The sequence below is a fragment of the Paraburkholderia sp. BCC1886 genome, from assembly GCF_900996245.1.
GTDB lineage: Bacteria > Pseudomonadota > Gammaproteobacteria > Burkholderiales > Burkholderiaceae > Paraburkholderia.
On sequence record NZ_CAAJGK010000045.1, the window covers coordinates 1 to 57671 of the forward strand.

Genomic DNA, 57671 nt, shown 5'->3' on the forward strand with positions numbered 1-57671 from the left:
AGCGCACGCCTGCAGAATCCGATGCGCTGGTCAGGAGCCATCCGTAACTGGCATCTGGAAGACGTGGTCTATCTGAATCCGGAGCGCGCCCTCGCCTCAGCCCGAATGTATCAGCAGGTGGCGTAACGGTTCATGCGACAACTACCTTGACACACACCGGCCGCCGCAAAGAAAAGTAGGCAAAAGAAAGCGGGCTCAAACCGCTAACCATTAAGCGGGCACCACGCGCGGTTTCTGGTAGTGGTACATCTGGAATCCGTGCTCCCGCACATTCCACGTTCGTGACACAGCAGTCATTCTTCCGGCGGCGCTTCGCGCGCCCCCGGGTCGTTCTTGGAACCCTCGGTTTTTTTTGCCTTCCGTCGTTTACCCATCCGCGACGCACGCAGTGCGGAGTGGGAGCTGATGAGTGCTTTGTCACGGGCGCGTAATGCGCGGGGGACCGGATTCCAGATGCACCACTACCAATGAAATGCCGCGGGACCCGCTTAAGAATTAGCGGTGTGAGCCGCTTTCTTTTGCCTACTTTTCTTTGCGGCGGCAAAGAAAAGTAGGTGCCCCCCCGCACAGGGGGAACGCTAATAGACCACTAACACAACAAGGAGAGGCCAAAAAGGCCAAAAAAACCCCAGTGCAACGCCAAACCCAACCCGCACCGCCAGGTGCCATTGTCGAATTGACCCCATCGGGTGTATAACTAGAACCTATCGAATTCACAGCACTGATTGGTCCCCCAATGACGCTCACCGAATTGAAATACATCGTCGCGGTCGCCCGCGAGCGCCACTTCGGCCGGGCCGCCGAAGCCTGTTTCGTCAGCCAGCCAACCCTGTCGGTCGCAATCAAAAAGCTCGAAGACGAACTCAACGTGCAGATCTTCGAACGCGGCACCAGCGAAGTCAGCGTCACGCCAATCGGCGAACAGATCGTCACCCAAGCCCAACGCGTCCTCGAACAGACCCTCGCCATCAAGGAAATCGCCAAACAAGGCAAAGATCCGCTAGTCGGACCGCTACGCCTCGGCGTCATCTACACCATCGGACCGTATCTGCTCCCCACGCTAGTCAAACAGATGATCAAGCGCGTCCCGCAGATGCCCCTCATGCTCCAGGAAAACTACACGGTCAAACTGATCGAACTCCTCAAGCAAGGCGAAATCGATGTCGCCATCATGGCCCTCCCATTCCCCGAAACCGGCCTCATGCAACGCCCGCTCTACGACGAACCGTTCGTCGTCGCGCTGCCGTCCGGCCACGCCTGGGAAAACCGCCCGAAAATCGACGCCGAAGACCTCAAGCAGGAAACCATGCTGCTGCTAGGCAGCGGCCACTGCTTCCGCGATCACGTCCTCGGCGTCTGCCCCGAACTCATGCGCTTCTCCCAAAACGCCGACGGCATTCAGAAAACCTTCGAAGGCTCGTCGCTGGAAACCATCCGCCACATGGTCGCCAGCGGCGTCGGTATCACCGTCCTGCCACGCATGTCCGTGCACGAGGTCAAGCCGCACGCCGGTGGCATCGACTCAGGACTGCTCAGCTACGTCGCATTCGACGACCCCGTCCCCGATCGCCGCGTCGTGCTCGCCTGGCGCAAAAGCTTCACCCGCATGCCCGCCATCGAAGCAATCAGCGACGCCATCAACGCCTGCGATTTACCCGGCGTCAAAAAACTCGATCTGCCCGTCGCAATCAGCTAGACCCATCCGCCGCATCCGCCGCATCCGCCGGAAAAAGGCCGCCCATCGCGGCGGCCTCTATCGAATAGATAAAATTAATCAAACGCGGTTATTCGATAGTATTGTTATAGTCGCCTCCATGGATCGCCCGATCCGACAGACCCGGAGGACAGCATGACCAACCCGCAAACGCATTCCGTCGCCCAGCCCATTTCGACGGCTGCCGCATCGACGCTCCAACGCCTTCGCACGGTCGCCTTCTCCCTACTGGTCGACCGGGCCTTGTCCGCTTGAGGCGTCAGCCATCCCCGCGCCGCTCCACCCCTTTCCGCTTCCGAAGAAAAAACTCACCTGGAGTTACGCATGTCCGAACAGAAACTCACCAATGCCGCCGGCGCACCGGTCGCCGATAACCAGAATTCGATGACCGCGGGCGTTCGCGGCCCGGTCGTATTGCAAGACGTGTGGCTGCTCGAAAAACTCGCGCACTTCGATCGCGAAGTGATTCCCGAGCGCCGTGTGCATGCCAAAGGGTCGGGCGCGTTCGGCACGTTGAAGGTCACGCATGACATCTCCCGCTATACGAAGGCGAAAGTGTTCGCGCAGGTTGGCAGCGAAACGCCGCTGTTCATGCGTTTTTCAACGGTCGCCGGCGAGCGCGGCGCAGCCGATGCGGAACGCGACGTGCGCGGCTTCTCGATCAAGTTCTACACGGAAGAAGGTAACTGGGACGTGGTGGGCAACAACACGCCGGTGTTCTTCATCCGCGATCCGCTGAAGTTTCCCGATTTCATTCACACGCAAAAACGCGACCCGTACACCAACATGCGCAGCAACGTCGCGGCATGGGACTTCTGGTCGCGTCACCCCGAATCGCTGCATCAGGTCACCATTCTGATGAGCGACCGCGGCATTCCGCAGAATTACCGTCAGATGCACGGTTTCGGTTCGCACACATACTCGTTCATCAACGCGAACAACGAACGCTTCTGGGTGAAGTTCCACTTCAAGTCGATGCAAGGCATTCAGAACTTTACCGATGCCGAAGCCGCGCAAGTCGTGGCGCAAGACCGCGAAAGCGCACAGCGCGATCTGGTCACGAACATCGACAACGGCAATTTCCCGCAATGGCGCTTCGCCATTCAGGTGATGCCGGAAGCGGAAGCGGCCGCGTATCGTTTCAATCCGTTCGACATCACGAAGGTGTGGTCGCAGAAGGACTATCCGCTGATCGACGTCGGCACGATCGAGTTGAACCGCAACGCGGCCAACTATTTCGCGGAAGTGGAACAGGCCGCGTTCACGCCGGCTAACGTGGTGCCGGGTATCGGCTTCTCGCCGGACCGGCTGTTGCAAGGGCGTCTGTTCTCGTACGGCGACACGCAACGCTACCGGTTGGGCGTCAATCATCATCAGATCCCGGTGAATGCAACGCGCGTGCCGAACCCGCGTTCGTTCCATCGCGACGGCGCGATGCGCGCGGACGGCAACCTCGGCGGCACGGTGAACTACGAGCCGAACCGTTTCGGCGACTTCGCTCAGGACGCCAACGCGGCCGAACCGCCGCTCGCGGCCGGCACGGTGGACCGCTACGACCATCGCGCCGACGACGACTACTACACGCAGCCAGGTATGCTGTTTGCGCTGTTCGATGCGGCAGAGCGCGAGCGGCTGTTCGGCAACATTGCCCGTCACATCGACGGCGTGCCGCACGAGATCGTCGCGCGTCAGATCGAGCATTTCCGCCGCGCCGATCCGGCTTACGCCGAAGGCGTCATCGCCGCGCTCGCCGACCTGGCCGAGCGCAACAGGAAGTCAGGCGTTTAGCCAATTTAGCCAATGCAGTCAAGCGGGGCGCAACGGCGCCCCGCAACGATACGAATCGAGGGAGCAGGATCATGATCCGGATGATGAAGGCAGTCGCAGTGGAGGGTGGATCGAAGAGCGCAACGGCCGCACGTGCCGTGCAACACCAGCAGGCCGCGATGATGCGCAAGGTCGTCGGCTTCGCGATCCTCACGAGCGGACTCGCGGTGATCGCTGCGCAAGCCGTTCAGCACGCGCTCGGCGGATGAGTCGCCACGCCGGGTCGTAACGTACGCGAAGTGCCTCCCGTCAAGGCGCCGGGGCACGAGCGCGCGCGCTTTCCAGGCTAAACTGTCGGGCGTTCAAAAGTGGCGGGTTTGCACGGTGCAAACCATGACCTTGCCGACCGGTTCGTATCACTCTTCAAAGGAGTCATCATGGCCAAGAAAGAAGCCGCACCGCATGTGAATATCGGGATCAGCGACAAAGATCGCAAGAAGATCGCAGACGGCCTGTCGCGTCTGCTCGCCGACACGTACACGCTGTACCTGAAGACCCATAATTTTCACTGGAACGTCACGGGTCCGATGTTCAACACGTTGCATCTGATGTTCGAGACGCAGTACAACGAGCTGGCGCTCGCGGTCGATTCGATCGCTGAACGCATCCGCGCACTGGGCGTTCACGCGCCGGGCAGCTACCGCGATTTCGCGAAGCTCTCGTCGATTCCCGAAGCGGACGGTGTGCCGGCCGCGGAAGAAATGATCCGCCAACTGGTGGAAGGTCAGGAAGCCGTGGTGCGTACTGCGCGTGCGATCTTCCCGTCGACGGAAGCCGCCAACGACGAGCCGACCGCCGACCTGCTCACGCAGCGCATGCAGATTCACGAAAAGACCGCGTGGATGTTGCGCTCGATGCTGGCCTAAGCAGCGCCTCGCCAGACACGACACCCCGACAAAGCCTCCCTCGCGGAGGCTTTGTTTTTTCCGGTGCGGATTCGCGATGGCCTGGACAGGGCATCCCGTAAAATGTCGGCACCGTTCAAGCACTCCCCGAATTTGCCCATGTTCGCCCGACTTCCCCTGTATCTGCGCCTCGTGCGCATGGACAAGCCGATCGGCAGCCTGTTGCTGCTGTGGCCGACGCTCAACGCCTTGTGGATCGCGTCCGACGGTCACCCGTCGTGGCCGTTGCTGGTGATCTTCACCATCGGCACGGTGTTGATGCGCTCGGCGGGTTGCGCGATCAACGACTACGCCGATCGCGATTTCGATCGCTACGTGAAGCGCACGGAAAACCGGCCGATCACGTCGGGCAAGGTCAAGGCATGGGAAGCGGTGGCGCTGGCAGCGGGCCTCGCGTTGCTGGCCTTTCTGCTGATCCTGCCGCTGAACGCGTTGACCAAGGAGCTGTCCGTGGCGGCGTTGTTCGTCGCCGGCTCTTATCCGTTCACCAAGCGCTTCTTCGCAATTCCGCAGGCTTACCTCGGCATCGCGTTCGGCTTCGGCATTCCGATGGCTTTCGCCGCGATCCAGAACCACGTGCCCATGCTCGCCTGGGTGATGTTGCTGGCCAACGTGTTCTGGTCGGTCGCGTACGACACGGAATACGCGATGGTCGATCGCGACGACGATATCAAGATCGGCATCCGCACTTCGGCGCTGACGTTCGGCCGGTTCGACGTGGCTGCGATCATGCTGTGCTATGCGGTGACGCTGGGAATCTACGTGGGAATCGGCGTGCTGCTCGGCTACGGCGTGCTGTACTGGCTGGGATGGGCGGGCGCCGCGGGCTGCGCGATCTATCACTACACGCTGATCCGCCATCGCGAGCGGATGGCCTGCTTCGCAGCGTTCCGCCATAACAACTGGCTGGGCGGCGCGCTGTTTGCCGGCATCGCCGCGCATTACGCGGCGGCGTCGTTCTGACGTTCTGATTTAACGCCGCCGGACGCCGCCGCCAGGCGGCTTACTGCTTGCCGATTTCGTCGCCCATTTCCTTCGCACGCGCATCGGCGGCGAGCGCGCCGCGCACGATGGCTTCCTTGATCCCGCTCGCTTCGAACGAGGCCAGCGCCGCCGCCGTCGTGCCGCCCTTCGAGGTCACCCGCTCGCGCAACACGCCCGGCGCTTCGTCGGAATTCGCGGCCAGTTGCGCCGCGCCCGTGAAGGTCGCTACTGCCAGCGCGCGGCCTTGCGCTTCGTCCAGACCGAGTTGGCGCGCGGCTTCCTGCAACGCTTCGATGAAATAGAACACGTAGGCCGGACCGCTGCCCGAAATCGCGGTCACGGCGTCGATTTTGGTTTCGCCGTCGACCCAGACAGTCTCGCCCACCGCGCCCAATACCTGCGATGCCAGTTCGTGACCGGCTTCGTCGACGTCGGCCGTGGCCACGAGTCCGGTCACGCCCATGCCGATCAGCGCAGGCGTGTTCGGCATGACCCGAACGATCTGCGCGTGACCGCCGAGCCAGCGCGAGATGTCCTGCATGCGGATACCCGCGACGATGCTGATCACCAGTTGCGACGCCTGCAGATGCGGCGCGAGCGCTTCGGCGACGCTTTTCAACACCTGCGGTTTCACCGCGAGCACGACCGCGTCGTAGGACGCGAGCGCGGCGTCGGCCGACGCGGCAGTGCGAATACCGAAGTGCCGCTCGTTGCGCTCGCGCGCATCGTCATTGGGATCGATCGTGTACAGATCGGCGGGCGCGACGCCGCGCTTGATGAGACCGCCGATCAACGCCGCGGCCATATTGCCGCCGCCGATAAAAGCAATTTTCATGATGGTTTCGAGTGTGGTCCCGCTGGCGCGCCCCGAACGGGCGCGAGCGGATCAGTTGGGAATGTCAGTGGGAGTAATCTCGCGCGCCGAAAATCGCGGTGCCGATGCGCACGATCGTCGCGCCTTCCAGCACGGCGGCTTCGAGGTCGCTCGACATGCCCATGGAAAGCGTATCGAGTTCGAGGCCGTCGTTGCAAAGACGCTCGAACAGTTCGCGCAAATGACGGTGCGGCACACGTTGTTCGTCGACGCTGCCGGCCGCTTCGGGAATCGCCATGAGCCCGCGAAGTTGCAGCCTCGGCAGCGCGGCGATCTGTTGCGCGACTTCGACCGCCTCCGGCACGCTCACGCCGCTCTTCGACGCTTCACCGCTGATGTTGACCTGCAGGCAGACATTCAACGGCGGCAGGTGGTCCGGGCGCTGTTCGGAAAGCCGCTGCGCGATTTTCAGGCGATCGACGGAATGCACCCAGTCGAATCGTTCGGCGACCGGGCGCGTCTTGTTCGATTGCAACGGCCCGATGAAATGCCACTCGATCGAATCGCGCAGGTCGGCCAGCGCTTCGATTTTGGCGAGCGATTCCTGCACGTAGTTTTCGCCGAATGCGCCTTGACCGGCGGCATGAGCTTCGCGCACGTCTTCAGCGGGAAAGGTTTTGGAGACCGCGAGCAGCGTGATGGAACGCGGGTCGCGACCGGCGGCGTTCGCGGCGGTGGCGATGCGTTGCTGCACCGCTGCGAGGTGATGAATCAGATCGGGCATGAGAGCGGAACCGGAAGTCCAGCGAAAGCGATGCACCCGATTATACGGACGCCGCCGCCGCTCGCGCGCTCATGCCGCCAGCATGTGCTCCACCAGTTCTATCCAGTGCGCGACCGGCGTCGTGGTTCCGCTTTGCAGATGCGAAATGCAGCCCACGTTGGCCGACACGATGATCTGCGGCTCCTGCGCCTGCAAGCGGGTCAGCTTCTGATCGCGCAGTGCATACGAGAGCCTCGGCTGCGTGAGCGAATACGTGCCGGCCGAGCCGCAGCACAGATGACTGTCGGCGGGCAGTCGCACATCGAGGCCGAGCGCGCCCAGCAACTGTTCGACCGTGCCGCGCACCTGCTGACCGTGTTGCAGCGTGCACGGCGGATGAAACGCGACCGTATGAATGGCACGACGTCGCGTGATGGCGACCAGCGCTTCTTCGAACTGCGGCAGGATTTCGGCGATGTCGCGCGTCAACGCCACGACGCGGCGCGCCTTCTCGGCATACGCCGGATCGTGACGCAGCAGATGCGCGTACTCCTTGACCGTGGCGCCGCAACCGGACGCGTTCATCACGATCGCTTCGACGCCCTGCTCGATATACGGCCACCATGCGTCGATGTTGGCGCGCAGGTCGTCGAGCGCCTCGTCGTTGTAGCCGAGATGCAGCCGGATCGCGCCGCAACAGCCGGCTTCGGGCGCGACCACGGTTTCCACGCCGAGCGCGTCGAGCACCCGCGCGGTGGCGATATTCACGTTCGGCATCATCGACGGTTGCACGCAGCCTGCCAGCATCAGCATCTTGCGGGGATGTTTCGCGCTCGGCCATTCGAGCGGACGCTGGCGCGCGGGCACCTTGTCTCGCAGTTTCTTCGGCAGCAAGGGGCGAATGCGCTGGCCGAGCCGCATGGCCGGCGAAAACAGCGCGCTGTTCGGCACGAAGCTCGCGAGCATGCGCCGCACCAGCCGTTGTCTGAGCGGACGCGTGACTTTTTCCTCGGCGATCTTGCGGCCGATTTCCACCAGGCGCCCGTATTGCACGCCGGACGGGCAGGTGGTTTCGCAATTGCGGCAGGTCAGGCAGCGATCCAGGTGAACCTGGGTGGAACGCGTGACGGGCGCGCCTTCGACCATCTGCTTGATCAGGTAGATACGGCCGCGCGGGCCGTCCAGTTCGTCGCCGAGCAGTTGATAGGTCGGGCACGTCGCGGTGCAGAAACCGCAATGCACGCAATTGCGCAGGATGGCTTCGGCTTCGTCGCCATCGGGCGTGTTGCGTATGAAGTCCGCGAGGTTGGTTTGCATCGCGTCGCTCAGAAGTCGGGGTAGAGGCGGCCGCGATTGAACACGCGGGCCGGGTCGAAGGCAGTCTTCAGGCCGCGATGAATTTTCATCAACGGCGTGGGGAGTGGCGTGAATACGCCGGCGCTGCGATCGTAGCCGTGGCCGCTGCGAAAAATCGTCGCATGGCCGCCGGCCTGTTTCGCGCTGATGCGCACGGTTTGCGGATCGGCGTCGGTGATCCACCAGCGCTGGCCGCCGCCCCATTCCATGAGTTGCGCGCCAGGCAAGGGCAGCGGCTCCGTGATGGAGGGCAGCGCGAGACGCCACAGCGCCGATTTCGGCGGAATCGCGGTGAAGAACGGATCGGTCTGTTCGCGCAGACCCGCCCAGAAACGTTCCGCCTCGACCGCGTCGACCACCTCGCCGCCAAGCGCGGCACGCGCGGATTTCACCGCGCTTTCCGCCCCGGCGAGGCGTACCGCCAGCGTGCCGTGACGCCATGCGCTGGCGGTAATCGGCAAGGGCCGGCCGCCCCATTCATTGAGCTTGCGGACCGCGTCGGTGCCGTTCATGTCGAATTTAAGCGTGGTTTCCGCCTGCGGCAGCGGCATGACCTTGACGGATAGTTCGAGGATCAGCCCGAGCGTGCCGAGCGAACCGGCCAGCAAACGCGAGACGTCATAACCGGCGACGTTCTTCACCACCTGACCGCCGAAGTGCAGCGTCTGGCCTTGGCCGTTCATGATGACCGCGCCCAGCACGAAGTCGCGCGCGGCGCCGGCCGCGGGGCGGCGCGGACCGGCGAGGCCGGCGGCGATGCAGCCGCCGAACGTGGCTTGCAGACCGAAGTGGGGCGGCTCGAAGGCCAGCATCTGATCGTGCTCGGCGAGCGCCGCCTCGATCTCGATGAGAGGCGTGCCGGCGCGCGCGGTGATGACGAGTTCGGCCGGGTCGTAAGCGACGATGCCGCGATGCGCGCGGGTGTCGAGAATCTCGCCTTCGAGCGTCTGGCCGTACCAGTCTTTCGTCCCGCCGCCACGAATGCGCAACGCGCGTCCTTCGGCGCTGGCCGAACGCACGCGTTCGGACCAAACGGCGACGATGTCGTCCTCTTCCATGGTGTCCTGCTTCGTCGTATTTGCGTTTGATTGTACCGGGCGGGGCCCGGCCGGTAACCAGGCTCGGACCCGCATCGGGTAATCAGGGTGACCGGCCTCGTGGAGCCGTGTAGCCGGGCACTCGCAGAGCCGCGCACCCGCTCATCAGCGGGCTATGCGCGATGCGTGGCGCGCAGGCCTGTGTCAGAAGCGCGGCAGGTCGGGGTGAGGCAGCAAGCCGCCGCGCACATGCATCTTGCCGTACTCCGCACAGCGTGCGCGGGTGGGGATGCCCTTGTCGGGGTTCAACAGGCCCGGTGCGTCGAAGGCGCGCTTGACCGCGTGGAACGCGTCGCGTTCTTCGGGCGAGAACTGCACGCACATCGAGTTGATCTTTTCGATGCCGACGCCGTGTTCGCCGGTCACCGTCCCGCCCAGTTCGACGCAGGCTTCGAGGATGTCGGAGCCGAATGCTTCGGCCCGATGCCACTCGTCGCGGTCGTTACCGTTGAACAGAATGAGCGGGTGCATATTGCCGTCGCCGGCATGGAACACGTTGATGCAGCGCAGCCCGTATTTCTTTTCCATGACTTCGATCCGCGCGAGCAGCGGACCGATACTGCGGCGCGGCACGGTGCCGTCCATGCAGTAGTAATCCGGCGAAATGCGGCCGGCCGCCGGGAACGCATTCTTGCGGCCCGACCAGAAGCGCAGCCGCTCGCTTTCGGAGCGCGAAATCTGGATACGGGTCGCGCCCTGTTCGCGCAATACCGCGGTCATGCGGACGATCTCGTCGGCGACCTCGTCGTGCGTGCCGTCGGATTCGCACAGCAGAATGGCGGCCGCGTCGAGGTCGTAGCCAGCCTTGACGAATTCTTCGACGGCGCGGGTTGCCGGCTTGTCCATCATCTCCAGACCCGCCGGAATGATGCCGGCCGCGATGATGCCGGCGACCGCTTCGCCGCCTTTCACGACATCGTCGAAACTTGCCATGATGACCTGCGCAGTTTGCGGCTTGGGGATCAGTTTCACGGTGACTTCGGTGACGATGGCGAACATGCCTTCGCTGCCGATCAGCACCGCCAGCAGATCGAGCCCGGGCGCATCCGGCGCGAGCGAGCCGAATTCGACGACCTCGCCCTCCATGGTCACCGCGCGCACGCGCAGCACGTTATGCACGGTGAGCCCGTACTTGAGACAGTGGACGCCGCCGGAGTTCTCCGACACATTGCCGCCGATCGTGCAGGCGATCTGCGAGGAAGGGTCCGGCGCGTAGTACAGCCCATAGGGGGCCGCGGCTTCAGAGATCGACAGATTGCGAACGCCGGGTTGCACGGTGGCGGTTCGCGCGTAGGGATCGACCTCGACGATCTTGCGAAAACGCGCCAGCGACACCACTACGCCGTGACGGATCGGCATGGCGCCGCCCGACAGGCCGGTGCCTGCGCCACGCGGCACGATGGGCACACTGAGACGCTGGCAGATCTGCACGATGCGCTGCACCTGCGCTTCCGTTTCGGGCAATGCGACGGCGAGCGGCAAGCGCCGGTAAGCGGCGAGGCCGTCGCATTCGTACGCGACCGTGTCTTCTTCCCGATGCAGCAAACAGTGCGTGGGCAACACGGCCATCAACGCCTGCACGACTTCGCGCTGGCGCTGGGCGAGCACGTCGGCCGTCAGTTCGGCGGGTGCGTTCATGTGATTCGTCTCCTCGTGTCTCTCGCCCGGGTTTTGCCGGTGACGTAGTGCCGGTGGGGCGCGACGGATTCTGGTGCGACTTTTGCCGCTACTTCGCCGTGACTTCGCCGCTTCCTCGCCGTTACTTCACGCCGCCCAGCTGAAAATCTTGCCCGGGTTCATCAGATTGCGCGGGTCGAGCGCGTGCTTGATCGAGCGCATCATGTCGACGGCGGCTTCGCCGTGTTCTTCGAGCAGAAAACCCATCTTGTGCAAACCGACGCCGTGCTCGCCGGTACAGGTGCCGTCCATGCGCAGCGCGCGTTGCACGATGCGATGGTTCAGGCGTTCGGCCTCGACCATTTCTTCGGGCTTGTTCGGGTCGAGCAGGATCAGCACGTGGAAGTTGCCGTCGCCGACGTGGCCGACGATCGGGCAGGGCAACGACGAAGCGTTCAGGTCCTGCTCGGTTTCCTCGACGCATTCGGCCAGACGCGAGATGGGCACGCAAACGTCGGTGGTGACCGCGCGGCAACCGGGCTTCAGTTGCAGCGCGGCGAAGTACGCGTTGTGCCGTGCATTCCACAGGCGGCTGCGGTCTTCGGGACGGCTCGCCCATTCGAAACCTTCGCCGGCATTCTGCGTGGCAATGTCCTGAACCAGTTCGGCCTGCTCTTTCACGCCGGCTTCGGTGCCGTGAAATTCGAAGAACAGCGTGGGCGCTTCGCGCAGCGTGAGGTTGGAATGACGGTTGATCGCGCGGATTGCCAGCGCGCTGACGAACTCGACGCGGGCAATAGGCGTACCCATCTGGATGGTTTCGATGACGGCGCGAACCGCGTTGCCCATCGACGGAAACGTGCAGACCGCGGCCGAAACGGCTTCGGGCTGCGGATACAGACGCACGGTAATCTCGGTGATCACGCCGAGCGTACCTTCGGAGCCGACGAACAGACGCGTCAGGTCATAACCCGCTGACGACTTGCGCGCCCGCGAGCCGGTTTTGATCACTCGACCGTCGGCTTGCACGACGGTCAGGCCGAGCACGTTTTCGCGCATCGTGCCGTAGCGCACGGCATTGGTGCCCGACGCGCGCGTGGCCGTCATCCCGCCGATGCTCGCATCCGCGCCCGGGTCGATGGGGAAGAACAGGCCGGTGTCGCGCAGGGCTTCGTTCAACTGCTTGCGGGAGATGCCGGGTTCCACGGTAACCGTCAGGTCTTCCGCGTTGATCGACAACACGCGGTTCATTTCCGACAGGTCGATGGACACGCCGCCCTGCACGGCGAGCAGGTGGCCTTCCAGCGACGAGCCGTTGCCGTACGGGATGATGGGCACGTCGAACTGGCCACAGAGTTTGACGATGGTTTGCACGTCTTCAGTCGTGCGGGCGTACACGACGGCGTCGGGCAACTGGGGGTCGAACGGCGATTCGTCGCGGCCGTGGTGAGTGCGCACGGATTCGGCGACCGAGGCACGTTCACCGAAAGCGGCTTTGAGCAGGCTCAGCAATTCGGCGGGGAACGGCCGGCGCAACGAGGCCGGCGGCACGGGATGATTCACGTATGTCTCCTGACATATAAGGCGCAGTGAAAGGCGCAGCGAGTGGCGTAAAGGCTTGATGCCGGCCGCTTTGCAGTAAACGCTACATTTTACGCCGATCGCCTGTCAGCCGACGTCGAGGCCGGCTCGCGCTCCTATAATGGCTGCGACCCGATGAGGCGCGCAATATGGATAAACGCGGGGGGCCGCTCAGGGCCGGCAAATCCGGGCCCCGTCGTTCGAACCGCAGTTCTTCCACCACCATTCTCACGACCCATTCCTGCGCTCTACACGCGCGCATCGACTGAACAAGGACGACACCATGGGCAACCGCCTGAGCAAGATCGCCACCCGTACCGGCGACGACGGCACCACCGGCCTCGGCGACGGCCGCCGCGTGCGCAAGGACAGCGCGCGAATTGCCGCGATTGGCGACGTGGACGAACTCAATTCGAACCTCGGCGTGCTGCTGTGCGAGTCTTTGCCCGAACCGGTGCGCACAGCGCTACTGGCCATTCAGCACGATTTGTTCGACCTCGGCGGCGAACTCTGCATTCCCGGCCACACGATGATTACCGATGCGCACCTCGGTCGCCTCGACGACTGGCTCGCAGACCACAACGCCAGCTTGCCGCCGCTCAAGGAATTCATTTTGCCCGGCGGTTCACGGGCGGCAGCGCTTGCGCATGTTTGCCGGACAGTGTGCCGGCGAGCCGAACGGTCGATCGTGGCACTCGGCGAGGATGAAACCATTAACCCCGCGCCACGGCAGTACGTGAATCGCTTGTCCGACCTGCTGTTCGTTCTTGCTCGTGTGCTCAACCGCGTGGATGGCGGCTCGGACGTGTTGTGGCGACATGACCGTGGCGGCTGAATAAACCCGCTTCCTGACAAATCCGCTCAACCGATTGCCAGCCTGACCGGCTTGCCGATCCGGCTCATCATTTCGACCAGTGTGTCGATAGTGAACTTGGTCGTTTTCTTGTTGACTACGTCGGATACGCGCGGGCGCGACACCATGAGAATTTCCGCGGCCTCCGCCTGCTTCAGATGATGCTGCTCGATCCACGTGGACAGTTCAGTCATGAGTTGCTCCTTGAGCAGCTTCGTGTCGTTGATCTGTTTTTGCGAGGCCGCGTAAAGGCGCTTCGCTTCGGCAGCGGAAAAGCCGAGTTCGATGAACAGATTCGAACCGGGTTTGCTGATATGACTGATGCGGGTATCGGTCGGCATTTTGTTAAGTCTTCCTCTCGTTAGTGATGCCGCGAATCTTCGTGATGAAGGCGAATGTCGCGAATGTCGCGAATAGCGCGGTACCGTGTTTCGGCGATGAGTCTGTCGTGCGCCGGCAGCTTCTGCGTTTTCTTCTGGAAGCAATGCAGCACGTAGAACGCTTCGACGAATTTGGTCACGTAGATGACGCGATAAATACCGTCGGCTTCCTTGATGCGAATTTCGCGCGTACCGGCGCCGATCGAGTCGAACGGCTTCCAGTTGTCAGGGTCGAGTCCTGCCTGAATCTTGCTGAGTTGAAATCCCGCGCGACGGCGCGGCGTTTCGGGAAAGGCGAGCAAATCGCGATAGCTGGAACCCATCCAGCGGATTTCTTTTTCCTGCTCCATAGCCGCCCTTTTGTACAAAATATTATACCGGCCTCCCTACCTCGTCAAGCGCACTTCCGACGCGTTTCGAGTCCGGCAACAAGGTGATACGGTACAGAGACGCCGCGCGGCGCACCATTCGTCCGTTCGGCTAACGAAAAAAAAGCCCGGCTGCGAGCCGGGCTTTAACGTTGCCGGAACCGCCGGCGCAATCGATTGAATTCAGATCAGTTGCCGCTGCCGCGCGCGACCCGTCGTTGCTTGACCGAATCGGCGAGACCTTCCAGCACGGCAATGCTTTCGTCCCAGCCGATGCACGCGTCCGTGATGCTCTGGCCGTAGGTCAGCGCACAGCCTTCCTGCAGGTCCTGACGGCCGGCGACCAGATGCGACTCCACCATCACGCCGACAATTCGTTCGTCGCCCGAAGCAATCTGGCGGCCGATGTCGGCGCACACCGGAATCTGGTTCTCGTGTTTCTTCGAACTGTTCGCGTGGCTCGCGTCGATCATCAGACGTGCGGCGAGACCGGCCTTGCCGATATCCGCGCAGGCGGCATTGACACTGTCCGCGTCGTAGTTCGGCGTCTTCCCGCCGCGCAGGATGATGTGGCAGTCCTCGTTGCCGGCGGTCGACACGATGGCCGAATGGCCGCCCTTGGTGACCGACAGGAAATGATGCGGCTGCGAAGCGGCCTTGATGGCGTCGACGGCAATCTTCACGTTGCCGTCCGTGCCGTTCTTGAAGCCGACCGGGCACGACAGTCCCGAAGCCAGTTCGCGATGCACCTGCGACTCGGTCGTGCGCGCGCCGATCGCCCCCCACGAGATCAGGTCGGCGATGTACTGCGGGCTGATCATGTCGAGGTATTCGGTGCCGGCCGGCAAACCGAGTTCGTTGATACGCAGCAGCAATTCGCGCGCGGTGCGCAGCCCGTCGTTGATCTTGAAGCTGTTGTCCATGTGCGGATCGTTGATGAGCCCTTTCCAGCCCACGGTCGTGCGCGGTTTTTCGAAGTACACGCGCATCACGATTTCCAGTTCGCCCGCGAAGCGTTTGCGCTGCTCGATCAGCCGGCCGGCGTATTCCATGGCGGCCTTCGTATCGTGAATCGAACACGGCCCGATGATGACGATCAGCCGGTCTTCCATGCCATGCAGAATCCGGTGCATCGCGTTGCGCGAGTTGTAGATCACGTCGGAAACCCGTTCGTCGCAGGCGAACTCGCGGATCAGATGGGCGGGCGGCGTGAGTTCTTTCAATTCGCGGATACGGACATCGTCGGTGTTGTGCGGGGGCATGCGGGTTCTCCTGAGTCGGGTTTTCAGCCTGTCCGCGTCGCTTCCGAAGGCTGGGATCGCATGGCGATCACCCAGCGGGACGACGACGGACGCGACGGACGGCAATTAAAAGTTCGAAGGCAAAGTTTCAAAGGCATGAGGCGAAAAAAAACCGCCAGGCTGGCTGGCGGTTTTTCGTGAATTCTGGTGTCTTGCGTGCACTAACACCCCTCTCGATCCGCCAGCGGTCTGAGATGCCAAAAAAAGTAAAAGTAAAACTTGGCGGACATGGCGAAATGGTGTGCTGGTCGAAAAAGGTGAGTGACTTTATAACCCGGGCAAGCGCGGCTGGCAAGCTGTAACGCTTAAAAATGCGGGAAGCCCGCATACTTCGCGCATCTCATGCACGAAGTATGCGGTCAAGCCGCCGTCTTTAAGCCGTGCCCCCAACTGTCATGCGGTCGATGCGCAGCGTCGGCTGGCCGACACCCACCGGCACGCTCTGGCCTTCCTTGCCGCAGACGCCCACGCCCGAATCGAGCTTCATGTCGTTACCGATCATGCTGACGAACTTGAGCGATTCCGGGCCACTTCCGACCAGCGTCGCCCCCTTCACCGGGTACGTGACCTTGCCGTTCTCGATCATGTACGCCTCGGAAGCCGAGAACACGAACTTGCCGTTCGTAATGTCCACCTGACCGCCGCCGAAATTCACCGCGTACAAACCGTTCTTTACCGATTCGATGATTTCCTGCGGGTCCTTGTCACCGTTGAGCATGTAGGTGTTGGTCATGCGCGGCATCGGCAGCGCGGCGTACGACTCGCGGCGCGCGTTGCCGGTCACCGGCATTTTCATCAGCCGCGCGTTCAGCGTGTCCTGGATGTAGCCCTTCAGAATGCCGTCCTCGATCAGTGTCGTGCACTGCGTCGGATTGCCTTCGTCGTCGATATTGAGTGAGCCGCGACGGTTCGGCAGCGTGCCGTCGTCGACCACGGTGACGCCTTTGGCCGCCACCTGCTCGCCGATCCGTCCTGCGAACGCCGACGAACCCTTGCGGTTGAAGTCACCCTCCAGACCATGGCCGATCGCTTCGTGCAGCAGCACGCCGGGCCAGCCCGGGCCGAGCACGACGGTCATCGCGCCGGCCGGCGCCGGCCGTGCGTCGAGGTTGACCAGCGCGGCCTGAACCGCGTCGTCGACATAGCGCGACAACACTTCGTCGGTGAAATAGCCGTAGTCGAAGCGGCCGCCGCCACCGCCGCTGCCGATCTCGCGACGGCCGTTCTGTTCGGCGATGACCGTGACCGACACGCGCACCAGCGGGCGGATGTCCGCCGCGAAGCCGCCGTCGCTGCGCGCCACCAGCACCACGTCGTACTCGCCGGCGAGGCCGGCCATCACCTGCTGGATGCGCGGATCGCGGCCGCGCGCCATCTGTTCGACGCGCTCGAGCAGCTTGACCTTGGCGGTCGCGTCGAGCGAATGCAGCGGATCGGACGGCAGATACAGATCGCGCCCGGCAATGCCGGTCAGCGACGAGGCCACCTTGATTTTCTGCTTGCCGCCGCCGACCTTGGCGATCGCGCGCGTGGCGATGGCGGCCTGACGGATCGCTTCGGGCGAGAGATCGTCCGAATACGCGAAAGCCGTGCGGTCGCCCGCGACGGCGCGCACGCCGACGCCCTGGTCGATGCTGAAGCTGCCGGACTTCACGATGCCTTCTTCCAGACTCCACGCTTCGCTGCGCGTGTACTGGAAGTACAGGTCCGCATAGTCGACCTTGTGCGTGAAGATTTCGGCGAGCGTGCGCGTGAGAAGCGATTCGTCGAGACCGTAGGGCGTCAGGAGAATGTCCTTGGCGGTGGCGAGATTACGGATACCGGGTTCGATGATGTTCATGCGGAGTATGTTCTGCTCGAGACGAAGGATTCGGTTAGCGCCACGTCCACTATGTGAGTGGTGAGTGCCGCGCTTTCAATGTCGCGTTGGGTGAGGTGGATTCCGGTGCAGGGAGGGTGCCGAGGCAAGCCTCGTGTGCTGGACGTCATGCAAGCACGCGATGACGCCAGGCGGGCAGACTCTGCCGCACTTCGTCGATACGCGCCCGGTCGAGATTGCCGGCCACCACGCCGGCGCCTTCGTCGCGCACCGCGACGATTTCGCCCCACGGGTCGATCAGCATGCTGTGCCCCCAGGTCCGGCGGCCGTTTTCATGCTTGCCGCCCTGCGCCGCGGCGAGCACGTAACACTGGTTTTCGACCGCACGGGCGCGCAGCAGCATCTCCCAGTGCGCGCGGCCGGTGGTATAGGTGAACGCCGAAGGCACCACGATCAGCGCGCAATCGCCCATACGCCGGTACAGCTCGGGAAAGCGCAAATCGTAGCAGACCGACAAGCCGACCTGCCCGAACGGCGCGGCGAACGTGCGCACTTCGCCGCCGGGACAGATGGTGCGCGCCTCGTCGAACGATTCGCTGCCTTTCTCGAAGTTGAACAGATGGATCTTGTCGTAGCGCGCCACTTCCGTGCCTTGCGGATCGAACACCAGCGTGGTGTTCAGCACGCGCGAGTCTTCCGGCGCGGTCAGCGGCAGCGTGCCGCCGATCACCCAGATCTTGTGGCGGCGCGCGGCATCCGCCAGGAAGCGCTGGATCGGGCCGTCCCGATACGGCTCGCGAATCGCGAGCTTGTCCGTATCCTTGAAACCCATGAAGCAGAAGTATTCGGGGAGCAAGACGAGTTGCGCGCCATCGGCGGCGGCTTCGGCAATCAGACGTCCGGCTTCCGCGAGATTGCGCTCGCGATCGGGCGTGCTCACCATCTGGAGTGCGGCGACGCGAAACAGGCTCTCGGAGAAAGCGCTGGGCGCCGCGGCGGCTGGGACTGAAGAGACGTGTGTTTCGCTCATGAGCGTTTCGAAAAACTCCCGGCAGAGCGGCGCGAACTGCGTGCGCCGCGGACGTCGTTCAAGGCTGGCTGATTCCGGCGGCTGAGGCTGCGTGGGCAGCTCGTGACAGGCCGTGGGATCAGTTCGCTTCCACGGTCGAAGCCGGAGCGCCCATCTTACCGCGATCGCCCTTGACCCGCTCGACGTGCGGTTTCGACCACGCGCCGGTAATCGCGTATTCCCGCGCGAACGCATGCGAGACCGACTTGCTCAACGCCAGATCCGCGACCAGCGCGCCCAGTCCGATCAACGGGTTGATCACCGTCGCCGCGATCACGGCGGCGCCCGCGCTCACGGTCGGCACGATCTGCACGTGCAGATCCTGAGTTTCCTGGGCGAGATCGACCGAGCCGGTCATGGCCGCGCGCGCGGGTGCCGTGATCATCTGGAAGTTTTCCGTGCGGCCGATGCCGTTGGTCACCTGCGCCGTGCCGCTGACCTTCTCGAACGGCAGCCCTTCGCCGATCACATCGCGGAAATTAAGCGTGACGAAACGCGCGAGACTTTGCAGGCTGAGCACGCCGAGCAGCTTGGCGACGCCCGGATCGACCTTGAGAATCTGTCCGTGCCGCAAGTCGACCGCGAGATTGCCGTTGAGCGTCGGGTAATCGATCGCGGTCGGGCCGCCGCGCCACACCATTTTGCCGGACAGCGAGCCGCTGCCCGCCTTGAGCGTGCGCGGCTGGCCGAAGCGTTCGAGCAGGGCGCCGGCGTCCTTGATGTCCAGCTTGAAATCGAACACGGTGCGCCGCGGCGTGGCGGCGTCCGCGGTATTGCCGAGGTCCACCGACGTGCGCCAGTTGGCCGTGGCCGTCAGGCTCGCGGCCGGATTGGTGATGTCGAGCTTGTCGAGTTGCCAGACCGGCACGCCGTTTTCGTCGAAGTTGTGCGCGTCGACTTCAAGCCGCCCGATATTGCGATCGCGGAAAATCAGTTCGTTCACGACCAGATCGATGGACGGCATGTTTTGCGCCGGTGCCGAGATGGCCTGGCCGAGCAGATCCTTGTCCGTCACCGACGGAATCACCACGCGGGCGAAGCGCGCCTGCAGCGTGCCCGGCGACCCGCGCGTGGCGCCAGGCAGCCAGGACACGTGGCCGGACACCTGATCCGACGCGATGTTCGCCTGCCAGGTGCGGTCCGCCTGCGATGCGCCGACGACCACGTTCTCCCAGTGACGCTTGAGCAGCGTCAACGTGCCGACGTGCACAGCGAAGCGGCTCGGCAGGAATTGCGCAACCGTAGGGTTCGGCCCGGCGGGCACCGCGGACGCGGCGCTTGCAGCCGCGCTTGCAGCCGCGCTTGCAGCCGCGCTTGCCGTCGCAGCGGGCGCCGGCGTGGGCGCTTCCTTACTCCGCATCTGAGTGATGAGCGCGCGCCAGGCATCGGCGTCGAACGCTGCCAGATCGACGGCGGCGACTACACCTTGCGACGGCAGATCGGCGGGTTTGTTGACGCCGACCGAGCCGCGCACGACGGTAGGCGGCGTCTTCGGCGCGTAGCGCAGCAGATAGGTCGCGGCAATCGGGCCGAAGTTCAGATCGGCACGCTCGAGTCCCGCTTCGCCGGCGTCCTTCGACGGGCTGACGGCGAAATGCAGCGGCATCGGCGTGCCGACAGGTTTGTTAAAGGGGGCCGGGAAGTCGAGCGCGAGACCGGTCAGATCGGAGTTCGCGCTCACTTCCGGCAGTTGGCCTTTGGCGCCACGCACGTTCAGCGCATAAGGCGCTGTGCCGCTCATGCGCGTGAGCACTTCGTTAGCCGGGCCGTGCAGGCCGAGGCCACGCGCGGCATCGACGGCAATGTGGCCGCCGAGATCGAGCGCATAAGTGCCGTCCTGCTTCAGGCCGCCGTCGGCGTGCACGTCCCCGCCCAGGAATTGCCCGGTGAGCCGGTCGACCTGCGCCGTGTGTTCGGTAAAGCGCACCTTGCCCCTCAGTTGCGAGAGCGGCGGCACGTTGTCGACCGTCAGACGATTGTTCTGGAAACCGACCGCGCCTTCCACGCCGATATGCGGCATCGGCGTACGCGGCACGGTCAGCTTCAAAGCCAGCGACGCGGGCCCTTCGGCGCGCACTTTCTCGGTCTGGTGTTTTGCCATGATGCCGAGCGAACTGTCGTTGACGTAGGCGAGCATGTCGGCGAGCGGCCCGCGCCCATCGCCCTTGATGATCAGACTCGACGCTTTGGTACCGAGGTCGTCGATCCTGCCGGTGACGCCCGTCAGCGCGACCTGCCTGTAATGCGCGCGATCGATCTCGAAGCGCAACACATTCTGTTTGAGCTCGAACACGCCGTCGATATCGTCGAACGGCGGCCAGATGTTCGGCGTGCCGTTGCGCATGCGGCGCGGCGGGAACGGCGACGGATCGAACTTGCCGCCCTTGAACGGCGCGACGATATGGAACACGCCGGCGGACGGATCGCGCGAGTAGGGGAATTTGGTCAGGTCGCCGTGAATCTCGAGCGTCGCGCCGTGCGAGGTGCCGGCCTGCAAGCCGTGGCCTAGATAAATACGCAGCTTCTCGGTGATGCTGGTCGGCAGATAGCGCGCGATGCGCGTCACCTGCGCGCGCTGGAAGTCGGCCTTCAGATCGAGCGAGCCGCGCCCGTGGCCCGGGTTGCTGTAGTTCGCGGTGGCGGTGGCCGCCACGTCCGCGTTCGACACACCGAAGTCGGTCAGCTTCACGGCGAAAGCGGGGTGGGTTTCGCCCTGCGCTTTCGGCGTGATGGTCCAGTCGGCGCGGCCATGCAGACGGTCGAGCTTAAGACGCGGATCGTCGAACACACCCGGCAGCGTGATGGCAAGGTTCGCGGTTTCGAACGACGCGCTGCCGCGATTTTCGTCGGCATCCACGCTGCCCCACAAATTCTCGATGCCCGGAATCCCGGCGCGCGGGTGATTCAGCGGCGTGAGTCCGGGCGGCGGTTCCTGCGCGGCGAAGCTGATGCCCTGCAGCTGACCTTTGAAGCGATAGCGCTCGATCGGCTCGCTCGCGGCCGCCTGACGATCCGCACCGGCACTCGCGCCGGCGGCTGGAGGTGGCGACTCCAGCTTGCCGCGCTCCACTTCGATCACGTAGTCGGCCACTTGCCCGCGTGGATTGAAGCGCACGAGATTGTTCAGAAGGCGCCTCGGCAGCGGCAACGCGCGGCTGAAGTCGGCGAGGATGCCGAGGTCCACGCGGTCGCCGCTCACGCTGATCAACTGGCCGTGTTCCCGGGTGGCGGTGCGGTAGCGGCCGTCCAGCGTCTCGAACGACAGCGTGCGCACGAGCGGCGTGCCGTCGTCGAGCGGCGGCTGGCCGAGTTCGGCTTCCAGGTTCTTCAACTGCACCTGGTAATCGCCGTCCTTGTTTTCCACCTGCCAGGAGAAATGCGCGTTGGGCACCAGCAGCTTCGGTTGCGTCGAGCGCACCCGCATCGCGACGTCGGCGCCTCTGAGCTGGCCGCCGGCCGACTTCATCCGGCCATCGGCAAAGTCCAGCCAGATTGCGTTGTCGATGCGGCCGGCGAACATCTCGATCGGCAAATTGATGTAGCGCGCGAGCGCCGGCAAATCGACCGGGCCAGTCGATACATAAGCCTGACCGGTCCAGTTGACCGGCTTGCCGATCGCGGAGAGCGGCGAGTGCCGGAAATGCGTGCGGAAATCGACCGGACCACGCAGCACCTGGCCGTCGGCCGGCGCCTGCAATGCCATACGGTGATCGAAGCCGCCGTTCAGGATGGCGATGCGGATGTCGCGCAACGCGAGTTCCGGCGCATCGTGCTGGGCATCGCGCCAGCGCAGCACGCCGCCGCGCACGACGATCGCCTGTTGCCGCAAAAGCCAGGTGGACAGCACGTCGTTACCGCTGTGCCGGGTCGGCACGGGCACCCCGGCAACCGACAGCACGCCGTCGCCAGCGCGCGCGACCAGCACGTCCGGTTCGTCGACGATCAGACTCGAGAGTGCCGGATGAAACTGCCACAACGATTGCCAGGACAGCGTCGCCGTGGCGTGCGGAATGGTCAGCGCAGGTTTGCCCGACGCATCGCGAATGACCAGATTGGTGACGTCGACGCCAGGCTGAAAGCCGCTCCAGTAAGGCGCGAGCTTGCCGATCGTAAATGGCGCGTGCAGCTTCTCCGAAACGATCGCCTCGATGCGCGGGCGGAACGTGTCGATACGTGGCAGCAGCAGATAGCGCAAGCCGAGAAAGAGCCCGGTTGCAACGAAGTACAGGATGAGTGCCAGTCCGAAGACCACGTGAAAGGTCCGACGCAGCACGATGTGGTCTCTTCCGCTCACAGGCCGGACCAGCCCGGTTTCGTGCTGGTCGGCGGATTCGTTTCGCTCGGACATGCTGCGGCGGGTGGGCGTATGGTAGTTTTGCGAATTAACGACGAAATGTAACACACGGGGATGTCTCGGCGAGCCTTGCTGCAAGCCTGACGGCCAACCGCCTCACGCGTTGCGCGAGGGTGCCGGACCCGGTGCTACGGCGATCTGAACCAAGCTGTTCAAGCAACGAGCGAGCCAGACCATTCATGACCGATGCCACCCTCCTGAGTTCCAATTATTCGCATTACGCAGCGCGCGCCGTGGCAGCCCGGCCGGCGCTCGTCGAACTCGTGGAGACGCTGGCCTCGGCGCCGCTCACGCGCGAGCGCATCGACGCCCGTTTCGACGAGTTGTGCGTGGAAGCGGCGGGTGGCGTGGCCGGCGCGGCACTCGGCGAGGATGCACTGAAACGGGCGTTGCGCCAGCTGCGCACCGAGGTCTTTTGCGCCGTGATGGAGCGCGATCTGGCTGGCGAGGCCGATGTCACCGAAGTAACCGGCGTGATGACCGATCTGGCTGAAACGACGATCCAGCGTGCGTTGGCGGTGCTGTCCGCCGAGCTGGAAGCGCTCTACGGCGAGCCGCGCGGAGCGGAGGGCCAGCGGCTCGCGCTCGGCGTGGTCGGAATGGGCAAGCTGGGCGGGCGCGAGTTGAACGTGTCGTCGGACATCGACCTGATTTTCATCTACGAGGAGGATGGCGAGACGGCCGGCGGCCAGCGCTCGCCGATCGCCACGCAGGAGTTTTTCACGCGCCTCGGCAAACGGCTGATCGGCGCGCTCGCCGAAGTGACGGCCGACGGTTACGTGTTCCGGGTCGACATGCGGCTGCGGCCGAACGGCGACTCCGGACCGCTGGTGTGTAGTCTCGGCATGCTCGAGGAATATTTTTACGTGCAGGGCCGCGAGTGGGAACGCTATGCGTGGATCAAAGGCAGGATCGTGTCCGAAGGCGAGAGCGAGGCGGCCGGGCGCATGCAGAAGCAGCTCGATGCGATCGTCACGCCGTTCATCTACCGGCGCTATCTCGACTTCGGCGTGATCGGCGCGATTCGCGCGCTGCATCTGCAGATTCGGCAGGAAGCGCAGCGGCGCGCGTCGATGCGGCCCGACAAGGCCGACGACATCAAGCTGGGGCGCGGCGGCATCCGCGAAATCGAATTCAGCGCACAAGTATTTCAACTGATCCGCGGCGGTCAGGACGCGGGCTTTCGCATCCGGCCGACGCTCGCCGTGCTGCGGCATGCGGCCACGCATGGGCTGATCGACACGTCGGTGTGCGTGAAACTCTCGCAGGCCTACCGTTTCCTGCGCGAACTCGAACACCGTCTGCAATATCGCAACGACGCGCAAACCCACGCGATGCCCGTCGATCCCGACGAGCGGGCGGCGCTGGCCGAAGCGATGGGCTGCGACGACTACGCCACGCTGATGACGAAGCTCGACGCGCATCGTGAATTCGTCGAGCGGCAGTTCGACCAGATTTTCGCCGACAAGGTGAACGGCCGCGACGGCTGCGGCGCGCCGGAAGACGGCGCCGCCGCGTGGGTGTGGAGCAGCGCGCTCGCCGACGACAGCGCCGACGACGCGTTGCGCGATCGACTGATCGAACTGGGCGTCGACGAGCCCGGCGAGTTGCTCGCGCGGCTGCGTGCGGTCTGGCAGTCGTCGCGCTATGCGGGGTTGGCGGAGCGCAGCCGGCAACGTTTCGACATCGTCGCGCAGCGCGCGCTGGAAGCCGCACGCACGCTCGAACCGCCGGCGCGGCGTGGCGACACGGTGGCGCGGTTCTTCGATCTGCTGGAAGCGGTCAGCCGCCGCGGCGCTTATCTCGCGCTGCTGACCGAGTATCCGCAGGCGCTGCATCGGGTGTTGTCGGTGCTGGGCGGCTCGCGCTGGGCGGCCGGGTATCTGATCCGCCATCCGCAACTGCTCGACGAACTGCTCGACGACGAAGCGATGGACAGCCCGTTCGACTGGCCCGAGTTCAAGCGCTCGCTGCGCTTGCGTCTCGCAGCCGCCGACGGCGTCGAGCAGCAGATGGACTTGCTGCGCCACGCGCATCAGGCCGAAGTGTTCCGCATTCTGCTGATCGATCTGGATGGCAAGCTCAGCGTCGAGCGGGTTAGCGACCGCTTGTCCGAACTCGCCGACGCGGTGCTCGACGTCACGCTCGAAGCGGTCTGGCAGCAACTGCCCAAGCGGCACCGCGAGGTGCCGCGCTTCGCGGTGATCGCCTACGGCAAGCTGGGCGGCAAGGAACTGGGCTACGCGTCCGACCTCGACGTGATCTTTCTCTACGACGACCCCGACGATGCCGCCGCCGAGGTCTACGCCACTTACGCGCGCCGTCTGATTACATGGCTCACCATGGCGACCGGCGCCGGCACCCTGTTCGACGTCGATTTACGGCTACGGCCGAACGGCGCGTCGGGCCTGCTCGTCACCGACCTCGACGCGTTCCGCCGTTATCAACTGCGTGAAGGCGATGCGGCGAACACCGCGTGGGTGTGGGAACACCAGGCGCTGAGCCGCGCGCGATATTGCGCGGGCGATGCGGAGATCGGCGCGCGCTTCGAGACGATCCGCGAGCGGGTGTTGACCACGCCGCGCGAGGCCGGACCGCTCGCGCGGGAGATCGTCGAGATGCGCGCGCGCGTCGAAGCGGGGCACCTGAACCGCACGGCGCTGTTCGATCTGAAGCACGATGGCGGCGGCATGGTCGATATCGAGTTCACCGTGCAGTATTGGGTGCTGTTGCATGCCGCCAGCGATCCCGAGCTGATCCGCAATACGGGCAATATCGCGCTGCTGCGCGAAGTGTCGCGCTTCGGCCTGATGAGCGAGGCGGAAGCGGAGACCGTCGGCGCGGCGTACCGGACTTATCGACGTCTGCAGCACAAGCTGCGGCTGGACGGGATGGAAAAGGCACGCGTCGATCCGGCGCTGGTGAGCGCCGAGCGGGAAGCGGTGCTGGCTTTGTGGAAGCGGGTTTTTGGGTGAGGGCGTTGCGGGCTTCGGGGCTGTGCTGGCCTCGCAAGCGGGCGTTATACACCGGCGTCGTAAGCGGCGACCGTTTATATAACACCCAGCCGCGTTTCTGAATCAGGCGGCCAGCATTTCCTTCGCGTGCTTGCGCGTGGTCGCCGTGATTTCCAGCCCGCCCAGCATGCGCGCGACTTCTTCGACGCGGCTCGCGCGGTCGAGCGCGGTCACGCTGCTGGTCGTGCCGCCCTTGCCGTTACCGGCCTTGGCCACCTGGAAGTGATGATCGCCGCGCGCGGCGACCTGCGGCAAGTGCGTGACGCACAACACCTGGCGAGCCTGTCCGAGTTGATGCAGCAGACGCCCGACCACTTCGGCGACGCCGCCGCCGATTCCCGTATCGACCTCGTCGAAAATCAGCGTGGGAGTCGGGCTGGCCGCGCTGGCGATGACCGCCAGCGCGAGGCTGATGCGCGCCAGTTCGCCGCCCGATGCGACTTTGGCGAGCGGCCGCAACGGCACGCCTGCATGACCGGCGACGCGAAATTCGACCTGTTCGAGCCCATGCGCGCCGCCCTCGGGGAGTGGGACCAGCGTCACGTCGAAACTGCCGCCTTGCATCGACAGTTCCTGCATGCCGGTAGTGACCGCGGCGCCCAGCGCCTTGCCGGCTTTGGCGCGTGCTTTCGAGAGTTTTTTCGCCTCGGCGAGGAACGCTTCGCGGGCTTTGGCTTCGGCAGCGTTCAGGCTGTCGAGGTCGGCGGCCGCGTCCAGTGCGGCGAGTTGCGCGCGGCGCGCCTCGTGTTCTTCCGGCAGTGTTTCCGGCTGCAGGCGAAATTTGCGCGCGGCGGAGTGCAAGGCGTCGAGCCGCTTTTCGACTTGAGCGAGCCGTTCGGGATCGAGTTCGAGCTTTTGCGCGTAGTGACTCAGCGAGTAGGCCGCTTCCTGCAAATGGATTTCGGCGGGTTCGAGCGCGGCGAGTACGTCGTTCAACGCCGGATCGATGTCGGCGAGGCCGCGCACTTTGGTGACGATGGCGGCAAGATGCGTGATCATCGCCTCGTCCGATTCGGATAGGGCGCCGAGCGCGCCTTGCACGCCGTCGATCAGATTCGCCGAATGCGACAAACGGTGATGCTCCGCGTTCACCTCTTCCCACTCGCCGGCTTGCGGCGCGAGCTTGTCCAGTTCCGTGAGTTGCCAGGCGAGGCGCTCGCGTTCGAGTTGCAATTCGCGGTCGCGGGTTTTCGCATGCTCGACGGCCTGCACCTTTTCGCGCCACGTCCGCCACGCGCGGGTGACGGCGGCGGCGGTGTCGGTCAGGCCTGCGTGGGTGTCGAACAGTTCGCGCTGCGCGTCGGGGCGCATCAGCAACTGGTGCGCATGCTGGCCGTGTATATCCACCAGCATTTCGCCGACTTCGCGCAATTGCGACAGCGTCGCCGCCGTGCCGTTGATGAACGCGCGCGAGCGGCCGTTCGCGTCCACCACGCGCCTCAACATCACGGTGCCGCCATGGTGGCCGTCGTCGGCCGGCGCGCCCAGCGCCTGCTCGTCGAGCCATTGGTCGACCTGCTCGTGCGTCTCGAATTCGGCGGTGATGTCGGCGCGGCTTTCGCCGGTGCGCACCACGCCGGCGTCGGCGCGGGCGCCGAGTGCGAGCGCCAGCGCGTCGATCAGGATCGACTTGCCAGCGCCGGTTTCGCCTGAAAAGACGGTGAAGCCGCTATCGAATTCGAGGTCGAGCGCGGCGACGATGACGAAGTCGCGAATCGAGAGGTGGCGAAGCATGGAGGTCGTCTGGTGAACTGGGTGGTCGGTTTGGCGTGGCGGCGCGGACTCCGCGCTCCAGTGGCTCGGGTCCGCTCAAGGCTTCGGATCTTCTTCGTGCGAAGGGTATTCGTTCCAGTGCAGCTTCTTGCGCAGCGTGGCGTAGTAGCTGTAGCCGACCGGATGCAGCATTGGCACCGTATGCCGCGAGCGGCGCACTTCGATCGTGTCGCCCAGTTCGAGCGAGGTGAACGACTGCATGTCGAAATTGACGTTCACTTCGCGGCCCGAGACGATCTGGATGCTGACCTTCGAGTCGTCCGGCAACACGATGGGCCGGTTAGACAGCGCGTGCGGCGCAATGGGCACCAGCACGATGCCCTGCAGTTGCGGATGCAGAATCGGCCCTTGCGACGACAGCGCGTAGGCGGTCGAACCGGTAGGCGTGGCGACGATCAGCCCGTCCGAGCGCTGGTTGTACATGAAACGCCCGTCCACCGACACGTGCAATTCCGCCATGCCCGAGAAGCCGCTACGGTTCACCACGACGTCGTTGAAGGCCAGCGCGTGATAGATCGCATTGCCGTCGCGCATGATGCGCGCCTCCAGCAGGACGCGTTCTTCGCGCTCGAAATTGCCGGTCAGCATTTGCGGCACGATCTCGCTCATATCGGAGATCGGAATGTCGGTAATGAAACCGAGCCGGCCGTGGTTGATGCCGATCAGCGGTGTGCGATAGGGCGCCAGCTGACGCCCTATACCGAGCATCGTGCCGTCGCCGCCGAGCACGACGGCGACGTCCGCGCGTGCACCGATTTCGGCGGGACGCAGCGCCGGGTAATCGGTGATGCCGATTTCCGCGGCGGTGTCGGCTTCGAACACGACGTCGAAACCGCGTTTGGCGATGCACGAGGCGAGCGCTGTCAACGGCTCACCGATGCCGGGCGTGTTGTTGCGCCCCACGAGGGCGACGGTCTTGAACTGACTGGTCACTTGCATGCCGGCATTACACCATAGGTAGGGCCTGAAAAGAACGGCGCAGCGGGTCGATCGCGCGACTGCGGCAGCTTGGTCGGGAGGCTGGCTGTGGTGCCGGCCGCGACGGTGGCTGTGGTCCTGGCTGCCGCGCCGGCCAGGTTAATGGCCAGGTTAATGGCCAGGTTGATGTCCGGGTTGATGGCCGAGGCGCGGGCCGAGACGCTTGCCGAGGCGCGGGCCGAAGTCCCTGTAAGCTCGCTGGCAGACACGGGCCGCCGGCCGATCGCACGATTATCGTTAGAATGGTGACGCCTCGATGACAGGCGCGCCGCCGACAGTGGGCTCGTGCGCTGCCAGACGGGTCGCCCGAGGGGTGGCTGGCCAGGCACGAAGTCACGGGGAAGCGGGCGGCGCGGCGTCGGACAGGACGCCATCCTTTTCGCAAAATCCCATCTTGCCGGGCGGTCGTGCGATAGTCTGTGGCGGGCGTCGCCGGCGCTCGCGGTCGTATTGTTCGTGTTGTCATTGAGCTAAAATTTTCCGTCATGCTAGATCCTCGCGCACAAACCCTCCTCAAAACGCTGATCGAGCGCTACATCGCCGAAGGTCAGCCGGTCGGCTCGCGCACGCTGTCACGTTATTCCGGCCTCGAACTCAGTCCGGCCACCATCCGCAACGTGATGTCGGATCTCGAGGACCTCGGCCTCGTCATCAGCCCGCACACTTCGGCGGGCCGCATTCCGACTCCGCGCGGCTATCGTCTGTTCGTCGACACCATGCTGACGGTCGAATCCGCCGCCGACGAAGAAGCGGTGATGCGCACCATCAAGACGACGCTGCAAGCCGGTGAGCCGCAAAAGATCGTCGCCGCCGCAGCCAGCGTGCTCTCCAACCTGTCGCAGTTTGCCGGCGTGGTGCTGACGCCGCGGCGCAGCCACGTGTTCAAGCAGATCGAATTCATGCGCCTGTCCGACAAGCGCATCCTGTTGATCATCGTGACGCCCGAAGGGGACGTGCAGAACCGCATCATGGCCACCCAGCGCGACTTTTCGCCGTCGCAACTGGTCGAGGCGTCGAATTACATCAACGCGCACTTTGCGGGACTTTCGTTCGACGACGTGCGCCGCCGCCTGCGCGAGGAAATCGACGAACTGCGCGGCGACATGACCACGCTGATGCACGCCGCCGTTACCGCCAGCACGGACGAAGCCGACACGGGCGAAACCGTGCTGATTTCCGGCGAGCGCAATCTGCTCGAAGTCGCCGACCTCTCGTCGGACATGGCGCGCTTGCGCAAACTGTTCGATGTGTTCGATCAAAAGACGAGTCTCCTTCAGTTGCTCGACGTGTCGAGTCACGCCGCGGGGGTGCAGATTTTCATTGGCGGCGAGTCCAATCTCGTGCCCATCGAAGAAATGAGCGTGGTCACGGCGCCGTACGAAGTGAATGGGAAGATCGTCGGCACGCTTGGCGTGATCGGGCCGACCCGCATGGCCTATAACCGGGTCATTCCGATTGTCGACATTACCGCGCGGCTGCTCTCGCTCACGCTTAGCCAGCAGTAAGCGTGAGCCCGGCTGCCGCGCTTTCGTCCCATGCCGCAAATGATGCGATACGCCACGCGGCTTGCCAATCGGCCGAATGGCCTAGGACGACGGGCGAAATTCGCCGCGACCCCGCCGCTATAATGATTTCCTCCTGAACCGACTCGCCGCTTGCCGCGGCGCACCTGCTGCCTATGCGCTTCGACCTCGAGCGGCCATCGCAGAACGCCACGTCGCACCGCGTCGCCGTGCTGTTGATCAATCTCGGCACGCCCGACGCGCCGACGCCGCGCGCAGTCCGCCGCTATCTCGCGCAGTTCCTGTCCGACCCTCGCGTCGTCGAAATTCCCGCGTTGCTCTGGCAGATCATCTTGCGGTTGCTCATCCTGCCTTTCCGCGGTCGCGCGTCGGCGAAGAAATACGCGGCGGTGTGGATGCCCGAAGGCTCGCCGCTGCGGGTTCACACCGAAAAGCAGACTGAAGGTCTGCGTCACCTGCTGCATCTGAACGACTACACGGTGCTGGTCGACTATGCGATGCGCTACGGCACGCCAGGCATTCCGGCGATGCTCAACCAGTTGAAGCTGGCGGGCGCCGAACGCGTGCTGCTCGTGCCCATGTATCCGCAATATTCGTCGTCGACGACCGCTACGGCTTTCGACGACGCGTTCTCTGCGCTCAAGCGCATGCGCAACCAGCCGGAAATCCGCACGGTGCGGCACTACGCCGACCATCCGGCCTATATCGGCGCGCTGGCCGCGCAGGTGCATCAATACTGGCAGCAGCACGGCCGTCCGGACTTCGCGGCGGGCGACAAGCTGGTGCTGAGTTTCCACGGCGTGCCCAAGCGCACGATGAATCTCGGCGATCCGTACCACGAGCAGTGTCAGCAAACCGGTGCATTGCTGATGCAGGCACTGGAGCTGACGTCGGTGGAATGCCGGATCACGTTCCAGTCGCGTTTCGGCAAGGCGGAGTGGCTGCAACCCTACACCGCGCCCACGCTGAAAGAGCTGGGGGCGGCGGGCGTGCGGCGTGCCGATGTGTTCTGTCCGGGCTTTACCGCCGACTGCCTCGAAACGATCGAGGAAATCGGCATGGAAGTGCGCGACGAGTTTCTTCACGCGGGCGGCAAGGAGTTTCACCGCATTGCCTGCCTGAACGCGTCGCCCGTGTGGCTAGCCGCGCTGGGCGAAATCGTCGCGCAGAATCTGCAGGGCTGGCCAGTGCAGGCATTGCCGGTGCCGCACACCACGGGAGCCTGAACCCGCCATGAACTACCAAATTTCGACCGAACCGGGCGCGAAACTACGTATCGACAAATGGTTATGGGCTGCGCGCTTTTTCAAGACGCGTTCGCTCGCGGCCGACGCGGTCGAGAAAGGTCACGTGAGGATTGGCGGAGCCAGCGTCAAGCCGGCGAAAGACGTGCGGGTGGGCGACCTGGTCGAGGTCGAGATCGAGCGGATCGTCTGGCAGATCGAGGTGCTGGGCGTATGCGACGTGCGGGGGCCGGCGAGCATTGCACAGACGCTTTACGCAGAAACCGAAGAGAGCAAGGTAAAGCGGCAGGTCGAGCAGGAGCGCCGTAAAACTTATCGGGAGCCGGCGGCCGCATTGCACGGCCGGCCGACTAAACGCGACCGGCGCACTATCGACAAACTTTCAGGTGGGGATTGAAGAGCTGTTCCATGGTGGCGTGCACGCCACCGTACTCGGTAGTGTGGTCGTTGACGGCGCCGGACATACAGATGGTCGTGGTGCCCGCAATCAAGACCAATGCGACCACCGAGATTGCAAAGGTCAGTTTCACGGGACTCCCCTCGGGAAGGTGCAAAAGGAACTGGCGAATCGGCGGGAACTGCAAGGTGTTGGAAAGGCGGCTGTCAGATCAGGGTTAACACGCCGTTTTGAAGCTTTAGTGGAGCATAGGCCAGTTGCAGATAGCACTCAATCTCTATCTGATTGCGCCACGATAATGGTTGTAACGGCGCGTTTCCGCGTGTTGGCCGAAATGGCGAAAACTTCGCGAAGGCGCTTGAAATGGGTCTTTCCGGCCCCACCTGCCGTTTCGATACGCGGCAACGCGGCGCCTTGTCTGTAGCTCTTTTGCAACGCACAATGCGCCCCTGCTTTGGCGCGTTGCCGCCACGTTGGCATTTATTGGCAATTACCTTTTACCGACTTTCAGCGACATGGAAAACACGCAAGAGAACCCGACGAGCCAGAATCCCACGCCCGCCGACGAAACCGCGCGTCAGGCCGCCGAGGCCGCAGCATCCCAGCAGGACCCGGCAGCCGGCGGTGCGACTGAGACACCCGCAGCTGGCGTGGAAGCCGCGTTGGCCGAAGCCCAGTCGAAAATTGTGGAATTGCAGGAAAGCTTCCTGCGCGCCAAGGCCGAAACCGAAAACGTACGTCGCCGCGCTCAGGAAGACGTGACCAAGGCGCACAAGTTCGCGATCGAAAGTTTCGCCGAGCATCTGCTGCCGGTTATCGACAGCCTCGAGGCCGCGGTCGCCCACTCGTCCGACGACCTGCAGAAGGTGCGCGAAGGCGTCGAGCTGACGCTGCGCCAGCTTACCGGCGCTCTGGAGAAGGGGCGCGTCGTTGCCCTGAACCCGGTCGGCGAGAAGTTCGACCCGCATCGCCATCAGGCCATTTCCATGGTGCCGGCCGAGCAGGAGCCGAATACCGTGGTCGCCGTGCTGCAGAAGGGCTTCGTGATCGCCGACCGGGTGTTGCGTCCGGCGCTCGTGACCGTCGCAGCGCCGAAGTAAGGGCGTGTAAGGGCGTCGTTTCAGGCAGGCTTGCCAGGGCGGTTCCTTTTGAGCCAGCCTCGCCATCGGGGCGGCTTAGCCCGCGATCGGCTCCAGCAAGCCCGTCAATCTTGTCGCCCGTTGAGCCCGCGGGTCTCCCAGTCTTCGACATGCCGGCGTCCGGCTTATGGCCGCGACGTCATCCAGCTTCGAACGATTGAAAAAAATTAAAGACCGCATCGCAAAAGAGGTCTTGAAAACGATGCGGTCGCACTTATGTTGAGTGCAGGTTAGGAATTCAGAGCGGATCGCCTTTCCGCCAGATGGCAAAACAAGGCGATTCCCGCAGCGATCAAAGTCAGGAGATTTAAAAAAATGGGCAAAATCATCGGTATCGACCTCGGCACGACCAACTCGTGCGTGGCGATCATGGAAGGTAATTCGGTCAAAGTGATCGAGAACTCGGAAGGCGCGCGTACCACGCCGTCCATCATCGCTTACATGGAAGACGGCGAGATTCTCGTCGGCGCGCCTGCCAAGCGTCAGTCGGTCACCAACCCGCGCAACACGCTGTACGCGGTCAAGCGCCTGATCGGCCGCCGCTTCGAAGAAAAAGAAGTGCAGAAAGACATCGGCCTGATGCCGTACAAGATCATGAAGGCCGACAACGGCGACGCATGGGTCGACGTACGCGATCAGAAGCTGGCGCCGCCGCAAATCTCGGCGGAAGTCCTGCGCAAGATGAAGAAGACCGCTGAAGACTATCTTGGCGAGCCGGTCACGGAAGCAGTGATCACGGTTCCCGCGTACTTCAACGACAGCCAGCGTCAGGCTACCAAGGACGCAGGCCGCATCGCTGGTCTGGAAGTCAAGCGCATCATCAACGAGCCGACCGCAGCCGCATTGGCATTCGGTCTGGACAAGGCCGAAAAGGGCGACCGCAAGATCGCGGTGTATGACCTGGGCGGCGGTACGTTCGACGTGTCGATCATCGAAATCGCCGACGTCGACGGTGAAATGCAATTCGAAGTGCTGTCCACGAACGGCGATACGTTCCTGGGCGGTGAAGACTTCGACCAGCGCATCATCGACTACATCATTGCCGAGTTCAAGAAAGAGCAGGGCGTCGATCTGTCGAAAGACGTGCTGGCCCTGCAACGCCTGAAGGAATCGGCTGAAAAAGCCAAGATCGAACTGTCGTCGAGCCAGCAGACCGAAATCAACCTGCCGTACATCACGGCCGACGCATCGGGTCCGAAGCATTTGAACCTGAAAATCACGCGTGCGAAGCTGGAAGCGCTGGTCGAAGAACTCATCGAACGCACCATCGAGCCGTGCCGTGTGGCCATCAAGGACGCGGGCGTCAAGGTCGGCGAAATCGACGACGTGATTCTGGTCGGCGGTATGACGCGTATGCCGAAGGTGCAGGACAAGGTCAAGGAATTCTTCGGCAAAGACCCGCGCCGTGACGTGAACCCGGACGAAGCCGTCGCTGTTGGCGCCGCGATTCAAGGTCAGGTTCTGTCGGGCGACCGCAAGGACGTTCTGCTGCTCGACGTGACTCCGCTGTCGCTCGGCATCGAAACGCTCGGCGGCGTGATGACGAAGATGATCAACAAGAACACCACGATCCCGACCAAGCACGCACAGGTCTACTCGACGGCCGACGACAATCAGGGCGCCGTGACGATCAAGGTGTTCCAGGGCGAACGCGAAATGGCAGCGGGCAACAAGCTGCTCGGCGAGTTCAACCTCGAAGGTATTCCGCCGGCACCGCGCGGCACGCCGCAGATCGAAGTGAGCTTCGACATCGACGCGAACGGTATCCTGCACGTCGGCGCGAAAGACAAGGCAACCGGCAAGGAAAACCGCATCACGATCAAGGCGAACTCGGGTCTGTCCGAAGCCGAAATCGAGAAGATGGTGAAGGACGCCGAAGCAAACGCCGAAGAAGACCATAAGGCGCGTGAGCTGGCCGATGCCCGTAACCATGGCGACGCGCTGGTCCACAGCACGAAGAAGGCGCTCACCGAGTACGGCGACAAGCTGGAAGGCGACGAGAAGGCCAAGATCGAAACCGCGCTGAAGGACCTCGAAGACTCGCTGAAGAGCGGCTCGAGCGACAAGGCCGAACTCGAAGCCAAGATCGAAGCCGTGGCAACCGCCTCGCAAAAGATGGGCGAGAAGATGTACGCGGACATGCAGGCAGCACAGGGTGCCGAAGCAGCGGCAGCCGGTGCGGCAGGCGCGGGTGCATCGGCCGGTGGCGCGAGCCAGCAGGACGACGTGGTCGACGCAGACTTCAAGGAAGTGAAGAAGGACTGAGGTCGAGTCGAATAGCGGCGGTACGTTGACTACGAATCGAGCGCAAATGGACCACGGCGCCGCACCCGGAAACAACGTGTGCGGCCTGGCTGTCCGGGCTGCTGCGGACTCTGTATCCGTTCGGGGCAACCGGAAAACGCAAGAGCGGTAATCGCGCCTGGCGAGCCTTTTGGGCTCGCCGGGCACATTTGTTTTATGGAGGACGTTGTTTTGAGCCGCGTCGACGCGGCTGAGAATGGCGGCCGGACGAGTCGTGAGACTCCAGCATTCAAGAGGAGCCACTGCGCCCCATTGCGCAAGTGGCGTTGAACCGACATGGCGAAACGGGATTACTACGAGGTTCTGGGCGTCGCAAAGAACGCGAGCGACGACGAAATCAAGAAGGCTTATCGCAAGCTGGCGATGAAGCACCACCCCGACCGCAATCCGGGCAACAAGGATGCGGAAGAGCAATTCAAAGAGGTGAAGGAAGCCTATGAAATGCTCTCGGACTCGCAAAAGCGTGGTGCGTACGATCAGTACGGACACGCCGGCGTCGATCCGAACATGGGCGGAGCCGGTGCACAAGGGTTCGGCGGGTTTGCCGATGCGTTCGGCGATATTTTCGGCGACATCTTCGGTCAGGCAGCCGGCGGCGCGGCCCGAGGCGGCGGTGGCGGCCGCGCGGGCCCGCAGGTGTATCGCGGCGCCGACCTGCGCTACAGCATGGAAATCACGCTGGAACAGGCCGCGCACGGCTACGACACGCAAATCCGCGTGCCGAGCTGGGTGTCGTGCGAAATCTGTCATGGTTCGGGCGCCAAGCCCGGGACCAAACCGGAAACCTGCCCGACCTGTAGCGGTTCGGGTTCCGTGCGTATGTCGCAGGGCTTCTTCAGCATCCAGCAGACCTGCCCGAAGTGCCACGGCACGGGCACCTTTATTCCCGAGCCCTGTGGTCACTGCCACGGCGCGGGAAAGGTGAAGGAAACCAAGACGCTGGAAGTCAAGATTCCCGCAGGTATCGACGACGGCATGCGGATCCGTTCGGCCGGCAACGGTGAGCCGGGTATCAATGGCGGTCCGTCCGGCGATCTGTACGTCGAAATTCATATCAAGCAGCACTCGGTGTTCGAACGCGACGGCGACGACCTGCATTGCCAGATGCCCATTCCGTTCACGACGGCCGCGCTCGGCGGTGAAATCGAAGTGCCGACGCTCGCCGGCCGCGCCAGCTTCACGGTGCCGGAAGGTACGCAGTCGGGCAAGACGTTCCGTCTGCGTGGCAAGGGCATCAAGGGTTTGCGCTCGAGTATTGCCGGCGATCTGTACGTTCATGTGCAGGTCGAAACGCCGGTCAAGCTCACCGAACCGCAACGCGATCTGCTCAAGCAGTTCGAGAAGGCGCTGGTGGAAGGCGGCTCGCGGCATAGCCCGCAAAGCAAAAGCTGGTTCGATCGAGTGAAGAGCTTTTTCGACTGACGCGGTGAATGAAGTAGTTGGCGGTTCGCATGACAGTAGATGAACCCAGCGCGGTGTTCGCGCTGCTCGACGACAGCCATGCGACGGCGGCGCGTCGGTCGAGCCGTCTATACACGAAGTTCGTGCGTGAACATCGCTGTGTGGACGCGTCGCAACTCGAATCGGTGTGCAACGCGGCGCAGGTCGACATGCAGCATGGCCTGCATGCCATCGTGCTCGCCGACTTCGAATTCGGCCGGCATCTCGCGCAAGCGGCCGGTCCGGAACAGAAAACGCAGTGTGGCAATGCCACGCTGCGTTTTTTATTGTTCGAACGCTGCGACAAACTCGCACGCGATGAGGTCGACGCCTGGCTCGCCGCGCAAGACCGTCCGGCAGACAACCCATCACGCGACGCCTGCGAGGAACCGTCGGTCGCAGGCACGCTGAACATGCAGGCGAGCGTCGATCAGACGCAATTCGGCGCGGCAATCGACGCCATCCACCACGCTCTGCGCGCGGGCGATTCGTATCAGGTCAACTACACGTATCGGCTGGATTTCGATGTGTTCGGGCCACCGGTCGCGCTGTATCGGCGGCTTCGCGCGCGTCAGCCCGTGCCTTACGGCGCGCTGATCGCGTTGCCGGACGGCCAGTGGGTGCTGTCCTGTTCGCCGGAACTGTTCGTCGAGAAAGAGGGCGCGACGTTGCGCGCGCGGCCGATGAAAGGGACCGCGCCGCGCTCGAACGATCCCGCCGCGGATCGCGCGGCCAGCGAGTTCCTCGCCAACGACTCGAAGAACCGCGCCGAAAACCTGATGATCGTCGACCTGCTGCGCAACGATCTTTCGCGCGTGGCACAGATCGGCTCGGTCACGGTGCCGGCGCTGTTCTCGATCGAGCCGTACATGTCCGTGTGGCAAATGACCTCGACCGTGCAGGCGAGACTGCTAGAAGGCACGAACTTCGCCGGAATCGTGCGCGCGCTCTTTCCTTGCGGCTCGATCACCGGCGCGCCGAAATATCGCACGATGCAGTTGATCGACTCGCTCGAGAGCACGCCGAGAGGTCTTTATACCGGCGCGATCGGATGGCTCGACGCGGCCACGAACGAGGCCATTAACAAGGCCACGAACAAGGCCACTAACAAGGCCACACCGCTTACCGACGGCATCTGCGGTGACTTCTGTTTGTCGGTCGCCATCCGCACGTTGACCTTGACACCGACCTCGCAGCGCGATGCATTCAAAGGCCAGATGGGCGTAGGCGCGGGCATCGTGCTGGACAGCATCGCCGCTCAGGAATACGCGGAGTGTCAGTTGAAGGCGCGTTTTCTGACCGCCGCCGACCCAGGTTTCGAACTCTTCGAAACCCTGCACGCGACGAACGAAGCGGGCGTCAGACATCTGTCGCGTCATCTGGCAAGACTGGCGGCGAGCGCCAAAGCGTTCGGCTTCGCATTCGGCTTCGACGACGCATCCCGACTCTGCCAGCAGATAGCCCGGCAGTGCGCCGGGCTTGCCAAAGAAACACCCCACCGGATGCGAGTGACGCTGAACAAAAGCGGCACAATCAGCATCACGAGCGCAGTGCTCACGCCGCTTGCCGGGGACGTCGTGAATGTATTGCTGGCACCAGACCACGGTTTCAAAAATACCGTCGCTCACGACCCACTGCTGCAACACAAAACCACCCAGCGTGCCGACTACGATCGCGGCTGGCGCGAGGCGGAGAAAAGAGGCGCATTCGACACGCTCTTCTTCAACGAGCGCGATGAGTTGACCGAAGGCGGCCGCTCGAATGTATTCGTGAAACTGGCGGGCCGCTGGTGGACGCCGCCGTTGACTTCGGGCGTGCTGCCCGGCGTGATGCGCGCCGTCCTGCTGGAAGACGCGGACCTGCAGCCCGAAGAAAGAATCCTGACCCGCGCGGACGTGCTCAACGCCGAAGCCCTGCTGATCTGCAACGCACTACGGGGCGCGCTACCCGCACGAATCCTCCGCTAAGCGCTAAGCGCCGAGCCCGAACTCAGAACGTATGCTCCGGCCCAGGAAACGTCTTCTCCTTCACCGCCCGCACATACGCTTCCACCGCGGCCAGAATGCTGGTCTGCCCGTTCATGAAGTCCTTTACGAAGCGCGGCCGCTTACCGGGAAAAATCCCCAGCATGTCGTGCAGCACCAGCACCTGACCCGAGCAATCCAGCCCCGCGCCGATCCCTATCGTCGGAATCTTCAGTTGCCGGGTGACCTCGCTGCCGAGCAGCGTCGGAATCGCTTCGATCACGATGAGTTGCGCACCCGCGTCCTGCACCGCAGTCGCATCGCGCAGCACCTGGCTCGCGGCGGCTTCGGTCTTGCCCTGCACCTTGAAGCCGCCAAACGCATGCACCGATTGCGGCGTTAGACCCACGTGCGCGCACACCGGAATCGAGCGTTCGACCAGGAAGCGCACCGTTGACGCGAGCCATTCGCCGCCTTCGAGCTTGACCATCTGCGCGCCCGCGCGCATCAATTCCACGGCGCTTTTGAGCGCCTCTTCAGGCGTGCCGTAAGTGCCGAACGGCAGATCGGCCACCACCAGCGCCGACGTCTGCGCGCGCGCCACGCAAGCCGTGTGATACGCGATGTCCGCGAGCGACACAGGCAACGTCGTCGTCTGCCCTTGCAGCACGTTGCCGAGCGAATCGCCGATCAGCAGGACGTCGACGCCCGCGCGATCGAGCAGCGCCGCGAAGCTCGCGTCGTAACAGGTGAGCATGGCGATCCTGTCGCCGGCCTCGCGCATCGCCTGCAGTTTCGGCACGGTGACGGCCTTGCGGCTCGCTTCCTGCAAATAAGTCATGGGCAAATCCGTTCGGGGAAAAAAGAGGTGGCCGCGCCGCTTTAAAGCGACGTGCCTTTGACAAAGAATTCCTTGCGACCGCGCATCGTTTCGATGCGATCGGCCAGTAGTGCAAGGTCCGCGTCGGAGTCGAGCGGATTCAGATGTTCGGCGTTGACCGTGAGCACGGGCGTGCGGTCGTAGTGATAGAAGAACTCGTTGTACGCGTCGCACAGCGCACGCAGATACGCATCGGAAATCTGCAGTTCCATTGGTACGGCACGCTTCTGGATGCGCGCGAACAGCACTTCGGGACTCGCCTGCAGATACACCACGAAATCCGGCGCGGGCGCGCTGGCTTCGAGCCGCGCGGCGAGCGCGCGATACAACTGCCACTCGTCTTCCTGCAGCGTCAGACGCGCGAAGATGTCGTTCTTCTGCGTCATGAAATCGGCGATCAGCGCAGTGCCCGACAGATGCGCCGCCGCGACCTCCTGCGCCTGCTGGGCGCGTTGCAACGCGAAGTGCAACTGGGCGGGCAGCGCATAGCGTGCGGTGTCGCGGTAGAAACGTTCGAGAAAAGGATTGTCCTGCGGGCGCTCGAACAGTTCCTGCATCGACCAGCGCTGCGCCAGCCGCCGCGCCAGCGAGGTTTTGCCGACGCCGATGGGTCCTTCGATCGCAAGATAACGGAACGGCGGGCGCAGTTGCGGCGCGGTGACGGTGAGCGGCGGCGAGTTCATCCGCAGCGGCCTTTGCCGACGCCCGCGCGGGCATTGTTCAACGCATTGAGCATTGGACACTGGCAGGGCGGCTGCACTTTTTCGATCCGCTGATCGCTCACGCCGTCGAGCAGCGCAGCGGCGCGGCCGTGCCCGGGAATGTCCAGCGCCGCGTCGATCTCGACCAGCGGCACGAGCGCAAACGCGCGCTCGATCAAACGCGGATGCGGCACGATCAGATCGGCCTCGTCGATCGATTGATCGCCGTACAGCAAGATGTCCAGATCGAGCGTGCGCGGTGCATTGCGAAACGGCCGCTCTCGGCCGAAGTGATGTTCGATCTTCTGGCACAAGGCCAGCAGATGCCGCGCGGGGAGCGTCGTGTCGAGCTTCACGGCGCAGTTGAAATAGTCGTCGCCGCCCGCGTCGATCGGGGCAGTGCGATACAGGCTCGACTTGGCGAGCACGTTGATGGTGTGCTGTTGTGCGAGACACACCACCGCGTCTTTCAGGGTCTGGCGCGCGTCCCCGAGATTCGCGCCGAGGCCGAGATAGGCAACCGTCATGGCATCACTTCCTGCAACTGTCGTTCGACGGCGCGAGCGAACGCTGCGTCAGTCTTCGTGCGGGCCGCTCGGGCCCGTACTGTCGGCTGTGCGTTCGGCTGGCGTGCCGCCCTCCAATCCGTCGCCCGTATTGCGGTTTCTGGCGCCACCGCGCCGCCGTCGTTTTCTGGGACTCCGGTCCTTCCCGCCCTGCGTGAGCAAAGTCTCACGCGCGGCGACGTCTCCTTCGATGAACTCCGTCCACCATGTTCCCACCGCTTCGTCGAGTTCGCCCGACTCGCAGCGCAGAAGGAGGAAATCATACCCCGCTCTAAATCTTTGGTGTTCCAGCAGCTTCAGCGCGCCTCTTCCCGAACGTTTCTCGAGGCGCAACTGCAGCCCCCAGATCTCCCGCATATCCGACGAAAAGCGCTTGTGGATAGCGAGTTTCTCGGTTTGCATGTCGAGCACTTCGTCCATCGCGCGATGCAACGCGGGCACCGGATATTCGCCGTCCGCTTCGAATTTCTGCCAGCGCTGCTGCACGTCGTGCCACAGCAAGGTGGCGAACAGGAAGCCTGGCGAGACCGGTTTGCCGGCCAGCACGCGCGCATCGGTGTTCGACAGCGCGAGCGTGATGAATTTTTCGCCGATCGGCTGTTCCAGCACGACGTCGAGCAAGGGCAGCAGGCCGTGATGCAGGCCTTCCTGGCGCAAGCGCTTCAAACACGCGAGCGCATGACCCGAGAGCATCAGCTTCAACATCTCGTCGAACAGACGCGCGGCCGGCACGTTGTTGATGAGGTCGGCCATGCCCTTGATCGGCTCGCGGCTCGCATCTTCGATCTCGAAGTCGAGCTTGGCGGCGAATCGCACCACGCGCAGCATGCGCACCGGATCTTCGCGATAGCGCGTGGCCGGGTCGCCGATCATGCGCAACAGACGCGCGCGCATGTCGGCCATGCCGTTGTGATAGTCCAGCACGGTTTGCGTGGCCGGATCGTAGTACATCGCGTTGATCGTGAAATCGCGGCGCGTGGCGTCTTCGTGCTGCTCGCCCCAGACGTTGTCGCGCAGCACGCGGCCGCTCGCGTCCACCGCGTGCGTGCGGCGGTCGAGTTCGTCGCGCTTCAGGCGCCGCGGCGGCGCGGCGTCTGCCGCGGGCGGATCGACCAGCGCGCGGAACGTCGAGGTTTCGATGATTTCCTGACCGAACTGCACGTGCACGATCTGGAAACGCCGGCCGATGATGCGCGCGCGGCGGAACAGCTTCTGCACCTGTTCGGGCGTCGCGTCGGTGGCGACGTCGAAGTCTTTCGGTTTGATGCCGAGCAGCAGATCGCGCACCGCACCGCCGACGATGAACGCGCGATGCCCCGCCTGTTGCAGGCCTTCGGTGACGCGAATCGCGTTGCGCGAGATCAGCGCCTGATCGATGCCGTGGACGTCGTGCGGAATGATGACCGGCACATCCGGGTCGCGCACGGTTTTGGTCGAGTGCTCGCCGCGGGCGGGTTTGCGGCGTGCCCGGGCAGTGCTGCCGGTGCTCGAGGCCGGGCGCGCCGTGGCGTCGCCGGTATCGGTGTCGGCGTCGGCGTCGCCGGGCGGAATGTCGTCAGCGGGCGCCGAGTCCTGGCCGAATAGCTTGCGGATGAGTTTTTTTATCACGAGGGTTGAAAGAGTTCGAGGATGCGCCAGCCTTTGGCCTGCGCATGGGCGCGCAATGTGTCGTCGGGATTGGTCGCGATCGGGTCGGTGACCTTTTCCAGCAGCGGAATGTCGTTGTGCGAGTCGCTGTAGAAATAGCTATGTTCGAAGTCGGCCCAGCTTTTGCCGAGCGATGCGAGCCACGCCTCGGTGCGCACGATTTTGCCTTCCTTGTAGCTCGGCGTGCCGGTGGGGCGGCCGGTGTAGGGCGAGTCGGGGTGACCGTCGACGGTTTCCGCTTCGCAGGCGATCAGCGTGTCGACGCCGAAGGCCAGCGCGATGGGGCGCGTAATGAATTCGTTGGTGGCGGTGACCACGCAGCACAGGTCGCCGGCTTCCTGATGCTGCTTCACGAGGTCCAGCGCGACCTGCTGGATGGTCGGTGTGATGACCTCGTGCATGTACTGCGCGTGAATGTCGGCAAGCTGCGCGCGCGAGTAGTTGGCGAGCGGCGTGAGCATGGCGTTCAGATAAGCATGAATGTCGAGCTTGCCGGCTTTGTAATCGGCGAAAAAGCGGTCGTTTTCACGGGCGAAATTGTCGGCGTCGACCATGCCTTGTTTCACCATGAAGCGGCCCCATTCGTGGTCGCTGTCGGTGGGAATGAGCGTGTGATCGAGGTCGAAGAGTGCGAGATTAGCCATGGGGGCCTATTTTACTTGATGCGGCGAAGGATGCGGATGAGGGCGCGCCGGCGCGCCGTTCTTCGGCATCGGGAGAGGCCAGCATGGTGCGCAGCAGCGGCAGCGTGACTGCGCGTTTCTGTTCGAGCGAGAAGCGGTCGAGCGCGTCGAGCAGCGCCATCAGGCTCGGCATGTCGCGCCGGTAATGCGTGAGCAGGTAAGCGGGGACGTCGTCGGCGAGCATCAGGCCGCGCTCGCGCGCCGCGTGTCTGAGCACAGCGGCCTTGCCTTCGTCGGGCAGCGGCGCGAGATGGAATACGAGCCCCCAGCCGAGGCGTGTGCGCAGATCTTCGCGCACCGTCATCGCGATCGGTGCCGCGTTGCCGGCGGCGACCAGCGCGCAGGTCGGGTGGGCGCGAACCTCGTTGAACAGATTGAATAAGGCGATCTGCTGCGCGGCGGACAGGCCGTCGCAATCGTCGATGGCATAGAGCGAGACGCGCGGATCGAAGGAAAACGCCGCGAGGCTGCTCTGCGGGCCGGCATAGCGCGCATGCCCCGGCGGCGCTTCGTGCACGAGCGCCTGCAGCAGGTGCGTGCGGCCGCTGCCCGCCTCGCCCCAGACGTAGAACGAGCGGTCGGGCACGGGGCCGGCGGTGAGCGCGTTGTCGAGCTCACGCAGCCGGGTCACCAGTTCCGCGTTGGCGCCGGCGAAGAAATTGTCGAATGTCGATGGCGGCGGGGTGCCGAGATCGAGCGTCAGTTGACGAAGCACAGTAGGTTAATGCCTGAAAATGAGGCCGGGTCCGCAAGTGGCCCGGCTTCGGGCCTCGCTGCGGCGTCGAGCAGCCATGAGCCGGTCAGTTGTTATAAAGCGTGCTCGCCAGATAGTTCTGCCGCCATTCGCGCGAATGCAGGCAGGTTTCCCGGGTGTCGTCGGCGCGGATTCGAAGCGGATGATTCAAATTCCGGCCAGCAGGCCGGCATCGGGTAAAATCGCATTTTACCGACCTTCTTGCTCTTCCCCATGAATCAACCGAAATCCGCCCCTGACGCCCAAGGTTTGTCGTATCGCGACGCCGGCGTGGACATCGACGCGGGCGACGCGCTCGTCGACGCCATCAAGCCCTTTGCCAAGAAGACGATGCGCGACGGCGTGCTGGGCGGCATCGGCGGTTTCGGCGCGCTGTTCGAAGTGCCGAAGAGATACAAGGAACCCGTGCTGGTGTCGGGCACGGACGGCGTGGGCACCAAGCTGCGCCTCGCGTTCGAACTCAACAAGCACGACACGGTCGGCCAGGATCTGGTGGCCATGAGTGTGAACGATATTCTGGTGCAAGGCGCGGAACCGCTGTTCTTCCTCGACTATTTCGCCTGCGGCAAGCTGGATGTCGCAACGGCGGCGACAGTGGTGAAGGGCATTGCCTATGGCTGCGAACTGTCGGGTTGCGCGCTGATCGGCGGGGAAACGGCGGAAATGCCCGGCATGTACCCGGACGGCGAATACGACCTGGCCGGTTTCGCGGTCGGCGCGGTAGAAAAAAGCAAGATTATCGACGGCAGCACGATCGCTCCGGGCGACGTGGTGCTGGGTCTGGCATCGAGCGGTATTCATTCGAACGGTTTTTCGCTGGTGCGCAAGATCATCGAGCGCGCCCAGCCCGACCTGAATGCGGATTTCGACGGCCGAACGCTCGCCGACGCGCTCATGGCGCCTACTCATATTTATGTGAAGCCGTTGCTGGCGCTGATGCAGCAGATCGCCGTCAAAGGCATGGCGCACATCACCGGCGGCGGGCTGGTCGAGAACATTCCGCGCGTGTTGCGCGAAGGTTTGACGGCCGAGCTGGATCACCGTGGCTGGCCGCTGCCGCCGCTGTTCGCCTGGCTGCAGAAACACGGCGGCGTGGCGGATGCGGAAATGCATCGCGTGTTCAATTGCGGTATCGGTATGGCTGTCGTGGTGTCGGCGGCGGATGCGGATGCCGCTATCGGTTTGCTCTCCGCTGCCGGCGAGCAGGTCTGGAAAATCGGCGTGATCCGCGAAAGCGCGGCCGGTGAAGCTCAAACAGTGGTGGTTTAAAAACAAGCAGTAAGCGGTTCAGTCGGCCCCTGCGCAGCGTTTGAATCAGAAGCGCTGCGCAGCTGTCGACCCCGCCGTCGACCCGCAGTCGATCTCACCCCAGCAGTTCTTCGATCAAGCCCACGACTCGCCCGGTCGCCGCGGCATCGCAGCAATCCACCACCATCCGTTCCGTCATGCTGCGCAGCCACGTGAGTTGCCGTTTGCACAATTGCCGCGTTGCGAAAATGCCCTTGTCGCGCATGGTCGGATAATCGACCGCGCCGTCCAGATATTCCCAGACCTGCCGATAGCCGACGCAGCGCATCGACGGCATGTCGGGCGTCAGATCGCCGCGCTCGCGCAGCTTCGCCACTTCATCGACGAAACCGCCGGCCAGCATCGCATCGAAACGCCGTTCGATACGCGCGTGCAGCACGCTGCGCTCGGAAGGTTCGAGCGCGATCGGCACGAAGCGCCAACCTGCCGCGCTGTCGTCTACGCGAGCCGGCGCGGCCAGCAATGCGGACATCGGCTGTCCGGTCAGCACGAACACTTCCAGCGCGCGCTGAACGCGCTGCGAATCGTTCGGCGCGAGACGCGCGGCGGTGAGCGGATCCACTTCGCCCAGTCGCGCGTGCAGCGCCGGCCAGCCGAGCCGCGCAGCCTCCGCGTCGAGCGTCGCGCGCACGTCGGGATCGGCGGCGGGCAGGTCGTTCAGCCCCTGGGTGAGCGCCTTGTAATACAGCATCGTGCCGCCGACGAGCAATGGCAGATTCCCACGCGCGTCGATCTCGCCGATCAGCCGTAGCGCGTCGGCGCGAAACTCGGCAGCGGAGTAAGCATCGCGTGGGTCCACGATATCGATCAGATGATGCGGGACGCTGGCGCGCTCTTCGGCCGTCGGTTTGGCGGTGCCGATATCCATCTCGCGATAGACCAGCGCCGAATCGACGCTCACGATTTCCACCGGGCGCAGCGCGGCCAGCGCCAGCGCGGCGGCGGTTTTACCCGAAGCCGTCGGGCCGAGCAGGCAAGGGACCGGCCTGGCGGTGCGTGGGCTCGTCATTGGCAAGCTCACGGGCGTCGAAGGTGAAGCAGGTTCGTCGAGCGCACGGCTCATTGCCCGCGCATGAACAGCCGATCGAGATCGGCCAGCGTCAGCTGATACCACGTCGGCCGGCCGTGATTGCACTGGTCGGCGCGTTCGGTCGCTTCCATCTGCCGCAGCAACGCGTTCATCTCGTCGAGCGTCAGGCGTCGGTTCGCGCGCACGGCGTGGTGACAGGCGAGCGTGCCGAGCAGTTCATGCTGCCGCTCGGTCAGCACGCGTGAGCCGCCGAACGCATGCAGATCGGCGAGCACCGCGCGCGCCAGTGCCTGCAGATCGGCGTCCTTGAGCAACGCGGGCACCGCGCGGATCGCGAGCGTGGTTGGCGACAGCACCGCCAGGTCGAAGCCGAGCGCATCGAGCGTGTCGCGTTCTTCTTCGACGGTGCCGATTTCGATCGGATCGGCCTGCAGGGTCTGCGGAATCAGCAGCGGCTGCACGGCGATTGCGCGGTCGGCGAGCGCGTTCTTGAACTGCTCGTACAGAATGCGTTCGTGCGCCGCATGCATGTCGACGATGATCAGGCCGTGCGCGTTTTGCGCGAGCACGTAGATGCCGTGCACCTGGCCGAGCGCGAAGCCGAGCGGTTGATCGTCGCTGACGTGGAATGGCGGGGTGGACGTGTTGTACGGCGCGGACCCTTCCGCGCCGGAATCACGCGCTTCGAACAGCGTGGCGCCTTCGACCGTACCGGCCTGCTGTTCGCGGCGACCGAACAGCGCATCGTAGAACGCCAGCGGTTGAGCGACTGGCAGCGTGCCTTGCGTCATGCGCGCCTGGCGCATCCACGTGTTGCCGGGTTGCGAAGAGCCGGCGCCACTGAAGCCGCTGCCACTGCCGCCGCTCCCACCAGCAAACCCGCCACCACCAAACCCGCCGCTGCCAAAGCCGCCGCCCACGCCACCCGCGTTCCCCGCACCCGCGCCGCCCAACGGCGTCCCCCCGAACGAAGCCGGTCCACCCGTTGCCGCTTCCAGATGCGCGGCGTGCCCGCCCGCGGTCGTTTCCGGCGACGCGCCCGCATGCCTTGCGAGCGACCGCTGCACGGCATGAAACACGAACTGGTGAATCGACCGCGAATCGCGAAAGCGCACCTCGATTTTCGACGGATGCACGTTCACGTCCACGCCTTCCGGCGGCAGATCGAGAAACAGCACGTACGACGGATAGCGGTCGCCGTGCAACACGTCTTCATAAGCGGCGCGCACGGCATGCGTGAGCAGCTTGTCGCGCACGAAGCGGCCGTTGACGAAAAAATACTGCTGGTCGGCGCGCCCGCGGCTCGCGGTCGGCAGCCCGGCGCAGCCGTACACGGCGAGCGGGCCGGCCGATTCGTCGAGCGGCAGATGCGCGGTGGCGAAAGTCTCGCCGAGAATTTTCGCGACCCGCACTGGCGGCTCGCTGGCGTTCCAGTGTTCGACCGCCTTGCCGTTATGCAACACCGAAATCGCCACATCCGGCCGCGCCAATGCCGCGCGGCGAATCTGTTCGAGGCAATGCCCGAGTTCGGTCTGTTCGCTTTTCAGGAATTTGCGGCGGGCGGGCGTGTTGAAGTACAACTCGCGGACTTCGATCGTCGTGCCCTGAGTGCCGGCAGCGGGACTCAACACCCCGGTCGTGGCATCCACGCGCATCGCATGCTGCGAATCGGCCGTGCGGCTCGTGATGGTCATCTGGGCAACCGACGCAATCGATGCCAGCGCTTCGCCGCGGAACCCGAGCGTCGCGACCGCTTCGAGTTCGGCGAGCGAGCGGATCTTGCTGGTCGCATGGCGCATCAGCGCGAGCGCCAGTTCGCTTTCGGGAATGCCGCAACCGTCGTCGGTGACCGAGATACGCTTCACACCGCCCTCGTCGAGCAGGATGCGCAGCGTTTGCGCGCCGGCATCGAGCGCATTCTCCAGCAGTTCCTTGACGACCGACGCGGGCCGTTCCACCACTTCGCCGGCGGCAATCTGGCTGATCAACTGGTCGGGAAGCGGCTGGATCGCCCGCATAGGACGCGCGACGGGCGCGAGCGGCGCGTCGCCCGCGGAATCCGACAGAGCAGGCGCGGCGGACCCGGCGGGCGCGGCGTTGAGTTCGGCGGGCGTTTCGGAAAATTCTGACATGGCGAAATTATAACGAGTCGGCGTCCCTGCACCGGCGGCGACGCATTTAACGGCATGCGACCGACCGGAAGCCGCGCGGCGTCGTCGCGTGCAGTCGCGGCTGGTTCGGCGCGGCGCTGGCTGCCCGAATTCTGGCCAGAGAATGTCCGTTGTCGCCGGGCACTTTCTGTATCATGACGCGGTCAATTTGCGGCGGCGAGCGTACGTTCGCCACCCTGCCCGCAGGCCTCGTCGGGTCATGTCCTTCGTTCACCTTCGCTCAATAAAGGATCCATTTGGACACGCTGCTCCACTTCGTCAACCTTGTCCTGCACATCGACAAGTTCCTGGGTGATTTCATTCACGTGTACGGCGCGTGGGTCTATGCGGTGCTGTTTCTGATCGTGTTCTGCGAAACGGGCCTCGTGGTGTTGCCGTTTTTGCCGGGCGACTCGCTGCTGTTCATCGGCGGCGCGTTCTGCGCGAGCGGACAGATGAGCATCGGCTTGCTGATCGTTCTGCTGGTGGTCGCGGCAGCCGGCGGCAACACGCTCAATTACGCGATCGGGCGGGCCATCGGGCCACGCGTGTTCAATTCGCACATCCCGTTGCTCGAGCGGTTTCTGGATCGCCGGGCACTGCAGAAGACCCACGACTTCTACGAGAAGCACGGCGGCAAGACCATCGTGCTCGCGCGTTTCATTCCGGTCGTGCGCACCTTCGCGCCGTTCGTCGCCGGCGCATCGGCCATGACCATCAGCCGCTTTCAACTATTCAATGTGATCGGCGCGCTGTTCTGGGTTTTGCTGCTGACGCTGCTCGGGTATTTCTTCGGCAACATTCCGTTCATCCGTCAATATCTGAACGTGATCGTGCTGGTCGGGATCGGCGCGGCCGTGGTGCCGGTCATACTCGGCGCGGTGTGGAAGATGTTGCACAAGGACACGTCCGCGCCCGGCAAGCGTTGATCAGGTCACCGCGCGCGGCGCGAGCGGTGTTTCCGGCGTCGGATAGCCGGCCTCCCTGAAAGTCTGGATGATCGCGCGATTCGTGTCGAAATAGACCTGCCAGTAGTTCTCGTTATGCGTGTAAGGCCGCACGCATAACAGCGGTCCTTCCGGCGTAAAACTCAGCACCTCGATATCCGGCGCCGGACTTTCCGCCACGTTCGGAATCTGCATCACCGCCGCTTTCAGCCGATTCATCGCGTCCGTCGCATCGACGCCGTTCGCGATCTTCGCCGTCAACTCGACGCGCCGCACCGGCAGTACGCTGTAGTTCGAGATGGTGTCCGAGAAAATCTTGTTGTTGCCGACGATGGTCGTGACGTTATCCGGCGTCACGATCGTCGTGCCGAAGAGACCCAGCTCCGACACCGTGCCGGTCACGCCGCCTGCGGTCACGAAGTCTCCGACCTTGAACGGTCGCAACACCTGCATGAAAATCCCCGCCGCGAAGTGCGCCAGCAAGCCGCCCCAGGCGGTGCCGATCGCAAGCCCCAGCCCGGCGAGCAACGCGGCGAACGAGGTGGTCTGAACGCCGAACACCTGCAGGATCGCGAGGATCAGCAGCAGGTTCAGCAGCGCGCCGAGAATCGAGCCGAGGTAGTGAGCGAGCGTAGGGTCGACGCGGCCATTGCGCGCCAGCAATTTGCGAAGCAGACCGGTGATCATGCCGATCACCCAGCGTCCCACGATCCATAAGACGATCGCGCCGAGTACCTTGGTGCCGAGGTCGATGCCTCGGGTCATGACGAAGACACGTACGGTTTCGAGATCCAAGATGTTCCTCGCTGGGTAAGTGGCCTTCTGTTGTCTGAACGACGGGGGCGCGGCTAACAGCTTTCGGGAACATCCGGTGTTGGGGAGTTATAGATGACGGCGCATCCATTCGCAAGGCACGTTCCGATCGGGAAAACGCGCTACGTGGCGGGAAAAAACAGGCATGGCGCTAAGCGTCGGCCTACATCGGCAGATGCGATTCCGAGTACGGCGAAGTCTGGATCGTTAACGGTTCGCCGCCGCGTCGTTTCGTGGAGTGCCTGCTATGCCCGCTATGCCCGTTATGTACGAAGACCCGGCGCGAGATAGCGCGCCAGCCCAGTGCGACGAATGCGGCGAGTGCGTAAGCCGCAGCCCGTTCATAGAACGCGGCGGGCGAGGCGAACTGACCGTAGCGGTTTTGCGCGTCGGCGAAAACCAGGAAGGTCAAAGCGGCATCCAGTAGTAACGCGGCCAAGGCCAGCGCGACGAAGATCAGCGCGCCGTCGAGCGTGGTGCCGGGAATCGGCTGGTTGCGCAGCCGGTTGCATAGCCAGTTGTACATCGCGCATAGCGTCAGCACGACGGCCAGCAACACGAGGTTCGAAACGAGATCGAACAGGAAATGGGTCATATCGGCGCAATGAAAGAGCGGGTTTGCAGCGAGCTTGCCGGCGTTGCGAACTCTCGGAGTCGCAGCGTGGCTCGCCCGACCGGCGGCGATCATTGCACGTCTTTATGTCTCAATAAATGCCGGGGTTTTTCGATTGTCGGATCGTGTAGGAGACATTAGCCGAGCGGGCTGGGAAGACAGGAAATCGGCTATCGGAAACAATGAAGTTAAGCGTAAGGATGCTGCACTCGCGCATCTCCAGGACGTGCTTCGCTCAGCGGAATTTCACGCCCTTCTTGTCCGCCGGTTACGACACTCTGTCCGTTTCGGACGTCACGTCAAACGACGCCGGCCCGGGCGCGTTCGGATACGCCGGAAGCGTTCCCTCTTGTGTTCTTCATCGAAATGCGCGAGCGACGGTTTCACCAGATCGCTGCGCGAAACGATGCCGAGCAGCCGACGCGTATCGACGTCGTCCACGACGGCAATGCGCTCCAGTCCATGCACGGCGAGCCGCGTCGCGATCGCGCGGCAGGTTTCGTCGCGCAGCGCGACGACGGGGGCACGCAGTTCGAATAACGTGAATAGCGAAATGGCCGCCTTCGCGCCCGCCCGTTCGCTCAGCGCCTGCTCCAGCATCGTGCGATCGATCATGCCGATCACGCCGCCGTCGTGAATCACGGGATACGCACGGTGTTTCTGCGCGGCGCCGAAATAAGCGGCAAGCGTTTCATCGACGCTCGAGCGCGCTTCGATCGTCGTCACGTCGCGCGTCATGACTTCATCCACGTAATGCCGTTCCAGCGGATCGACGCCGTACTCGCGATAGATGTGATATCCGCGTCGCGCGATCTTTTCCGTCATGATCGACCGGCGCATGACCACGGTGGCGAAGCCATGCGCCACCAGCGTGGCGGCGAGCAACGGCAGCAGCGCATTGCTGTCGTGCGTGAGACCGAACGCGAACACGATGGCGGTGAGCGGCGCGCCAAGCGTTGCGCCGAGCGTCGCGGCCATGCAGACGAGCGGCCAGACGGCCGGATCGCTGCCCGGCAACAGATGACTCAGCACGACACCGAGCCCGGCGCCCAGCATCAGCAGCGGCGCGAGCACGCCGCCGGAGGTCCCCGAACCGAGTGCGACCACCCACATCGCCGCCTTCACGAGCAGCAGCGCGAGCGCCGCCTGCAAAGCCAGATGCAGATTCAGCAGATCGCCGATCACGTCGTAACCGACACCGAGCGCACGCGGTTGCAGAAAGCCGCCGATACCGACGGCCAGGCCGCCGAGTGCCGGCCACCACATCCAGTGCACGGGTAGCTTGCCGAACAGATCTTCGGTCTTGTAGAGCGCCGCCGATAACCCCGCTGCCAGCGCGCCGGACAGCAACCCGGCGATCACGCACGACAGCAGCGACCACGTATCGGGCACGGCGGTCTGCAGCGGAAACAGCGGACCCGTACCGAACAGCGCGCCGCGCGCGAAGCCCGCGACCGCGCAGGCGAGGGCGACCGGCAAAAAGCTGCGCGGCCGCCATTCGAACAACAGCAGTTCGACCGCGAGCAGCACGGCGGCGACCGGCGTGCCGAACACGGCCGTCATGCCCGCGGCGGCGCCCGCGACCAGCAGCGTCTTACGCTCCGCCGCGCTTACCCGGAAGCACTGCGCGATCAGCGAACCCAGCGCGCCGCCCGTCATGATGATGGGACCTTCCGCGCCGAACGGTCCGCCGCTGCCGATCACGATGCCCGACGAAAGCGGCTTGAGCACGGCGACCTTGGGCGACATGCGGCTCTTGCCGAACAGGATCGCTTCGATCGCTTCCGGAATGCCGTGGCCGCGAATTTTCTCCGAGCCGTAGCGCGCCATCAGTCCGACGACGAGACCGCCCGCCACCGGCACCAGCACGACCCACGCGCCGAGCGTGTTGTGCGCGGGAGAGCGATCCGCGAAAGACAACGTGCCGAAGAAGAACAGGTTGGTGAACAGGTGGATCAGACTCAGCAGCACGAAAGCCGCCAGCGTGCTGACGACGCCGATGCCAGCGGCGAGCAGGGCGATGCCGGGCAAACGGCGATTGGCGGCGAAGTCGCGTTTGTGGGTGTCGGTGGTCATGGTCGGCCTTACAGATCGATTTGCGGCACGTTGAAACTGCCTTGCAGTGACTTCAACTCCGCGCGATGCAAGGCGGCGAGTTTGGCCAGCGTTTTCTCACCGGGCTTGAGCAAATAGACTTCCACCTGACGGCGATCGCTTTCGCTCACCCTGCGTTTGACGAGACCCAGTGCCTCACAGCGCGACACCAGCGCCACCACGCCGTGATGCTGCGCCTGCAGCCGTTCGGCCAGTTCGCCGATGGTGGCCCAGTCGCGTTCGGGATAGCCTTTGATATGCAGCAACAGCAGATACTGCAACGGCGTGATGCCTTCGGATTGCGCGGCCTGTTCGGAGAAACGCTCGAAGCGGCGCATCTGGTAGCGGAACGCCGACAGTTGCTCGAAGTCGGCTTTTTCCAGTTCGCGAGGTGGTTTTTTCATTTCCAGATGAGAGGTGTGAAAAAGGCTATTTGTATCATGACGTGATGTATTGGGGCGCAATCTGGCCGGAGATTCCGACCAGAGCGAATGTTGGATTATATGTGATTGTGATATAAATTGCCGGCCAAGGCCGACAATGAAAAACGGCCGCTCTTCGATGAAAGAGCGGCCGTTTGCGTTTGCTTCACCAGCCTTCGTTTTTTGACCAGGAGCTTTAGCCGGAGACAGCGGTCTTCGTAAGATCGGCGTGCGTGTCTTCACTCGCTCCAGTCCGGTAACGATTCAACCAGCGTTCACGCTTCGCCGCCACCGCGTGCACATTGCGCTCCTTGACGTGACCGAAGCCGCGAATTTCATCGGGCAGGTTGGCCAGCTTCATTGCTGCGTCGAAACGTGCGGCGTCGAGCGTCGCGCAGAATTCGTCGATCAACGCGAAATACTGTTCGACTAACGCCCGCTCGTTGCGACGCTCGTCGGTCTTGCCGAACACATCGAAGGCCGTGCCGCGCAGGAAGCGGAGTTTTTCGAGTACGCGGAACATCGTCAGCGTCCACTGACCGAAGCGCTGTTTTGTCAGGTGACCGTGCTCGTCTTTTCTGGCTAGAAGCGGCGGCGCGAGATGAAATGCCAGCTTGTAATCGCGGCCAGGTTCGCCTTCGAATTGCGCGCGCAGTTTGTCCAGGTAAGCCGGGTCTGCATAGAGACGCGCGACTTCGTACTCGTCCTTATACGTCATCAGTTTCGCGAGGTTGCGCGCGACCACCGGCGTGAGGCGCAGCTTCGCGCCAGGTGCCAGCGTCGACTCGGTCACACGCAGACGCTCGATCGCCTCGGTATAACGCGCCGCGTAACGCGGGTTCTGATAAGCGCTCAGACGTTCGACGTTGCGCCCGATCAGCCGGTCCAGCGATTCGGGCATCTGCACGACGATCGCCTGCGGCTTAACCGCTTGCGGCGCATATGCGTTTGCAGCCGCCTCGCCGTGCTGCGCGGCATAACGGCCCCACTCGAACGCTAGCCGGTTTTTCTCGACCGCCACGCCGTTCAGTTCGATCGCGCGATCGAGACTCGCGTAGCCGAGCGGCAGCCAGCCGCGCTGCCATGCAAAGCCGAGCAGAAGCGGATTGGCATACAGCGTGTCGCCGAGCAGCGCGAGGGCGAGCCGGTTCGCGTCGATGAAATCGCAGTCGTCGCCGATGCTGGCGCGCAAATCGAGTTGTGTCTGTTCGGCCGGAAAACTCCACTGCGGATCGCGCACGAACTGCGCGGTCGGCGTCGCGCCGCTGTTGATCGCCGCCTTCGTGACGCCGCGTTGGGTCCGCGCCAATACCTCGGCCGACGCGGAAACGATCGCGTCGCAGCCGATCACCACGCGCGCTTCGCCGGTCGCGATTCGCGTGGCGTGCAGATCGGCGGGGGTCGCGGCAATCTGCACGTGACTCAGTACGGCGCCGCCTTTTTGCGCGAGACCGGCCATGTCCAGCACAGTGACGCCTTTGCCTTCCAGATGTGCCGCCATCCCCAGCAAGCCGCCGATGGTCACGACCCCCGTGCCGCCGACGCCGGTCACCAGCACGCCGCACGGCTTGTCGAGCGTCGCGACGACCGGCAGCGGCAGCGCGGCGAAGTCGGGCAACGCCGCCGAAGCCGCCGGCTTCGCGGGCTTTTTAACCTGCGCGCCTTCAGCCGTGACGAAGCTCGGGCAGAAACCGTTCACGCAGGAGAAGTCCTTGTTGCACGACGACTGGTTGATCTTGCGCTTGGTGCCGAGCGGCGTGGGTAGCGGTTCGACCGACAGGCAGTTCGACTGTACCGAGCAGTCGCCGCAACCCTCGCATACCGCGTCGTTGATAAACGCGCGCTTCGCCGGATCCGGATAGGTACCGCGTTTGCGGCGTCGCCGCTTTTCGGTCGCGCAGGTCTGGTCGTAGATCAGGATCGAGGTGCCGGTTGCGTCGCGCAACTCGCGCTGCAGCCGGTCGAGTTCGTCGCGGTGATAAACCACGACGCCGTCGGGCAGCCGGACTTGCGCATCGTATTTTTCCGGCTCGTCGGTGACGATCAACACCTGCTTCGCGCCTTCGGCCACGACCTGAAACGCGATCTGCGGCACCGTCAGCACGCCGTCGACCGGTTGGCCGCCGGTCATTGCGACCGCGTCGTTGTAGAGCACCTTGTAGGTGACGTTCGCGCCCGCCGCAATCGACGCGCGAATCGCGAGCAAGCCGGAATGAAAATAGGTGCCGTCGCCCAGATTGACGAACACGTGACGCTCGTTCGTGAAGTGCATCTGGCCGGTCCACGCGACGCCTTCGCCGCCCATCTGGCTGAAGGTCTCGGTATTGCGGTCCATCCACATCGACATGTAGTGGCAGCCGATGCCCGCCAGCGCGCGCGAGCCTTCCGGGACGCGCGTCGACGTGTTGTGCGGGCAGCCCGAGCAGAACCACGGCTGACGCTCGGTCACCGAGCGCGGCATGGCGGCCTCGCGCTCCTTGGCCTCGATGACCGCGACGCGGGCTTCGATACGCGCGCGCAGATCGGCGGGAAGATCCGCCTTGGCAAGGCGGCGCGCGATCGCTTTGGCGATCAGCGCGGGCGACAGTTCGTAGTGCGCGGGCAGCAGCGTCTGCCCACGCGGCACCGACCATTCGCCGCCTTCATCGTCGCGTTGATCGTACTTGCCGAAAACTTTCGGCCGCACGTCGTCGCGCCAGTTATACAGTTCTTCCTTCAACGCGTATTCGAGAATCTGACGTTTTTCCTCGACCACCAGAATCTCGTCGAGACCGGTCGCGAAGTCGCGTGCGTTCTGCGCGTCGAGCGGCCACACGCAGCCCACTTTCAGCACGCGGATGCCGATGCGCGCACAGGCTTCCTCATCGAGCGAGAGGTCGGTCAGGGCCTGGCGCACGTCGAGATAGGCCTTGCCTGCCGTCATGATGCCCAGACGCGGGTTCGGACTGTCGATCACCACGCGGTTCAGTTTGTTCGCGCGAATATAGGCGAGCGCGGCGTACCACTTGTAGTTCAGCAGACGCGCTTCCTGTGCGAGCGGCGGATCGGGCCAGCGGATGTTGAGACCGCCCTCGGGCATCTCGAAGTCCTCCGGCAGCACGATCTGCAAACGGTCGGGATCGAGTTCGATCGACGCGCTCGACTCGACCACGTCCGTCACGCATTTCATCGCGACCCAGAGGCCCGCGTAGCGGCTCATGGCCCAGCCGTGCAGACCGTAGTCGAGATACTCCTGCACGCTCGCCGGATACAGCACCGGGATGCCGCTTGCCACGAACATGTGCTCGGACTGATGCGCGACCGATGACGACTTCGCCGCGTGATCGTCGCCGGCCAAAACCAGCACGCCGCCATTCGGATCGGTGCCCGCGGAGTTGGCGTGCTTGAAGACGTCGCCCGTGCGATCGACGCCCGGCCCTTTGCCGTACCACATGCCGAACACGCCATCGACTTTTGCGCCCGGCCAGAGATTCAATTGCTGCGTGCCCCACACGGCGGTCGCGGCCAGATCTTCGTTGACGCCCGGTTGAAACACGACGTCATTCTCTTTGAGATGCTGCTTCGCTTTCCACAGACCCTGATCGAGCGCGCCGAGCGGCGAGCCGCGATAGCCCGATACGTAGCCCGCGGTGTTCAGGCCGGCACGGCGGTCGCGCGCCTTCTGCAACATCGGCAGGCGCACCAGCGCCTGAGTCCCGCTCATGTAGACGCGACCTTTTTCGAGCGTGTATTTGTCGTCGAGCGAGACGTTGGCGAGGGCGTCGCGTAGCGACGGCGAAAGCGGGGCGTTCATGGGGGAAGTCTCCGTGTGCTTTATTGAACGCGAGTATAGGAAGCGGAATTTCCATCGTAAAATCACGAATACCGAATCCTGCTATTCGAAAAACACATGTCAAAAGACGTCACCCTGCGGCAGATGCGTTACTTCGTGGCGGCCGCTCAGAGCGGCCAGTTTTCGATGGCGGCGACAGTCGAGCATGTGTCGCAATCGGCGATTACCAATGCGGTCCTCGCGTTGGAGGAAACCCTGGGCACGCGGCTGTTCGAACGACTGCCGCAAGGCGTGACGTTGACACCCGATGGTCACGATTTTCTGAATCACGCGAGACACATACTCGACTCGGTGCGCGACGCGGTGTACAAGGCGCCGTTCCGTTCGCACGATCTGAAAGGTACTGTGCGCCTTGCCGCTTCGTACACGGTGCTCGGCTATTTTCTGCCGGAACTGATGGCGCGGTTTCGCGCGACCTATCGCGACGTGGTGATCGACCTGCTCGATCTGGATCGCCCGTCGATCGAACAGGCGGTGCTCGACGGCGACATCGAACTGGGTATCGTGCTGCTCTCGAATGTCGAGAATGTCAGGCGTTTCCGGCATCACGTGTTGATGCGCTCACGCAGGCAGTTATGGACATCGCCGTCGCATCCGCTGACGGAACTCGCGGCGCCCTCGCTCGCGGATATTGCAAGTTATCCGTACATCCA

44 protein-coding genes (1 of these 44 running past the window's edge) are annotated in these 57671 nt (G+C 63.8%); 17 read left to right on the forward strand and 27 right to left on the reverse strand.

Annotated features, from left to right (window positions below):
• The first annotated feature begins 736 nt into the window (after positions 1–736).
• From FQ746_RS14770 to ubiA, 5 genes are all read left to right on the forward strand, one after another.
• Positions 737–1696 (forward strand): hydrogen peroxide-inducible genes activator, encoded by a 960-nt coding sequence (locus tag FQ746_RS14770; protein WP_144110111.1) that lies wholly within the window; start codon positions 737–739, stop codon positions 1694–1696.
• A gap of 342 nt (positions 1697–2038) precedes the next feature.
• A complete protein-coding gene (locus FQ746_RS14775; protein ID WP_144110112.1) occupies positions 2039–3502 on the forward strand; it encodes a catalase in 1464 nt (487 codons plus the stop codon).
• 71 nt (positions 3503–3573) lie between these two features.
• Positions 3574–3750, forward strand: a complete 177-nt coding sequence (locus FQ746_RS34795; protein ID WP_186310740.1) for a hypothetical protein — start codon at positions 3574–3576, stop codon at positions 3748–3750.
• Between the two features lie 168 nt (positions 3751–3918).
• Positions 3919–4407 (forward strand): Dps family protein, encoded by a 489-nt coding sequence (locus tag FQ746_RS14780; protein WP_144110113.1) that lies wholly within the window; start codon positions 3919–3921, stop codon positions 4405–4407.
• A gap of 138 nt (positions 4408–4545) precedes the next feature.
• On the forward strand, positions 4546–5409 hold the full coding sequence (ubiA, locus tag FQ746_RS14785; protein WP_144110114.1) for a 4-hydroxybenzoate octaprenyltransferase: 864 nt from the start codon (positions 4546–4548) through the stop codon (positions 5407–5409).
• Positions 5410–5449: 40 nt separating this feature from the next.
• On the opposite strand, the gene proC is transcribed toward ubiA, so the two are convergent.
• The 6 genes from proC to FQ746_RS14815 all read right to left on the reverse strand — a co-directional run bounded on the left by proC (position 5450) and on the right by FQ746_RS14815 (position 12640).
• A complete protein-coding gene (proC, locus tag FQ746_RS14790) occupies positions 5450–6265 on the reverse strand; it encodes a pyrroline-5-carboxylate reductase (RefSeq protein ID WP_144110115.1) in 816 nt (271 codons plus the stop codon).
• 64 nt (positions 6266–6329) lie between these two features.
• Positions 6330–7028, reverse strand: a complete 699-nt coding sequence (locus tag FQ746_RS14795) for a YggS family pyridoxal phosphate-dependent enzyme (protein WP_144110116.1) — start codon at positions 7026–7028, stop codon at positions 6330–6332.
• Between the two features lie 69 nt (positions 7029–7097).
• Positions 7098–8324 carry a glycolate oxidase subunit GlcF gene (glcF, locus tag FQ746_RS14800; RefSeq protein ID WP_144110117.1) on the reverse strand — a complete coding sequence of 409 codons (1227 nt, stop codon included), beginning with the start codon at positions 8322–8324 and terminating at the stop codon, positions 7098–7100.
• Positions 8325–8332: 8 nt separating this feature from the next.
• Positions 8333–9421 carry a glycolate oxidase subunit GlcE gene (glcE, locus tag FQ746_RS14805; protein ID WP_144110118.1) on the reverse strand — a complete coding sequence of 363 codons (1089 nt, stop codon included), beginning with the start codon at positions 9419–9421 and terminating at the stop codon, positions 8333–8335.
• Positions 9422–9604: 183 nt separating this feature from the next.
• Positions 9605–11098 carry an FAD-linked oxidase C-terminal domain-containing protein gene (locus FQ746_RS14810; RefSeq protein ID WP_144110119.1) on the reverse strand — a complete coding sequence of 498 codons (1494 nt, stop codon included), beginning with the start codon at positions 11096–11098 and terminating at the stop codon, positions 9605–9607.
• A gap of 126 nt (positions 11099–11224) precedes the next feature.
• Positions 11225–12640: an FAD-linked oxidase C-terminal domain-containing protein gene (locus FQ746_RS14815; RefSeq protein ID WP_144110120.1), complete on the reverse strand. Its 1416-nt coding sequence runs from the start codon at positions 12638–12640 to the stop codon at positions 11225–11227.
• Positions 12641–12941: 301 nt separating this feature from the next.
• On the opposite strand from FQ746_RS14815, the gene FQ746_RS14820 reads away from it, so the two are divergent.
• Entirely contained in the window at positions 12942–13493 is a 552-nt protein-coding gene (locus FQ746_RS14820) for a cob(I)yrinic acid a,c-diamide adenosyltransferase (protein ID WP_144110121.1), read from the forward strand.
• Positions 13494–13519: 26 nt separating this feature from the next.
• Here the strand turns inward: FQ746_RS14820 and FQ746_RS14825 are convergent, their stop codons facing one another.
• The 6 genes from FQ746_RS14825 to FQ746_RS14855 form a co-directional block, all read right to left on the reverse strand.
• Positions 13520–13852 (reverse strand): helix-turn-helix domain-containing protein, encoded by a 333-nt coding sequence (locus FQ746_RS14825; protein ID WP_144110122.1) that lies wholly within the window; start codon positions 13850–13852, stop codon positions 13520–13522.
• A 20-nt stretch (positions 13853–13872) separates the two neighbouring features.
• Positions 13873–14241, reverse strand: a complete 369-nt coding sequence (locus FQ746_RS14830; protein ID WP_144110123.1) for a type II toxin-antitoxin system RelE/ParE family toxin — start codon at positions 14239–14241, stop codon at positions 13873–13875.
• Positions 14242–14447: 206 nt separating this feature from the next.
• On the reverse strand, positions 14448–15521 hold the full coding sequence (gene aroG, locus FQ746_RS14835) for a 3-deoxy-7-phosphoheptulonate synthase AroG (RefSeq protein ID WP_144110124.1): 1074 nt from the start codon (positions 15519–15521) through the stop codon (positions 14448–14450).
• A 412-nt stretch (positions 15522–15933) separates the two neighbouring features.
• Positions 15934–17400, reverse strand: coding sequence for a metalloprotease TldD (tldD, locus tag FQ746_RS14845; RefSeq protein ID WP_144110125.1), 1467 nt, complete (start codon positions 17398–17400; stop codon positions 15934–15936).
• A 145-nt stretch (positions 17401–17545) separates the two neighbouring features.
• Positions 17546–18409, reverse strand: a complete 864-nt coding sequence (locus FQ746_RS14850; protein WP_144110126.1) for a carbon-nitrogen hydrolase family protein — start codon at positions 18407–18409, stop codon at positions 17546–17548.
• Between the two features lie 118 nt (positions 18410–18527).
• Positions 18528–22796: a YhdP family protein gene (locus FQ746_RS14855; protein WP_144110127.1), complete on the reverse strand. Its 4269-nt coding sequence runs from the start codon at positions 22794–22796 to the stop codon at positions 18528–18530.
• Between the two features lie 185 nt (positions 22797–22981).
• On the opposite strand from FQ746_RS14855, the gene glnE reads away from it, so the two are divergent.
• Positions 22982–25777, forward strand: coding sequence for a bifunctional [glutamate--ammonia ligase]-adenylyl-L-tyrosine phosphorylase/[glutamate--ammonia-ligase] adenylyltransferase (glnE, locus tag FQ746_RS14860; RefSeq protein WP_144110128.1), 2796 nt, complete (start codon positions 22982–22984; stop codon positions 25775–25777).
• A gap of 102 nt (positions 25778–25879) precedes the next feature.
• Here the strand turns inward: glnE and recN are convergent, their stop codons facing one another.
• Together recN and FQ746_RS14870 are read right to left on the reverse strand one after the other, a co-directional pair.
• The gene (gene recN, locus FQ746_RS14865) at positions 25880–27550 is read right to left on the reverse strand and encodes a DNA repair protein RecN (RefSeq protein ID WP_144110129.1); all 1671 of its coding nucleotides are present in this window, start codon (positions 27548–27550) and stop codon (positions 25880–25882) included.
• Between the two features lie 75 nt (positions 27551–27625).
• Positions 27626–28528, reverse strand: a complete 903-nt coding sequence (locus FQ746_RS14870; protein WP_144110130.1) for an NAD kinase — start codon at positions 28526–28528, stop codon at positions 27626–27628.
• Between the two features lie 524 nt (positions 28529–29052).
• Here FQ746_RS14870 and hrcA point away from each other — a divergent pair.
• The 7 genes from hrcA (at position 29053) to pabB (ending at position 38581) form a co-directional block, all read left to right on the forward strand.
• Positions 29053–30072, forward strand: a complete 1020-nt coding sequence (hrcA, locus tag FQ746_RS14875; RefSeq protein WP_144110131.1) for a heat-inducible transcriptional repressor HrcA — start codon at positions 29053–29055, stop codon at positions 30070–30072.
• Positions 30073–30245: 173 nt separating this feature from the next.
• Entirely contained in the window at positions 30246–31316 is a 1071-nt protein-coding gene (hemH, locus tag FQ746_RS14880; protein WP_144110132.1) for a ferrochelatase, read from the forward strand.
• Positions 31317–31323: 7 nt separating this feature from the next.
• Complete coding sequence (locus tag FQ746_RS14885) at positions 31324–31731, forward strand: RNA-binding S4 domain-containing protein (RefSeq protein WP_144110133.1); 408 nt, start codon at positions 31324–31326, stop codon at positions 31729–31731.
• A gap of 515 nt (positions 31732–32246) precedes the next feature.
• A complete protein-coding gene (gene grpE, locus FQ746_RS14890; RefSeq protein WP_144110134.1) occupies positions 32247–32831 on the forward strand; it encodes a nucleotide exchange factor GrpE in 585 nt (194 codons plus the stop codon).
• 354 nt (positions 32832–33185) lie between these two features.
• The gene (gene dnaK, locus FQ746_RS14895) at positions 33186–35135 is read left to right on the forward strand and encodes a molecular chaperone DnaK (protein ID WP_144110135.1); all 1950 of its coding nucleotides are present in this window, start codon (positions 33186–33188) and stop codon (positions 35133–35135) included.
• Positions 35136–35450: 315 nt separating this feature from the next.
• On the forward strand, positions 35451–36596 hold the full coding sequence (gene dnaJ, locus FQ746_RS14900) for a molecular chaperone DnaJ (RefSeq protein ID WP_144110136.1): 1146 nt from the start codon (positions 35451–35453) through the stop codon (positions 36594–36596).
• Between the two features lie 29 nt (positions 36597–36625).
• Positions 36626–38581: an aminodeoxychorismate synthase component I gene (pabB, locus tag FQ746_RS14905; protein ID WP_144110137.1), complete on the forward strand. Its 1956-nt coding sequence runs from the start codon at positions 36626–36628 to the stop codon at positions 38579–38581.
• A gap of 22 nt (positions 38582–38603) precedes the next feature.
• Here the strand turns inward: pabB and panB are convergent, their stop codons facing one another.
• Genes panB through hda form a run of 6 tightly spaced genes read right to left on the reverse strand, consistent with a single transcriptional unit; the run spans position 38604 to position 43770 of the window.
• On the reverse strand, positions 38604–39419 hold the full coding sequence (panB, locus tag FQ746_RS14910; RefSeq protein ID WP_144110138.1) for a 3-methyl-2-oxobutanoate hydroxymethyltransferase: 816 nt from the start codon (positions 39417–39419) through the stop codon (positions 38604–38606).
• Between the two features lie 41 nt (positions 39420–39460).
• A complete protein-coding gene (locus FQ746_RS14915) occupies positions 39461–40141 on the reverse strand; it encodes a deoxynucleoside kinase (protein WP_144110139.1) in 681 nt (226 codons plus the stop codon).
• Positions 40138–40686: a 2-amino-4-hydroxy-6-hydroxymethyldihydropteridine diphosphokinase gene (folK, locus tag FQ746_RS14920; RefSeq protein ID WP_144110140.1), complete on the reverse strand. Its 549-nt coding sequence runs from the start codon at positions 40684–40686 to the stop codon at positions 40138–40140. Before folK ends, FQ746_RS14915 begins: the two co-directional genes overlap by 4 nt.
• A 48-nt stretch (positions 40687–40734) precedes the next feature.
• Complete coding sequence (gene pcnB, locus FQ746_RS14925; RefSeq protein ID WP_144110141.1) at positions 40735–42333, reverse strand: polynucleotide adenylyltransferase PcnB; 1599 nt, start codon at positions 42331–42333, stop codon at positions 40735–40737.
• Complete coding sequence (locus FQ746_RS14930; RefSeq protein WP_144110142.1) at positions 42330–43016, reverse strand: HAD family hydrolase; 687 nt, start codon at positions 43014–43016, stop codon at positions 42330–42332. Before FQ746_RS14930 ends, pcnB begins: the two co-directional genes overlap by 4 nt.
• Complete coding sequence (gene hda, locus FQ746_RS14935) at positions 43009–43770, reverse strand: DnaA regulatory inactivator Hda (RefSeq protein WP_144110143.1); 762 nt, start codon at positions 43768–43770, stop codon at positions 43009–43011. Before hda ends, FQ746_RS14930 begins: the two co-directional genes overlap by 8 nt.
• A 252-nt stretch (positions 43771–44022) precedes the next feature.
• Between hda and purM the strand changes: the two genes are divergently transcribed.
• Positions 44023–45078, forward strand: a complete 1056-nt coding sequence (gene purM, locus FQ746_RS14940; protein ID WP_144110144.1) for a phosphoribosylformylglycinamidine cyclo-ligase — start codon at positions 44023–44025, stop codon at positions 45076–45078.
• A gap of 94 nt (positions 45079–45172) precedes the next feature.
• On the opposite strand, the gene miaA is transcribed toward purM, so the two are convergent.
• Positions 45173–46126, reverse strand: coding sequence for a tRNA (adenosine(37)-N6)-dimethylallyltransferase MiaA (gene miaA / locus FQ746_RS14945; protein WP_144110145.1), 954 nt, complete (start codon positions 46124–46126; stop codon positions 45173–45175).
• 50 nt (positions 46127–46176) lie between these two features.
• Positions 46177–48279 carry a DNA mismatch repair endonuclease MutL gene (gene mutL, locus FQ746_RS14950; protein WP_144110146.1) on the reverse strand — a complete coding sequence of 701 codons (2103 nt, stop codon included), beginning with the start codon at positions 48277–48279 and terminating at the stop codon, positions 46177–46179.
• Positions 48280–48554: 275 nt separating this feature from the next.
• On the opposite strand from mutL, the gene FQ746_RS14955 reads away from it, so the two are divergent.
• Entirely contained in the window at positions 48555–49226 is a 672-nt protein-coding gene (locus FQ746_RS14955) for a VTT domain-containing protein (RefSeq protein WP_144110147.1), read from the forward strand.
• On the opposite strand, the gene FQ746_RS14960 is transcribed toward FQ746_RS14955, so the two are convergent.
• From FQ746_RS14960 to FQ746_RS14980, 5 genes are all read right to left on the reverse strand, one after another.
• Positions 49227–50039 (reverse strand): mechanosensitive ion channel family protein, encoded by an 813-nt coding sequence (locus FQ746_RS14960; RefSeq protein ID WP_144110148.1) that lies wholly within the window; start codon positions 50037–50039, stop codon positions 49227–49229.
• 181 nt (positions 50040–50220) lie between these two features.
• A complete protein-coding gene (locus FQ746_RS14965; RefSeq protein WP_144110149.1) occupies positions 50221–50652 on the reverse strand; it encodes a hypothetical protein in 432 nt (143 codons plus the stop codon).
• Positions 50653–50964: 312 nt separating this feature from the next.
• Entirely contained in the window at positions 50965–52746 is a 1782-nt protein-coding gene (locus tag FQ746_RS14970; protein WP_144110150.1) for a chloride channel protein, read from the reverse strand.
• Between the two features lie 8 nt (positions 52747–52754).
• Positions 52755–53168, reverse strand: coding sequence for a MarR family winged helix-turn-helix transcriptional regulator (locus FQ746_RS14975; RefSeq protein ID WP_144110151.1), 414 nt, complete (start codon positions 53166–53168; stop codon positions 52755–52757).
• Positions 53169–53382: 214 nt separating this feature from the next.
• Positions 53383–56979: an indolepyruvate ferredoxin oxidoreductase family protein gene (locus FQ746_RS14980; RefSeq protein WP_144110152.1), complete on the reverse strand. Its 3597-nt coding sequence runs from the start codon at positions 56977–56979 to the stop codon at positions 53383–53385.
• Between the two features lie 96 nt (positions 56980–57075).
• On the opposite strand from FQ746_RS14980, the gene FQ746_RS14985 reads away from it, so the two are divergent.
• Positions 57076–57671, forward strand: the 5' portion of a protein-coding gene (locus FQ746_RS14985) for a LysR family transcriptional regulator (RefSeq protein ID WP_144110153.1). It continues 310 nt past the right edge of the window; the window shows 596 of its 906 coding nt (coding positions 1–596); its start codon is at positions 57076–57078; its stop codon lies beyond the right edge, outside the window.

Coding starts and splice junctions, on each gene's coding strand:
- FQ746_RS14770 (WP_144110111.1), top strand. CDS start 737: ATGACGCTCACCGAATTGAAATACATCGTCGCGGTCGCCCGCGAGCGC.
- FQ746_RS14775 (WP_144110112.1), top strand. CDS start 2,039: ATGTCCGAACAGAAACTCACCAATGCCGCCGGCGCACCGGTCGCCGAT.
- FQ746_RS34795 (WP_186310740.1), top strand. CDS start 3,574: ATGATCCGGATGATGAAGGCAGTCGCAGTGGAGGGTGGATCGAAGAGC.
- FQ746_RS14780 (WP_144110113.1), top strand. CDS start 3,919: ATGGCCAAGAAAGAAGCCGCACCGCATGTGAATATCGGGATCAGCGAC.
- ubiA (WP_144110114.1), top strand. CDS start 4,546: ATGTTCGCCCGACTTCCCCTGTATCTGCGCCTCGTGCGCATGGACAAG.
- proC (WP_144110115.1), bottom strand. CDS start 6,265: ATGAAAATTGCTTTTATCGGCGGCGGCAATATGGCCGCGGCGTTGATC.
- FQ746_RS14795 (WP_144110116.1), bottom strand. CDS start 7,028: ATGCCCGATCTGATTCATCACCTCGCAGCGGTGCAGCAACGCATCGCC.
- glcF (WP_144110117.1), bottom strand. CDS start 8,324: ATGCAAACCAACCTCGCGGACTTCATACGCAACACGCCCGATGGCGAC.
- glcE (WP_144110118.1), bottom strand. CDS start 9,421: ATGGAAGAGGACGACATCGTCGCCGTTTGGTCCGAACGCGTGCGTTCG.
- FQ746_RS14810 (WP_144110119.1), bottom strand. CDS start 11,098: ATGAACGCACCCGCCGAACTGACGGCCGACGTGCTCGCCCAGCGCCAG.
- FQ746_RS14820 (WP_144110121.1), top strand. CDS start 12,942: ATGGGCAACCGCCTGAGCAAGATCGCCACCCGTACCGGCGACGACGGC.
- FQ746_RS14825 (WP_144110122.1), bottom strand. CDS start 13,852: ATGCCGACCGATACCCGCATCAGTCATATCAGCAAACCCGGTTCGAAT.
- FQ746_RS14830 (WP_144110123.1), bottom strand. CDS start 14,241: ATGGAGCAGGAAAAAGAAATCCGCTGGATGGGTTCCAGCTATCGCGAT.
- aroG (WP_144110124.1), bottom strand. CDS start 15,521: ATGCCCCCGCACAACACCGACGATGTCCGTATCCGCGAATTGAAAGAA.
- tldD (WP_144110125.1), bottom strand. CDS start 17,400: ATGAACATCATCGAACCCGGTATCCGTAATCTCGCCACCGCCAAGGAC.
- FQ746_RS14850 (WP_144110126.1), bottom strand. CDS start 18,409: ATGAGCGAAACACACGTCTCTTCAGTCCCAGCCGCCGCGGCGCCCAGC.
- FQ746_RS14855 (WP_144110127.1), bottom strand. CDS start 22,796: ATGTCCGAGCGAAACGAATCCGCCGACCAGCACGAAACCGGGCTGGTC.
- glnE (WP_144110128.1), top strand. CDS start 22,982: ATGACCGATGCCACCCTCCTGAGTTCCAATTATTCGCATTACGCAGCG.
- recN (WP_144110129.1), bottom strand. CDS start 27,550: ATGCTTCGCCACCTCTCGATTCGCGACTTCGTCATCGTCGCCGCGCTC.
- FQ746_RS14870 (WP_144110130.1), bottom strand. CDS start 28,528: ATGCAAGTGACCAGTCAGTTCAAGACCGTCGCCCTCGTGGGGCGCAAC.
- hrcA (WP_144110131.1), top strand. CDS start 29,053: ATGCTAGATCCTCGCGCACAAACCCTCCTCAAAACGCTGATCGAGCGC.
- hemH (WP_144110132.1), top strand. CDS start 30,246: ATGCGCTTCGACCTCGAGCGGCCATCGCAGAACGCCACGTCGCACCGC.
- FQ746_RS14885 (WP_144110133.1), top strand. CDS start 31,324: ATGAACTACCAAATTTCGACCGAACCGGGCGCGAAACTACGTATCGAC.
- grpE (WP_144110134.1), top strand. CDS start 32,247: ATGGAAAACACGCAAGAGAACCCGACGAGCCAGAATCCCACGCCCGCC.
- dnaK (WP_144110135.1), top strand. CDS start 33,186: ATGGGCAAAATCATCGGTATCGACCTCGGCACGACCAACTCGTGCGTG.
- dnaJ (WP_144110136.1), top strand. CDS start 35,451: ATGGCGAAACGGGATTACTACGAGGTTCTGGGCGTCGCAAAGAACGCG.
- pabB (WP_144110137.1), top strand. CDS start 36,626: ATGACAGTAGATGAACCCAGCGCGGTGTTCGCGCTGCTCGACGACAGC.
- panB (WP_144110138.1), bottom strand. CDS start 39,419: ATGACTTATTTGCAGGAAGCGAGCCGCAAGGCCGTCACCGTGCCGAAA.
- FQ746_RS14915 (WP_144110139.1), bottom strand. CDS start 40,141: ATGAACTCGCCGCCGCTCACCGTCACCGCGCCGCAACTGCGCCCGCCG.
- folK (WP_144110140.1), bottom strand. CDS start 40,686: ATGACGGTTGCCTATCTCGGCCTCGGCGCGAATCTCGGGGACGCGCGC.
- FQ746_RS14930 (WP_144110142.1), bottom strand. CDS start 43,016: ATGGCTAATCTCGCACTCTTCGACCTCGATCACACGCTCATTCCCACC.
- purM (WP_144110144.1), top strand. CDS start 44,023: ATGAATCAACCGAAATCCGCCCCTGACGCCCAAGGTTTGTCGTATCGC.
- miaA (WP_144110145.1), bottom strand. CDS start 46,126: ATGACGAGCCCACGCACCGCCAGGCCGGTCCCTTGCCTGCTCGGCCCG.
- mutL (WP_144110146.1), bottom strand. CDS start 48,279: ATGTCAGAATTTTCCGAAACGCCCGCCGAACTCAACGCCGCGCCCGCC.
- FQ746_RS14965 (WP_144110149.1), bottom strand. CDS start 50,652: ATGACCCATTTCCTGTTCGATCTCGTTTCGAACCTCGTGTTGCTGGCC.
- FQ746_RS14970 (WP_144110150.1), bottom strand. CDS start 52,746: ATGACCACCGACACCCACAAACGCGACTTCGCCGCCAATCGCCGTTTG.
- FQ746_RS14975 (WP_144110151.1), bottom strand. CDS start 53,168: ATGAAAAAACCACCTCGCGAACTGGAAAAAGCCGACTTCGAGCAACTG.
- FQ746_RS14980 (WP_144110152.1), bottom strand. CDS start 56,979: ATGAACGCCCCGCTTTCGCCGTCGCTACGCGACGCCCTCGCCAACGTC.